This is a genomic window from Pseudomonas sp. 2822-17 (assembly GCF_002742485.1).
GTDB lineage: Bacteria > Pseudomonadota > Gammaproteobacteria > Pseudomonadales > Pseudomonadaceae > Aquipseudomonas > Aquipseudomonas cyclaminis.
Genome location: NZ_LJRZ01000812.1, coordinates 55,852 through 104,379 on the forward strand (window position 1 = coordinate 55,852; position 48,528 = coordinate 104,379).

Sequence of the window (48,528 nt, forward strand, 5' to 3'; positions counted from 1 at the left end):
GCCAAACGCCAGCAGCGCTTCCTGGTCACTCAAGCCTTCCAGCACCGCCAGACCCAGCGTCTTGCACGACCCTTCATTCTGCCCGGCCGCGTTTTCCACCGCGCCGTTGGTGAAGGCTTGTGGCTGGTAGTCATACCCTGCGGCAACAAACGCCAGGGTATCGGCAAAAGCATGGTCACCGCTGTTGAGGCTGGCGCGCAGGGTGTTCAGATCAGTCATGGGTTTTTCCTTTGGCGAACGCCGCCTGTTGGTCGGCGTTGGCTTCTTTCTGGTATTGGGCTTTCCAGTCGGCGTACGGCATGCCGTACACCACTTCACGGGCATCATCGAGGCTCAGCTCGATGTGGCGCTCGTCGGCCTCGGCCTTGTACCACTTTGACAGGCAGTTACGGCAGAAACCGGAGAGGTTCATCAGATCGATGTTCTGCACATCCTTGCGGCTGTCCAGATGGGCCACCAGCCGGCGGAAGGCGGCAGCTTCGAGTTCGAGGCGTTGTTGATCGTTCATAGGGTTCACTTGAATGTCAGCGGCTGGCCGCCAGGGTAATCGAAACCGACTCGGCAAAGCGCAGCGCATGGGGCTTGTCCACTTCGACCTCGGCATACAGCACCGATTCATTGCTCATCACCAGGTCCAGCAGTTCCTGGGTCAGACGCTCCAGCAGGGCAAAGCGGTTGCCTTCCACATGAGCGATGATCGCCTTGGTGATGGTGCGGTAGTTCAGCGCGTGGTCGATATCGTTGTCGCGCACCGCCTCCTGGGCGGCGTACAGGATGGTCAGGTTGATCAACACATCCTGCTTGTTGAGGATCTCGTCCTCGTTGATGCCGATGAAGGTGCGCAGGCACAGGTCCTTGACCCGGATGCGCGCCATGCCTGGTTGAAGTTGTGGCATTGCTACTTGCTCCGTCCAATCAGTTGCAGGAACTCCATGCGCGTGGTGTTCGACTCGCGGAAGGCGCCGAGCATCACCGAGGTGTTCATGGTTGAATTCTGTTTCTCCACGCCGCGCATCATCATGCACATGTGCCTGGCCTCGATCACCACGGCCACACCGGCGGCCTGGGTCACGTCCTGGATGGCGTCGGCGATCTGCCGCGTGAGGTTTTCCTGGATCTGCAGGCGCCGGGCGAACATGTCGACGATACGCGCCAGTTTCGACAGGCCCAGCACCTTGCCAGTCGGAATATAGGCCACATGGGCCTTGCCGATAAAGGGCAGCAGGTGGTGTTCGCACAGCGAGTACAACTCGATGTCCTTGAGGATCACCATCTCGTCGTTATCGGAAGAGAACAGCGCCCCGTTGACGATCTCTTCCAGGTTCTGCTCATAGCCATGACACAGGTACTGCATGGCTTTGGCGGCGCGCTTGGGCGTGTCGAGCAAGCCTTCGCGCTCTGGGTCTTCGCCGAGGCCTTTGAGAATCTCGCGGTAGTGTTGGGGCAGGGACAAGGTCATACAACATCCTCACATACGGCTTACTTGATATGCCGCCCGCCGTTGACGGTCAGGGTGGTACCGGTGACATAGGGGTTGTCCAGCAGGTAGCGCACGCTCTGGTAGATCACCTCGGGACCGGGCTCGATGCCCAGGGCAGACTTGGCCAATACCTTGCTGCGATAGGCCGCGTCGTCGTCTTCGTTGAACATCACCATCGCCGGGGCGATGCCGTTGACCTTGATCAGCGGCGCGAACTGCGCGGCAAATGACAGCGTAAGGCTATCGAGCCCGGCCTTGGTGGCGCAGTAGGCAATGTGCTGGCGGCTGCCCTTGCGCACCACGTCATCGCTGATGTGCACGATGTCGGCTGGTGAAGAACGTTGCAGCAGGGGTGAACAATGCAGGTTGATCAGGTACGGCGCAAGCATGTGCACGCTGAACATGTCGCTGAAGGCGCGGCTTTCGTCGCCCGGGGTTTCCACGACCCAGGCCGAGGCGTTGTGGATGATCGCGCGCAGGCTTTGAGTATGGGTCTGCAGGTCAGCGATAAATGTCAGGATTCCAGCTTCGTTGGAGAAGTCGGCAAACACACCGACCGCACCCCGTTCGCGCAGGGCCTGCACGCCGGGGCGTTCGCTGCGATAGCTGAAAATCACCGGTTGGCCTTCGTCCAGCAGGCGCTGGGCGCAATGCAGGCCGACACGTTGGCCGGCGCCGGTGATCAGGATCGGTGCATGGGTTGCAGTCATGGGAGGCTCGCGTCGCTGGCAGGCGCAAATCATACCAGCGACGGGTCGCCCCTGTACTCACGCCGCCGCTTCGGCGGCCTTGCGCGGTGTTGGCGCGGGATGCAGCCAGTTCGCCAGCAGGTGGGTCGACAGCGGAATGAACCAGTAAACCATCAGCGGCGTGAGTGCCATCGTGCTGACCAGCACGCGCGGCACCAGGTCGAGCTGATTGAGCAATGGCCCCAGGACGAAATTGAACAGCAGCGACACCGGGAAAAACGCCAGCCAGATCGCCACCGCCTGTTTCCAGCGCGGCGGACGCGCGCCGGCCGCACCAAACCAGCCGTCGATGCCACGTACGCGGTGCTCGGATGGGTCGGCAAACAACTCGCTGCCACGGCTCAGCCACGCACCACGGGAGGCGGAAAACTCCCAGGCGTGCAGGGTCTTTTCATCGGCGAAACGGAAAATGATCTGGAATTCGTCATCGTTGGGCGGCGGTGCCAGCACGCCGGAACCCAGGTAACCGGGGAAGTCGGTGGCCAATTGCTCGCCTTCGCGCAGCCAGGCCATCAGTTCTTCGTAGCGCCCTTTGGCGACGCGGCGCGCAACCATCAAGGTGACGGGAGAGGTAGACATTGTGTATCTCCAAATATACGGGTGCGCTGAACCGGGTAGGCGGCGCACAGACGAAGCTGCGGGGTGTTGCAGCGACGTGTAAAAAGCAGGCAAGGATTATTCCTGTTTTGCCGAAATACACCAGCGACATTGGTCCGAAAAGCCCAGACCTTGAAAAAGACAGGTCTAAAGGCGTTAAATGAGCACCCGACTACAAACGGTTTTTTGGTCTCAAATGCCCGTGATTACTGCTCCCACTGATAGCACTTCGCATCTGGATTCAACTGACGTCTCTGAGCTGTTTCCAATCCGTGAAGTCTCAAGATTGACAGGCATCAACCCGGTCACCCTGCGTGCCTGGGAGCGCCGTTACGGTCTGATCCAGCCCATGCGCACCGAAAGTGGGCATCGCCTCTACTCCAAGTCCGACATCGAGACCGTCAATCGCATTCTTGATTGGATCGAGCGGGGAGTGGCCGTGAGCAAGGTCGGCAAGATTCTCGCCCGCGACGATCAGCAGGCCGAAATGATTCGTGCTGAGCGTGACACCCGTGAAGACGCCGAATTGCCGCAGTGGCGGGCGCGCCTGATGACCGCGATCAGTGCCTTTGATGACCGCCAGCTTGAGAGCGTGTACGGCCAGATTTTTACCACTTATCCCCTCAGTGTGGCGTTCCAGGACATCCTGATGCCCCTCTGGAACGAGCTGTTGCGCCACCAGGGAGGTTTCGGCCAGGCCAGCGAATGGCTGTTTTTCGACGCCTTCCTGCGTGTACAAACCTTCCTGCGGCTGCACGTCGCGAGTGGGTCGCTGGCGCCCAGGGTACTGCTGACCGCCATGCCCGGCGAATGCCGCAAACTGGAGTTGCTGGTGGCGGCGCTGTTGATGAGTCGTGATGACTTGACCGTGAAGGTGCTGGGCATGGGCCAGCCGTTTGATGAGCTGACCCTGGTGTGTGAAAAGATGCAGCCCCAGGCGCTGGTCATCCTCTCCAATCACGCCCATAACCTTGAGTTGGCCGGGCGCCTCAATCGCTTGGCGTTGACCCTCGATTGCCCATTGTTTCTGGCGGGGGCCGCGTCGGACTTGGCGCAGAGCGCACTGGCAGGCTCCTCCATCGGTTGCCTGGGCAGCGAAGGGCGCGAGATGCAACGCCGCTTGCAGCAGTTCCTCAGCGGTAACCTGGATACCTGACTCAGGCGTGCATCTGCGGGTGCACCAGGCGGTGCTGATGCAGGATGAACTGGCGCAGGCGCTCGATTTCATCCGTATCGCTTTGGCTGAGGCGATAGGCAAACAACCCCCGCGCCGTTTCCCGTTCGAACGCGCCGCGCAGGCTGATGCGCTCATAGCCGGAAGGGCTGAACCACAGGGAAAAGGTTTTTGGCGGCTTGATCCTGCCCCGAATCTCCACCAGCACGCCCTTGAATGACACTTCATGCACCCACAGCGCGCTCGCCGTGCCCTTGATGTTTTCCAGGGCCACCGGTGCTTCGAGCGCCAGCCGCCAGGCGCGGATCACTGGGCCGTCTTCGAAAATGCTCGGCACCCCCAGACGCAAATGCACGGCATTGAACTCATCCTCCACCAAGTGCAGGGGAAAGGTCAGTTGCTGGTTGTCGAACTGTGCCTGGATGGTGACATGGTCGTGGGCGGCCAGGCGGGTGAGCAAGTCGCGAATCTGCGCACCGCCGTTGACGGTCAGGCTCGACGACGCATCCCGCAAGTTGAGTTGCGGGTTGTGTTGCATGTTCTGAATGAAATCCAGCTCATCCTGGGTCAGAAGCGCATCGCGTTGCATCGTACGGGCTCAGTAGGGAGGGCATTAAAGTGCCATTATCTGCTCATATGGCCGCATTTTCTAAGTTTTGTTTAATCCGCTGGTCGCCCTGAGCGCCGCTAGCTCGGCCTTGACCTGGGCCAATTCGCCTTCCAATTGCGCGACACGCTGCTGGGCCTTGACCTGGAGCGTGACGTCTTTTTGTACGCCGACAAAATACGTCTGTTTATCGGCCGCGTTATACACCGTCGAAAGTGACAGTTCGTTCCAGAAATGGCTGCCGTCCTTGCGGTAATTACGCAGGATTTCCCGGCACGTCCCACCATTCTCCAGCGCGTCCCGGATAGCCATCAGCGCTGGCTGGTCACGGTCACCCGACTGCAGGAAGCGGCAGTCCTGATAGAGGATTTCATCCAGGGTGTAGCCGGTCAGCCGTTCGAATGCAGGGTTTACGTAAATCAGCGGCTTGTCTTTGCCTTCCCGTTCGGCGACCACGATGCCGTCGTTGGAAGCGGCGATCACCATTTGCATCAGCTTGGCGTTAATCATTGAGCGATCCATGGCTGGTTGTTGAAATGGGCAGTTTATGGCAAGTCCTGAATCTTGCACGGTGTGCCCCGAAATATTTGCGTCGCTGTTAATATCCCAGGCTTTCGCTCAACTACAGGATCAGATTGATGAAAGTCGCCATCCTTTCCGGCTCGGTCTACGGCACGGCTGAAGAAGTCGCCCGCCACGCCGTCGGCATCCTCAAAAAAGCCGGTTTTGAAGCCTGGCACAACCCCCGTGCAACCCTGGCGGAGGTGCAGGCGTTTGCCCCCGAGGCGTTTCTGGCGGTGACCTCGACCACCGGCATGGGTGAACTGCCCGACAACCTGCAACCGTTGTATTCGACGATTCGCGACCAGTTGCCTTCGGCCTGGCGCGGTCTGCCCGGTGCGGTGATCGGCCTGGGCGACGCCAGCTACGGCGACACCTTCTGTGGCGGCGGCGAGCAGATGCGTGAACTGTTCGACGAGTTGGGCGTGCGCGAAGTCCTGCCGATGCTGCGCCTGGACGCCAGCGAAAGCGTTACTCCGGAAACCGACGCCGAGCCGTGGCTGGCTGAGTTGGTCACCGCACTGGGCGCTGACTGAGCGGTTCGCAGTGGCTTTATTGACGGCGTCTCTTTGACGCCGTTTACACAGATTTAAACTATTCTCCTAGCTGACTCGTACGGTCATCAAGCTGGCTGCGAAGGCAACTCCGTCTGCCAGGGCGTCTGACTAGACTGGCCCATCACTCAAAAAATAATAAGAAGTGCGCCAAGGAGGTCGTTGCCGTGAGCCTAGCCCCTGTTGTATCGCCACAGACTGTCAAAGATCAGGTCAGTGCTGCCGAGTGGCAAGCCCGTGTCGACCTGGCGGCCTGCTATCGCCTGGTGGCGCTGCATGGCTGGGACGACCTGATCTTCACCCACATCTCGGCCAAGGTGCCGGGCACCGATGATTTCCTGATCAACCCTTACGGGCTGATGTTTCACGAGATTACCGCGTCGAGCCTGGTCAAGGTTGACCAGGCCGGCAACAAGCTGATGGACAGCTCCTACGAGATCAACCCCGCGGGCTACACCATCCACAGCGCCATCCATGAAGTGCGCCACGATGTCACCTGCGTGCTGCATACCCACACGGCCGCCGGCGTGGCGGTGGCGGCGCAGAAACAAGGCGTGCTGCCGATCAGCCAGCAATCGATCTTCGTGCTGTCGAGCCTGGCCTATCATGCCTACGAAGGTGTGGCGCTGAACCACGAAGAGAAGGCGCGCCTGCAGGCCGACCTGGGCGACAACAATTTCCTGATGCTGCACAACCATGGTCTGCTCACCTGTGGCAGTACCATCGCCGACACCTTCCTGATGATGTTCACCTTTCAGCGCGCCTGCGATATCCAGGTGCTGGCGCAAAACGGCGGCGCTGAATTGATCGCCATTGGCCCGCAGATTCTGGCGGGCGCCAAGGCCATGGTCGCGGCTGTCACAAAGAGCGCCCAGGGTATGGGGGGCGCGCTGGCCTGGCCGGCGTTGCTACGCAAATTGGATGCTCAAGATCCTGGGTATAACAGCTGATGCCACTCGCCGAGATCCCGCTCAGAGCCTGGCGCAAACGCAGCCAGAGTTTCGACTTTCGCGGTCGCACCATCCGTTATTGGACAGCGGGGCAGGGCGAACCGTTACTGCTGATCCATGGCTTTCCCACCGCCAGTTGGGACTGGCATTACGTGTGGCAACCCCTGGCCCAGCACAACCTGGTCATCGCCTGCGACATGCTCGGCTTTGGCGATTCGGACAAGCCGCTGGACCATGGCTACTGCTTGCTCGAACAGGCCGACTTGCAACAGGCGCTGCTTGAGCATCTGCGCCTGGATCAGCCTGTGCACGTGTTGGCCCATGACTACGGCGACAGCGTCGCCCAGGAACTGTTGGCCCGACACTATGAAGGCCGCTTCCAGATGGCCAGTTGTGTGTTTCTCAACGGCGGGCTGTTCCCGGAAACCCATCGCCCGGCGCTGGTGCAAAAGCTCTTGCTCAGCCCGCTGGGCTGGATGATCGGCCGCGCGTTCGGGCGCAATGCCCTGGCCGACAGCTTCAACCAGATATTCGGCCCCAACACCCGCCCCAGCGAAAGCGCCCTTGACGATTTCTGGAGCCTGATCGACTGCAACGATGGCACGCGCATCCTGCACAAACTCATTGCCTACATTCCCCAGCGTCGGCGCCTGCGTGATCGCTGGGTGGCGGCGATGCAGCACGCTGACGTGCCGTTGCGGGTGATCGACGGCGAGATCGACCCGATCTCGGGTATCCATATGGTGGAGCGCTACCGCCAGTTGGTGCCCAACGCCGACACGGTGTTGCTGGCCAATATCGGCCACTACCCGCAGATCGAGGCGCCGGTGCTGGTGCTCAAGCACTACCAGGCGTTTCGTGATCGAATTGGGCTGGCCGCGCCGCGCCTGGCTTATTCCTAGACCCTAGGATCATCCCTCTGCCTTATCGAGCACCATTCAGCCCTGGCCGTCTTTATTGTGACCAGAGGCTGGGTGCCCGACACTCGACCCATTCCCATTGTCGCCATTGGAGTTCGGTATGAGTGAGTCAGTGCAGTTCCAGGATAAGGTCGTGATCGTCACCGGTGCCGGCGGCGGATTGGGCCGGGCCCATGCGCTGTTGTTCGCCAGACACGGGGCCAAGGTGCTGGTCAACGATCTGGGCGGTTCCACCCAGGGCGAAGGCGCCAATGCCTCGGCGGCCGACCGGGTGGTGGCCGAGATTCGCGAAGCGGGCGGGATCGCCGAAGCCAACCACGACTCTGTCACCGACGGTGACAAGATTGTGCAGAACGCCCTCGACGCCTTTGGCCGCATCGACGTGGTGGTCAACAATGCCGGCATCCTGCGCGACAAAACCTTCCACAAAATGGAAGACGCCGACTGGGACCTGGTGTACCGCGTGCATGTCGAAGGCGCCTACAAAGTCACCCGCGCCGCCTGGCCCCATCTGCGTGAGCAAGGTTACGGCCGGGTGATCTTCACCGCGTCCACCTCGGGTATCTACGGCAACTTCGGTCAGTCCAACTACGGCATGGCCAAGCTCGGCCTGTATGGCTTGACCCGCACCCTGGCGCTGGAAGGGCGCAAGAACAACATCCTGGTCAACGCCATCGCCCCCACGGGCGCCACGCGCATGACCGAAGGCCTGATCCCGCCGCAAGTGTTCGAGCGTCTCAAGCCGGAACTGGTCAGCCCGCTGGTGGTGTACCTGGGCAGCGAGGCCTGCCAGGAAACCTCGGGGTTGTTTGAAGTGGGCGGTGGCTGGATCGGCAAGACCCGCTGGGAGCGCAGCCTGGGCGTGGGCTTTGATCCCGAAGCCGGCTTTTCGCCGGATGATGTGGCCGCGCACTGGCAGCAGATCTGCGACTTCGAAGGGGCGGCTCATCCCAAGGACAACATCGAGGCCTTGAAGGAGATGATGGCCAACTTGCAGAAATACAGCCTCTGATCGTTGCTTGAAAAAGATTGAATCCTACGGGGCGCTGATGGCGCCTCGTTTTATTTCAGGCAAAAAAAAGCCACTGCAAACGCAGCGGCTGAAGTAAGACGTTGGATCAAGGAGCGACAAATCAACGTCAGTGAACACCGGTAACAGATTGAAAAAAGACATCAATCCATTTGAATCTGGCTTTTCTTCCGTTGGCAGGAAGCGGACTGTTTGCCCTGAAAGCCCGGCAAGAATAGTCGTTTGTAACAGCATGAGTAATAGCGATTCACGACATGCACTGTTGTCAAAATTGCAACAGTTACGGCGCTCGCCATCCACGCCCCTGATAACCCGCCATCCACCCGGTCGATGCCCCCGCCCAGACCCAGGCCAGAGCGCCCGGTAATCCTTTCGAGCGACAACACGAATCCCTCCTTGGTGCGCTTATCGCTCCTGATGCGCGGCAGTAGGGTGGGGCCTTCTGTCACTCACCGGGGAAGACGCATGACAAAAACAACAATGCGCGCCATCTTCACGCCACAGGCGCTGGCCGCTGCGGTTGCCTTGGGTTGCTGCGCCCAGGCTCAGGCTGTTTCGTTCAATATTGGCGAGATCGAAGGGCAATTCGATTCGTCGTTGTCGGTGGGGTCGAGTTGGGGCATGCGCGATGCCGACAAGAGCCTGGTTGGTACCGTCAATGGCGGCACAGGCCAGGCTTCCACGGGGGATGACGGGCGGCTCAATTTCAAGAAGGGCGAGACCTTCTCGAAAATCTTCAAGGGCCTGCACGACCTGGAACTCAAGTACGGCGATACCGGTGTGTTCGTGCGTGGCAAGTACTGGTATGACTTTGAACTCAAGGACGAAGACCGCGAGTTCAAGCAGATCAGCGACCACAACCGCAAGGAAGGCGCCAAGTCCAGCGGTGCGCAGATCCTCGATGCCTTCGTCTACCACAACTACTCCCTGGGCGACCTGCCGGGCACCGTGCGCGCCGGTAAGCAGGTGGTCAGTTGGGGCGAAAGTACCTTCATCGGCAACTCCATCAACAGCATCAACCCGATTGACGTGTCGGCGTTCCGCCGGCCCGGTGCCGAGATCAAGGAAGGCTTGATCCCGGTGAACATGCTGTTTGCGTCCCAGAGCCTGACCAACCAACTGACTGTGGAAGGGTTCTATCAGTTGGAGTGGGACCAGACCGTACTGGACAACTGCGGCACCTTCTTTGGCGGTGACGTAGCGGCGGATGGTTGCACGGGTAATTACACCGTAGGCAGTCCGGGGATCGCCGCGTTGCAACCCATCGCCGCATCACGCGGCCAAGGCTTTGTGGTGACCCGCGAGGGTGTGGTGGTGCAGCGTGCCGGCGACCGTGATGCGCGGGACTCCGGCCAATTCGGTGCAGCCCTGCGCTGGTTGGGTGATGACACCGAGTACGGCCTCTACTTCATGAACTATCACAGCCGTACGCCCACTGTCGGCACGATTACCGCCAATACGAACCTGGCGACCATTGGTGGCATCGCCGCCGCCGCTCCTGCAGGTTTCGGTTCAGCCCTGGCCCAGAGCACCATGCTCGGCCGTGGCCAGTACTATCTCGACTACCCGGAAGACATCCGCCTGTTCGGCGCGAGTTTCTCCACGACCTTGCCCACCGGCACCGCGTGGACCGGGGAAATCAGCTACCGGCCCAATGCCCCGGTGCAGTTGAACACCACTGACCTGACACTGGCGCTGGTCAACCCTATCGCCGGCCAACTGGCCTCACCCATCCGCAGCAATTTCGGCAGCGACAACAAAGGCTACCGCCGCAAGGAAATCACCCAGATCCAAAGCACCATGACCCAGTTCTTCGACCAAGTCCTCGGCGCCGAACGCCTGACCCTGGTCGGCGAGGCGGCCGTCGTGCACGTGGCGGGCCTGGAGGACAAATCCAAACTGCGTTATGGCCGTGATTCGGTCTACGGCGCCTACGGTTTCCAGGGCGACACCGACGGTTTTGTCACCTCCACCTCCTGGGGCTACCGCGCGCGGGCGATCCTCGACTACAACAACGCGATTTTCGGGGTGAACCTCAAGCCCAACCTGTCCTGGTCCCATGACGTCGCCGGCTACGGCCCCAACGGGATCTTCAACAAAGGCGCCAAGGCCATCAGCGTCGGCGTGGATGCGGACTACCGCAGCACCTACACCGCCAGCCTCAGCTACACCGACTTTTTCGGCGGCGACTACAACACCCTGACCGACCGCGACTTCCTCGCCCTCAGCTTCGGCGTGAACTTCTGATTTGGCTTAAAGAAGGACAAGAACCTATGCGTAAGACAATTGCAGTGTTGGCCCTGAGTTTGTTGGCCGCCCACGTGATGGCAGCCGTGTCGCCGGAAGAAGCGGCCAAGCTGGGCACCACCCTCACGCCAGTCGGCGCCGAAAAAGCCGGCAATGCCGACGGCTCGATTCCGGCCTGGACCGGCGGCATCCCGAAAAACGCCGGCGCGGTGGACAGCAAAGGCTTCCTGGCCGACCCGTTTGCCAGTGAAAAACCGCTGTTCGTGATCACCGCCGCCACCGTCGACAAGTACAAAGACAAACTCTCCGACGGCCAGGTGGCGATGTTCAAGCGCTACCCCGAGACCTACAAGATCCCGGTGTACCCGAGCCATCGTACGGTCAACCTGCCGGCGGACATCTACGAATCGATCAAGCGCAGCGCGCTCAACGTCAAGGCGATCAACGACGGCAACGGCCTGGAGAACTTCACCGGCAACCGTTACTACGCGTTCCCGATTCCGAAGAATGGCGTGGAAGTGCTGTGGAACCACATCACCCGTTATCACGGCGGCAACCTGCGCCGCATCATCACTCAGGCCACCCCGCAGACCAACGGCAGCTACACGCCGATCCGCTTCGAAGAAGAAGTGGCGGTGCCCCAGGCGATCCCAGATATCGACGCGGCCAAGGCGGCCAACGTGCTGAGCTATTTCAAGCAGTCGGTCACCGCCCCGGCGCGCCTGGCGGGCAACGTGTTGCTGGTGCACGAAACCCTCGACCAGGTGAAAGAACCGCGCCTGGCCTGGATCTACAATGCTGGCCAACGCCGCGTGCGCCGTGCGCCGCAAGTGTCCTATGACGGGCCGGGTACCGCGTCCGATGGCCTGCGCACCACCGACAACTTCGACATGTTCTCCGGCGCCCCCGACCGCTACGACTGGAAGCTGGTGGGCAAGAAGGAGATGTACATCCCCTACAACAGCTACAAACTCGATTCGCCGAGCCTCAAGTACGACGACATCATCAAGGCCGGCCACATCAACCAGGACCTGACCCGCTACGAACTGCACCGCGTGTGGGAAGTGGTCGGCACGGTCAAACCGAGCGAGCGGCACATCTACGCCAAGCGCCACATGTACATCGACGAAGACAGCTGGCAAGTCGCGCTGGTGGATCACTACGACGGTCGCGGCCAACTGTGGCGCGTTGCCGAAGGCCATGCGCAGTTCTACTACGACCACCAGGTGCCGGCCTACACCGTCGAAACCCTGTACGACATCATTGCCGGTCGCTACATCGCACTGGGCATGAAAAACGAGGAGAAAAGCAGCTTCGTGTTCGGCTTCGCCGCCAAGGCAGCGGACTACACCCCGGCCGCGTTGAGGGCTGAAGGCGTACGCTGATCCCGGATCGAAGCGCAGTCAACATGTGAGAGGGGGCTTGCCCCCGATGAGGGAGTATCAGTCACTGGATTGGTTGACTGATACACCGCCATCGGGGGCAAGCCCCCTCCCACTTCTGTGCATGGCCTTCAATCACCCTGCTGAATACTTCTTCAACAACCCCCCGCCACAGGACTAGGGTACGCAACACGTTGCATAACAATAAGAACGCAGGATGCAGCAATGACTGCCATGACACGCTGCCTGGACCGTCCTGGATTCATGCCCCGGCTGTCCGCCCATCATCTGCTGCGCCCCCGCCTGGCCGAGCCTTTGCTGGTGGCGCAGGCGCGCGTCAAGTTGTTGTGCGCCGCTGGCGGCAGTGGCAAGAGCGCGTTGCTCGCCGAGTGCGCGTTGCAGGCGCCTGCGGGTTGCCAAGTCTATTGGTTGCCGCTCAATGGCGCGTCCCTCAGCCCTCTCGACCTGTGCCAGCGACTGGCGCAAAACCTGGGCCTGACGTTTACCGACGAAACTACCTTGCTGCTGGACCTCAGTCGTTGGCAGGCGCCGGCGTGGTTGTTCCTCGATGATTTCTGCCGCTTGCCCGCTCCCGACACCGACGCCTTGCTCGACCGCCTGCTCACCGCCAGCAGCCCGGCGCTGACCTGGTGGCTGGGCGCTCGACGGCGTCCGGCCTGTAACTGGCCGCGACTGTTGCTTGATGATGAGCTGCTTGAGTGCGGCGCTGAACTGGCCTTTACCCCTTCGGAAATTCAGGCTCTGCTCGGCCATGCGCCGGCTCAGTCCGTCGACAGCGTGTTGCAGTTCAGCGCCGGTTGGTGCGCGGGTGTACGCATCGCGTTGCTGGGCGACGGTCATCCCGACAAGACCCTGCTCGACTACCTGCAACATGAACTCTTCAGCACGCTGCCGCCGGAGCTGGCCGAGGCCTGGCGCGTGCTGGCCCATCTGCCGCGCTTCAATGCGGGCCTGTGCGAGCATTTGTTCGGCGCGGGCGACGGTGGCCAGTACCTGCGGGATTTGCAGGCGCTCGGCGCATTTATCGAGCCGTGGGAAGCCACTGACTGGCTGCAGGTTTTCCCGCCGCTGGCGCAACTGATGCACGACGAACCCTGGCCGGCCAAACGCTCCTGGCATCGTCGCGCTTGCCAATGGTTTTGTACCGAACAGGACTGGCAGGCGGCTTTCGAACAAGCGCTGCTGGCCGAAGAATATGAAATGGCCGTGAGCTTGTTGCAGCACTTCAGCTTCGAGGATCTGTTCCGCCAGCAGAACGCCGTGTTGCTGTTGCGCCTGCATGAGCAGCATGGCGATGAATTGATGCTTGGCTCGGCGCAGTTGGTGGGGTTGGTGACCGCCGCATTGCTGTTTGCCGGGCGCTTCGAACAGGCGGCTGCGTGCATCGATCAGTTGGCCCGATTTGCCCCGCAACCCTCGGCGGCGCAACAGCGTTATCTACTGGCGCGCTGGCAGGCGCAGTGGGGCTGGCTACTGCACCTGGGCGGCGATGCCGAGGGCTCTCGTCTGCATTTTCTAGAGGCCCTGCAAGCGTTGCCCGACAGCGCCTGGACGTCCCGCTTGATGTGCCTGTCGGGCCTGACTCAGCAAGCCTTGCTACGCGGCGAGCTGGACGTCGCCCAAGGCCTGAACCGTGAAGCGCTGTGCCTGGCGCGCGCCCATGGTTCGTTGCTACTGGAGGCCTTGCTGGAACTGGATCACGCGCAATTGCTGGAACAGCGCGGCGCGCCGTATCGGGCGCAGAGCCTGCTGGAAACGGTGCAGGCGATGTTGCTCAAGCAGCGACTCAAGGCCGGGCCTTTGGTGGGGCGCATTGCGTTGCGGCGCGGGCATTTGGCGCTGCGCCAGGGCCAGGACAGCCTGGCCGCCGAGTGTTTCGAGACTGGCTTGAAGATGTGCCTGCACAGCCAGGACAAGCGCGTGCTCTACGGATATCTCGGCCTGGCGCTGCTGGCTGCCAACCGGGGTGATTACGCCCAGGCGTTTATCCAACTGCGCGAAGCCGAACGGCTGATGCAGCAACGCCAGGTGCCGGACACTGTGTACCGTGCGGTGCTGTTGTTGGTCAGCGGGCATTTCTGGTTGCAGCAAGGCCGCGCCGAATTGACCGTGGAAGCAGTGCGCCGTGTGCTGCGCCACTTTCGTGGGCCCCAGGGCAAACAAGCGCCGCCGGCCACCCTGGAACTGATCCCGCGCCTGGAATACCTGCTGGTGCTGGCGGAGGTAAAACTGGGCTGCGCCGAGCAACCCATAGAACGGCTCAACGTGTTGCTGGCAACCACCCACCAGCGCGGCATGCTCTGCCTGGAAACCGAGCTGCACCTGGTCCTGGGTGAGGTGGCGTGGCAACTGGGCGACCCGGCCTTGGCGCGCCGTTCGCTGCAAACCGGCCTGGACCTGGCCGGACGTTGCCAGGTGCAACAAGCGATTCGCGAGCTGCGCTTGCGCTCGCCGGGACTGTTGAGCGAGCTGGGCATGGAGCCTCAGGCATCAACCCCCGGCACGCTGGAAAACCCTTTGAGCCAGCGTGAACTGGAAGTGTTGCAACTGATCGCCCAGGGCAGCTCCAACCTGGAAATCGCCGACCGGCTGTTTATCTCCCTGCACACCGTCAAGACCCACGCGCGGCGCATCCACAGCAAGCTGGGCGTCGAGCGGCGCACCCAGGCGGTGGCCAAGGCCAAGACGTTGGGCTTGATGGTCTAAATGAACGCCAGACGGTAGTCGCCGGGCGTAGCGCCCATGGCCTGGCGGAAGCGATGGGTGAAGTGGCTGGCGCTGGAGAATCCGCACAGCAAGGCTATCTCGCCCAGGGGCAGGGCACCGCCGCGCAGCAGGCTTTGCGCACGACTCAGCCGACGCGCCAATAGATATTGATGGGGCGGCAGGCCGAAGCTTTGGCGGAACATCCGCGCAAAATGGTATTCCGACAGCGCGCACAGGCCAGCTAATTGGCCCAGGCTGATGGGGTCTTCCAGGTGCTGGTCGATGTAGTCCACCAACAACCGTCGCTGGTATGCCGCCAACCCCCCTTTCAAGCGCAGGCCTTCTCGGGCGCCTACCTGGCTGAGCAGGGTATGGCTGAGCATTTCATGGGCCAGGCTGCTGGTCAGCAGGCGTTCGGCGGGCTCCTGCCAATTGAGCGCGATCAACTGGTGGAAGCGTCGGGCCTGGCTGTCGTCTTGCAGAAAGGTGCTTTCGCGCAGCTCCAGTGTGCGCGGCTCGCGGTCGAGCAGGGTGACGCAGCCCAAGGCAAATTGCTCGGGGCTGAAATACACGTGGGCCAGGCGGATTTCACCGTTGATCACCCACGCCGACTGATGCTCGGCGGGCAGGATGCACAGCTTGTCGGGGCCGCCCTTGGTGCCCGGCTGGTCACGCCTAAACGTGCCGGTGCCACCGCCGATGTAGCAGGACAGCGTGTGGTGGCTGGGCGCCTGGTAGTCCTGGGAATCGTGATGATTGCTCCACAAGGCCGCCGACAAGCCGTCACCGAGCTCGGCGCAGGCTTCAAGGCGTGCGTTGGGCGAACGGTTAAGCGCTTGAAAGACTTGCAGGGATTCCAGATCTGACATGGTGTGTGTTCTCCGACGCCTTGCATCCTACTCCGCACGGCTGGCGCTGTGAGCCCAGCGCCCGACAAAAGCGCAAGAATGTGCAAGAACGTTACGAACGTTGAAGGCGACACTGTGGCTCAATCGATGGAGCCCGCTATGAACCTTTCCCTGTATTTACTCACCGTGCTGATCTGGGGCACCACCTGGATCGCTCTCAAATGGCAATTGGGCGTGGTGGCGATTCCTGTGTCCATCGTCTATCGCTTTGGCCTGGCGGCGCTGGTGTTGTTTGCATTGTTGCTGCTCAGCCGCAAGTTGCAGGTGATGAACCGGCGCGGGCACTTGATCTGTCTGGCCCAGGGGCTGTGCCTGTTCTGCGTCAACTTCATGTGCTTCCTCACCGCCAGCCAGTGGATTCCCAGCGGGTTGGTGGCGGTGGTGTTTTCCACCGCCACGTTGTGGAACGCACTCAACGCCCGGGTGTTTTTCGGCCAGCGGGTGGCACGTAACGTGTTGATGGGTGGCGGTCTTGGTCTGGCGGGCTTGGGCTTGTTGTTCTGGCCGGAACTGGCAGGGCACACCGCCAGCCCGCAGACCTTGCTTGGTCTGGGCCTGGCGTTATTGGGGACGATGTGTTTCTCGGCCGGCAATATGCTGTCGAGCCTGCAACAGAAGGCCGGCCTGCGGCCGCTGACCACCAACGCCTGGGGGATGTTGTACGGCGCCTTGATGCTGGCGACCTATTGCCTGGTGCGCGGCATTCCGTTTGAAATGGACTGGAGCTCGCGGTATGTCGGCGCCCTGTGGTACCTGGTGATTCCGGGTTCGGTAATCGGCTTTACGGCCTACTTGACCCTGGTGGGGCGCATGGGGCCGGAGCGGGCGGCGTATTGCACGGTGCTGTTCCCGGTGGTGGCGCTGAATGTGTCGGCGTTTGCCGAGGGCTACCAATGGACCGGGCCGGCGCTGGCGGGGTTGGTGCTGGTGATGCTGGGGAATGTGTTGGTGTTTCGCAAGCCGAAGGCGGTTCAACCGACGACTCCGATCCTTCAGGCAAAGCAGGTTTAGTGTGGGAGGGGGCTTGCCCCCGATGGCAGCGTGTCAGCCAGACCACTATCGGGGGCAAGCCCTCCCACATTTCCTGCATTTCATACATTTGGCCGAGTTGTCCTTGCTATTTGAGGCCAAGGCGCTTGGCCATGCGGCCCAGGTTGGCACGGTCCAGGCCCAGTTCGCGGGCGGCGCTGGCCCAGTTGTGCTGGTGGCGTTCCAGGCAGGCGCTGATCACTTGGCGCTGGTAGGCCTCTGTGGCCTGGCGCAGATCGCCGGTAACGGCCAGGGCTGTTTCTGCCGATGCTTCGATCACCGGTGTGCTGACATCGGGCAAGTCCAGATCCAGGGCACTCAAGCTCAGAATCCTCGGCCGCTCACGACAGCTCCCCAGTGCTTTCAACGCGCTGCGTCCGATCAAGTGCTCCAGCTCGCGCACATTACCCGGCCAGTTATAGGCCAACAGCGCCGCCTGGGCATCGCTGCTCAGGCGCAGACTGCCAAGGCCCATGCGTGAGCGGTTCTGCTCCAGGAAGAAGCCCGCCAGCAACAACACATCGCGCCCGCGCTCGCGCAGTGCCGGCACTTGCAGCGGGTATACGCTCAGGCGGTGATAGAAGTCGGCGCGGTAGCGGCCGTTGCGCACCTCGTCCGCGAGGTCGCGGTTGGTGGCGGCGATCAGGCGTACATCCACCTGGTGCTCCTTGTCCGAGCCCAGGCGCTGCAACTGGCCGCTTTGCAGCACCCGCAGCAGCTTGGCCTGCACGGTCAGCGACAGCTCGCCCACTTCGTCCAGAAACAAGGTGCCGCCATTGGCCAGTTCGAACTTGCCGCGACGCTCGTTCAGCGCGCCGGTAAAGGCGCCGCGTACGTGGCCGAACAACTCGCTTTCCACCAGTGTCTCCGGCAGGGCGGCGCAGTTGAGGCTGATCAGTGGTTTGTCCGCACGATGGGAGGCCGCGTGGATAGCCTGGGCCACCAGCTCTTTGCCCACCCCGGTTTCGCCGGTGATCAGCACGGTAAGGTCGCTGCCGCCCACCAGTTTGATTTCTTCGATCAGGCGCTTGTGGCTTTTGCTCTGGCCGATCATTTCCTTGTGCTGCTGGCCGCTGGCCTGGCGGTAGATCTCGGCGCGCTGGTGCTCGTCTTCGGCGCGCAGGGCCAGGCGTTCGATGCGTTCGGCCACGTTGACGGTGGCAGCGGCGAGGCTGGCGAAGGCTTGCAGGGCGTCCAGTTCAACCCGTTCGAAGCGCTCGGTGTCGAGGGCATCCAGGGTCAGCAGGCCCCACGGCTGGTCGTCGATGAATAGCGGGCAGCCCATGCAGTCGTGCACTTGCAGGTGTCCGTGCAAGCCATCAACCAGGCCGTCGTAGGGGTCGGGCAATTCGCTGTCGCTGTCAAAGCGCGTCGGGCCGGGGCTGCCGAGCAGCACGGCGAAGCGCGGGTGCTCGCTGACCTTGAAGCGCCGGCCCAAGGTGTCGGCGCTCAGGCCATCGACCGCCAGCGGCACCAGCCATTCACCGTCCAGGCGCAGCAACGCGGCGGCGTCGCACGGCAGCAGGGCGCGCATGGCTTGCAGCAGGCGACGGTAACGCTCGCCTTCAGGCAGGTCACGGGACAGGTCGGCGACCAGGGGTAGCAGGGTGGTGAGCAGCGATTGCGCAGTCATAATGACTCCTTGTAGTCCTTATGACTATAAAGTGTAGGAAGTCATATTGACTACGTATTATTTAAATCATTGAAAAATAAAGATTTATAGGTTGGCACGAATACTGAGTAGCTAAGGACAATCAGTAAAGAAGCCCAGGAGGCTCCCATGCTTAGTGCCCAAGACCGTGCCATCGTCAAATCCACCGTGCCCCTGCTGGAAAGCGGCGGTGAAGCGCTGATCACCCACTTCTACCGCATGATGCTTTCGGAGTATCCCGAAGTCCGTCCGCTGTTCAACCAGGCCCACCAGGCCAGCGGCGACCAGCCCCGCGCCCTGGCCAATGGGGTGTTGATGTACGCGCGGCATATCGACCAGCTCGATCAACTGGGCGACCTGGTGGCGAAGATCATCAACAAGCACGTGGCCTTGCAGATTCTGCCGGAGCATTACCCGATCGTTGGCGCCTGCCTGCTGCGGGCGATTTCCGAAGTGCTGGGCAGCGAGATTGCCACGCCTGAAGTGATGACGGCCTGGGGTAACGCCTACGGCCAGTTGGCAGACATCCTGATCGGCGCCGAAGCCGCTATCTACGACGAGAAAGCCCAGGCTCCCGGCGGCTGGCGCGGTGCGCGGCCGTTCCTGCTGGTCAAGCGGGTGGAAGAGAGCGACGAGATCGTTTCGTTCTACTTCGCCCCGGTGGATAACGGAGCGATTCTCGCAGCGGCCCCAGGCCAATACATCGGCATGAAGCTGGTGCTGGATGGCGAAGAAGTGCGCCGCAACTATTCCCTGTCGGCCTTGAGCGATGCGGGCCTGTACCGTATCAGCGTCAAACGCGAGGCCGGTGGGCGGGTGTCCAACTATCTGCATGACCAGTTGCACGTCGGCGCAACCATTGACCTGTTCCCGCCGTCGGGCGAGTTCACCCTGGCGGCCAGCGACAAACCGCTGGTGCTGATCAGCGGCGGCGTGGGCATCACGCCGACCTTGCCGATGCTCGAAGCGGCCTTGGCTACGCAGCGCCCGGTGCACTTTATCCACTGTGCGCGTAACGGCGGGGTGCATGCGTTTCGCGATTGGGTGGATGGCCTGGCGGCGCAGCACCCGCAGCTCAAACGCTTCTACTGCTATGCCGAGGACGACGGCATCAGCCCGGCGGCCGACAAGGTAGGTCTGCTGAATCAGGAACAACTGGCCGCCTGGCTGCCCGAACAGCGCGACCTGGACGCCTACTTCCTCGGCCCCAAAGGCTTCATGGCCGCCATCAAGCGCCACCTGAAAGCCCTGGGCGTACCCGAGCAGCAGGCCCGCTACGAATTCTTCGGCCCCGCAGCCGCCCTGGAATAGCCCTCTCAGAAATACCACTGTTCCAAATGTGGGAGGGGCAAGCCCGCTCCCACATTTTGATCTGTGTCCTGCCCGATTAATCCCCCGTTAACCCCCCTCTGTTTAAACCACTCCCTGTGTGTAAACTTGCGGCCATTGGCACAACCAAACAAAGGGATACGGGGATGAGTGACGAATTGCGTTTAGGCAGGGAGCGGCGCTTTCTGGTGTTGCTGGGCATCATCTGCCTGGCGCTGATCGGCGGGGCCTTGTACATGCAGGTGGTGCTGGGCGAGGCGCCGTGCCCGCTGTGCATCCTGCAACGCTATGCCTTGTTGTTGATTGCGATCTTCGCGTTCATCGGCGCGGCCATGCGCACCAAGGGCGCCCTGACCTTTTTCGAAGGCCTGGTGATCCTCAGCGCCGTCGGCGGGGTGGCCGCGGCGGGACACCACGTGTACACCCAGTTCTTCCCGCAGGTCAGCTGTGGCATCGATGTGCTGCAACCTATCGTCGATGACCTGCCCCTGGCCAAGGTCTTCCCGCTGGGCTTCCAGGTCGACGGCTTCTGCAGCACGCCGTACCCGCCGGTGCTGGGCCTGTCCCTGGCGCAGTGGGCCTTGGTGGCGTTCGTGCTAACGGTGATCCTGGTGCCCCTGGGCATCTATCGCAATCGCCAACGCAAGGCCTGTAGGCTTTTGTGAACAGAGCGTGACGCCGGACAACGGTGGGGTGTGCGCAGCGTGCGACATGTTGTCACACGGAAGCCGCCGCAGGACGTTTCTGACCCGCCAAACCATTGCTTAAATTTGCAAAAAACGCCCAAGATGTGCTGTCAGTTCGTGGTTCGCGAGAGGCCGTGCGCCTCACGCCGTACACGCCTTGGCGTGATGTCCGAATGCCTTGTTTTCTGGGGGGTTGGATAGGTTTTGCATGCCCTTACGCGATGTAAGGGCTGCGGCGGTTGCGCCAATAACACAGCAATTTTTGTGGTTTTTGTTGGGAATCTAACGCGATAAGATCGCGAACCCTTGCAATATGGGTGAAGGATTATTGCTGTAATCGATAAAAATTATTTCTTTATAAGACATGGTTTATACATCGCTAGCTAACTACAATCGCCCGCACTGAATGTCCGGTGCTGTTCAATATTTGAGCACCGGAGCGGTCGAGGGGCAGATGGATGGCTCTGTGCGACCCCAAGGTTCCGGCAGCCTTTCAACTATCCGCACCAAATGGAATTGGTCTGTAACAAGGCCTTTAACCACGAAATCGAATAAGAACTCACCGCAGGTCCGTGAAACGCTCCGTTATGGCGTGCCGGGCAGGCTCTTATTCAATCGAAGAGAAATGCCAACCCTTGGCAGGGTGAAGTGTTGGCGATCAAAACCCAACTGCATTGCGCAAGCTGCTTTAGAGGTCGTGAGATGAGTAAAAACAGGTACCCCCGATTACTAGGCTTTTTGCCGCTGCTTGGCATGATGTTAATGCTGGGAGGCTGCAAGTGGACCTTGATGGACCCGAAAGGACAGATCGGTCTGGATCAACGAAACCTGATCATCACCGCCACGCTGCTGATGCTGTTGGTCGTGGTGCCTGTGATCATCATGACCTTCGCCTTCGCCTGGAAATACCGCGCGTCGAACACCAACGCGACCTACGCGCCCAAGTGGTCGCACTCCACCAAGATCGAAATCGCGGTGTGGCTGGTCCCGATCCTCATCATCATCGCCTTGGGTTACATCACCTATAAGTCGACCCACGAGCTGGACCCGTACCGTCCGCTGGAGTCCGACGTCAAGCCGATCAACATCGAAGTGGTCGCGCTGGACTGGAAGTGGCTGTTCATCTACCCGGACCTGGGTATCGCCACGGTCAACCAGATCCGCTTCCCGGAGAACACCCCGCTTAACTTCCGGATCACCTCCGACGCCGTGATGAACTCGTTCTTCATCCCAGCCCTGGGTGGCCAGATCTACGCGATGGCAGGCATGCAGACCCGCCTGCACCTGATCGCCAACGAAAAAGCTGAAATGGAAGGCATCTCCGCGAACTACAGCGGCGCTGGCTTCACCGGCATGAAATTCAAAGCGATCTCGACGAGCCAGGAAGATTTCAACGCCTGGGTAGCCGAAGTCAAGGCCGCACCTAAACAGCTTGATCAAGCTGAATACGACGCCCTGACCAAACCAAGCCAGAACAACCCAGTCGCCCTGTACTCCACGTATGAGCCGAACCTGTTTCAGAAAATCGTCGACAAGTACGAAGGTATGAAGCCAGGCAAGCCGGTCAAGCACGAGAAGAAAGAAGTGGCCGCGGTTGAAGGTTCTGACACGGGCTCGCATTCAACTGCTGGGGCAGAGGAGTAAACGATGTTTGGTAAATTAAGTTGGGATGCGGTCCCGTTCCACGAGCCGATCGTGATGGTGACCATCGCCATGATCGCGCTGGGTGGTCTGGCACTGTTTGCAGCAATTACGTATTACAAGAAATGGACCTACCTGTGGACCGAGTGGCTGACGTCTGTCGACCACAAGAAAATCGGTGTCATGTACGTCATCGTTGCCATGGTCATGCTGCTGCGTGGTTTTGCCGACGCCATCATGATGCGTACCCAGTTGGCCATGGCCACCGAGGGTTCGCCTGGCTATCTGCCGCCTGAACACTATGACCAGATCTTCACCGCTCACGGTGTGATCATGATCATCTTCATGGCGATGCCTTTCTTCACCGGCCTGATGAACCTTGCCTTGCCGCTGCAGATTGGTGCCCGTGACGTTGCCTACCCGTTCCTGAACTCCCTGAGCTTCTGGCTGCTGGTTTCCGGCGTTGTGCTGATCAACCTGTCCCTGGGCGTCGGCGAATTCGCCAAGACCGGCTGGGTCGCGTATCCACCATTGTCGGGCCTGCAGTACAGCCCTGGCGTGGGTGTGGACTACTACATCTGGGCGCTACAGTTATCAGGGCTCGGGACGACATTGACGGGGGTCAACTTCCTGGCCACCGTCCTGAAAATGCGCGCCCCTGGCATGAAACTGATGGACATGCCGATCTTCACCTGGACCTGCACCTGGGCCAACGTCCTGATCGTGGCTTCGTTCCCGATCCTGGCCGCTACCATGGCGCTGCTGTCGCTTGACCGTTACCTGGATTTCCACATTTTCACCAATGAACTTGGTGGCAATCCAATGATGTACGTGAACCTGTTCTGGGCATGGGGTCACCCTGAGGTGTACATCCTGATCCTGCCAGCGTTCGGTATCTTCTCCGAAGTCATCTCGACCTTTACCGGCAAGCGCCTGTTCGGTCACCACTCGATGGTCTACGCATCGGGTGCGATCTCGGTACTGGGCTTCATGGTGTGGCTGCACCACTTCTTCACCATGGGTTCGGGGGCCAGCGTCAACGCCTTCTTCGGCCTGGCGACGATGCTGATTTCCATCCCGACGGGGGTGAAGCTATTCAACTGGCTGTTCACCATCTACCACGGTCGTCTGCGCATGACCAGCCAGGTCCTGTGGACCCTGGGCTTCATGGTGACCTTCGCCATCGGCGGCATGACCGGCGTACTGCTGGCCATTCCGGGTGCTGACTTCGTCCTGCACAACAGCCTGTTTGTGATCGCTCACTTCCACAACGTGATCATCGGCGGTGCGGTATTCGGTTACATCGCTGGTTTCAGCTTCTACTTCCCGAAAGCGTTCGGCTTCAAGCTGCACGAAGGCTGGGGCAAGGCTGCGTTCTGGTTCTGGATCTCGGGCTTCTTCGTCGCGTTCATGCCGCTCTATGCACTGGGCTTCATGGGCATGACCCGTCGTCTGAACGCTACTACCAACCCTGAGTGGGTGCCGTACCTGTACGTCGCCATGTTCGGTGCGATCATGATCGCCGTGGGTATCGCCTGCCAGCTGATCCAGCTGTACGTGAGTATCCGTGACCGTAAGCAGAACGCTTGCGACTCCGGCGACCCATGGAATGGCCACACCCTGGAATGGTCGACTTCGTCGCCACCTCCGTTCTACAACTTCGCCGTGATCCCTACTGCGAACACCATTGATGCGTTCACCGAAGCCAAGGAAGACGGTACTGCGTACCAGCGTCCTAAGCACTACGAGCCGATCCACATGCCAAACAACACCGCCACTGGCGTGGTGATGGGTGCGCTGTTGACCGTGTTCGGTTTCGCGATGATCTGGCACATCTGGTGGCTGGCAATAGTGGGCCTGGTTGGCACTATCGGTTACTTCATCGTTCACGCCGCGCGTGACGATCAAGGCTACATGGTGCCGGTCGAGACGATCGAACGCATCGAAGCCGAGCAACACGCTCGCCTGGTAGCCGAGAAGAAGATCCCGGCCAACCGTGTAGAAACCTCGTTGGAACAGGCTTAAACCATGTCGAACTTAGTGACCAATGCTGGACACGCCCATGTCGATGACCATGGGCACGATGACCATCACCACGACTCGGGGCCGATGACCGTTTTCGGTTTCTGGCTCTACCTGATGACCGACTGCATCTTGTTTGCGTCGATCTTCGCGGTGTACGCGGTACTGGTAAACAACGTAGCGGGTGGCCCGTCGGGCCACGACATCTTCGAACTGCCTTACGTGCTCGGCGAAACCGCCTTGCTGTTGTTCAGTTCGATCACCTACGGCTTCGCCATGTTGGCCTTCTACAAGGGCAACAAGAAAGGCGTACTGAGCTGGCTGGGCCTGACCTTCCTGTTCGGCCTGGGCTTCATCGGCATGGAGATCAACGAGTTCCACCTGCTGATCTCCGAAGGCTACGGCCCGCACCGCAGCGGCTTCCTGTCGGCGTTCTTCACGCTGGTCGGCACCCACGGTCTGCACGTAACTGCCGGCCTGCTGTGGATGGCGGTGATGATGTATCAGGTCAATAAGCACGGCCTGACCAACACCAACAAGACCCGCCTGAGCTGCCTGAGCCTGTTCTGGCACTTCCTGGACGTGGTCTGGATCTGCGTCTTCACCGTTGTTTACCTGATGGGGACTCTGTAATGGCTAATGCACACTCCCATGACCATGACAGCCATGATGCGAGCCACGGCAGCGTTAAGTCGTACGCCATCGGCTTCATCCTGTCGGTAATCCTGACGCTCATCCCGTTCGGTCTGGTGATGTACCCGACCCTGCCAAAGTCGATCACCTTGATGATCGTGCTGGCATTCGCGGTGATTCAGGTTCTGGTTCACCTGGTGTACTTCCTGCACCTGGATCGTTCCAAGGAACAGCGCGATAACGTGATTGCGTTCGTGTTCGCAGGTCTTGTGATCCTGCTGCTGGTTGGCCTGTCGATATGGATCATGTTCAGCATCCATACGTTCATGATGGCGAAGTGAGGTAAGACCCGATGTCGCTTAAGCACTTTATCCAAATCACCAAACCGGGGATCATTTTCGGTAACGTGCTTTCTGTGGCGGGCGGTTTCTTCCTGGCCTCCAAGGGACATGTCGATCTGGCCATCTTCCTGGCTGCGATGATCGGCACGTCCCTGGTGGTTGCTTCCGGTTGTGTCTTCAACAACTGCATCGACCGTGACATCGATATCAAGATGGAGCGCACCAAGAATCGCGTGCTGGTCCAGGGCCTTATCTCCCTGAAGCTGGCACTGATCTTCGCGACCGTCCTGGGTGTTGCCGGTGTGGCCCTGTTGTACAAGGTGGCCAACCCGTTGGCGGCGCTGTTTGCCGTGATCGGCTTTGTCATCTACGTCGGCCTCTACAGCCTGTACCTCAAGCGCAAGTCGGTTCACGGCACGCTGGTGGGCAGTCTGTCGGGGGCGATGCCGCCGGTGATTGGTTATGTGGCTGTGACCAATAGCTTCGACATGGCTGCGCTGGTGCTGCTGGTGATGTTCAGCCTGTGGCAGATGCCGCACTCCTACGCCATCGCGATCTTCCGTTTCAACGACTACCTGGCTGCTTCGATTCCGGTCCTGCCGGTCAAGCGTGGCATCCAGGTCGCCAAGAAACACATCCTGCTCTACATCCTGGCCTTCCTCGTGGCGACCTTGATGTTGACCTTCAGTGGCTACGCCGGCATGAGCTACCTTGCCGTCGCCGCCGCCATGGGCATGTACTGGTTGTACATGGCCTGGACCGGCTACAAGGCGGTGGACGACACCGTCTGGGCGCGCAAGCTGTTCGTGTTCTCGATCTTCACCATCACCGCGCTCAGCGTGATGATGTCCCTGGATTTCCAAGTGCCGAAAGAGCTGTTGCTGACCTACGCGCACTGAGTGCCTGAGCAGTAAAAAGGCCCCGCCTTCGAAAGAAGCGCGGGGTTTTTTATTGAGTGAGCTTTAAACTATGCCCAAATCCTACCTATGCAGGACGCAGAACGATGACTAAAAAAGCTGTAATCGTATTCAGTGGCGGACAAGACTCCACCACCTGTTTGATCCACGCGCTGCCGCACTACGATGAGGTGCACTGCATTACCTTCGATTATGGCCAGCGCCATGTGGCAGAAGTCGAAGTCGCCCAGCAGCTCGCCAGTCAGTTGGGGGCCACCGTTCACAAAGTGATGGACGTGTCGTTGCTCAATGAGCTGGCCATCAGCAGCCTGACCCGCGACAACATTCCTGTGCCGACGGTGAACAGCTCAGGTGAAAGCCTGCCCAGCACCTTTGTGCCGGGGCGCAATATTCTGTTCCTGACCCTGGCGGCGATCTACGCCTACCAGGTGAAGGCCGAGACCGTCATCACCGGCGTGTGCGAAACCGACTTCTCCGGTTACCCGGACTGCCGCGATGAGTTCGTCAAGGCGCTGAACCAGGCACTCAAGCTGGGCATGGAATACGACGTGCGCCTGGAAACCCCACTGATGTGGCTGAACAAGGCCGAGACCTGGGCCTTGGCCGACTACCACCAGCAACTGGACCTGGTTCGCGAGCAGACACTGACCTGCTACAACGGCGTCCTTGGCACTGGCTGCGGCGAGTGTGATGCGTGCAACCTGCGCGCACGGGGCTTGAATGATTACCTGCAGAACAAGACGGCTGTCATGCAGAACCTCAAGCAAAAACTGCAGCTCGACATGATCCCCATGTAGATCCCGTCTTGCCGGGCCGGCCTCGGCAGAGCTCGTCCCCAAGTTTTGGGTCGTAGCAGCTGTCGAGCGCAAGCGAGGCTGCGTTGGGGGCCCCGCATATCGTGGGGTGTCAATGCGTCCGCTACGCAGCCTCGCCAAGGCTCGGCAGCTGCTACGACCCAAAACGTGCAGTTGCCCGGTGAGGGATTTGCCTGGATCAGGCCTTGGCGTTGGTCAGGTAGCGCTTGAACAGCGAACGCGCGCCATAAGCCGGCAGGATATTGAAGAACGCAAAGCCCACCTTAATTGCGATCTGCACATAGATCATGCTCAGGATATCGCTGGTCTGCATGGCGCCGTAGAACGCGATAAAGCAGAACAGGAAACTGTCGATAATCACCGCGAAGAACGTACTGAGGAAGATGCGCAGGTACAGGTACTTGGAGTTGGTCAGCTCTTTGATCTTGCACAGCAAATACGAGTTGATGTTTTCCGACACCAGGAACGATATCGAAGAGGCGATCAACACCGACGACACCTGCACAATCACATCGTTGTAGGGGCCGTCGAGCTTCCATCCAGGTAAGCCGGGCAGGAAGGTCGAGCCGTAGAGCAAAACGATGATCATCGCGTTGCTGGCAAAGGCAAACAGGATGGCCTTTCTGGCGAGCCTGAGGCCGAAGTTTTCGTTGAGCAGGTCCACGATCAGGAAGGTCAGCGGATACAGGAAAGTGCCCGGCGTCACGATGATGTCGAGGGACTCGATGTAGATCGGTTTAGTCGCGGCAATGCTGGTGAAGATATAAAAGGTGAAGAGCAGCAGGTTGAGGACGATGTAGACCATCCACGAACTTTCATTGCGGTCGTTGAGGTCGTACGCCGTCACCGTACCGGCCTGGGAGTAGTACTTCTTGTACAGGTTTTTAACTTCCATTTTGTTCAGGTTATCCATGATTTCGCTGTTTAAGACTTCGCTCAACTTGACCCTAATGATCTTGCCCGTGGCGATGATCATGATCACCGCCAGGCGCTTGTCATTTTCGAAGCCAAGCAGTTTGTATTTACTGTTTTCGATCTCGCTTTCATACGTGGTCATTGAAGCGCTCCTCAATGATATCCCCCAGGACACACAGTTGTTCTGAGCTGGCGCAGGCTTCACGGCTGATGAACAGCGTTTGGGTGGCCCGGTCGAACACCAGTTTTTCCTTATCGTCGCTGGACGAACCCTTCTGGATGATCAACAGGTCGCCTGGCTCATTCACGCCCGGTATGGCGCGCTCCAGTTGCACGCCGATCAGGTTATGGGAGGTGCCGAAGTAGTACGTGAGCGGGTAGAGGATCGCCAGTTCGCCAATACGTTTATCCAGGTGCTGCATGACCTGGCTTTCCTTGAGCACCGGCACGGCTGCGGGGTTCATGTTGCCTTGGGGCGAGGCACTGCTCTCGATGATTTCCTTGGCTTCAAAATCGATGGTCTCGATTTCTTCGTAGGACACACCGAAAAAGTCGGAAATCTTGCGCAGGGTCGACTGCTGAACGTTGACGACCTTGCCTTCGAGGATGTTGTAGATCGTGGTGCGGGTCAGGCCGGCGGCGTTGCATAGCGACAGCTGGGTCTCACCACGGCTCTTGATCAAGTACTTGATGTTGCTCTTCAAGTGCTCGGTTTTTTCTCGTCTGTGCATCACGCGCTCACCACTTCCCTTTAGTAAAAACCGTTGCGTTGAAGATGCCGTACAGATTGTTCAGCAAAAAAAGCCCATCCAGGGCGTTCCAGGCATCGCGGCGGGCGCAAGTGTTGCACGCGTGCGGCCTAACAATAAAGTCCCGGATGCGCGTCAGCGCCTGCGCGCAGGGCAAATGGCCATCCGCTCGGTAAAGGGGGACAAAAGCGAACATTTAATTTGGAAAATGTTTAATTTCCTGTTTAATTGAACGCCACGGTTCAGGACGAACTGACACGCAGCGACCAAGGAAAGGACACCCCCCCGATGCCCGTCAATACCGTACACCTGCAGGATCAGGCCGATCTGTTGCGCCGAGGCATGGCGGACCTGCGCGCCGAGGACCTGGAGTTGGCGATGCTGCTGGACGCCGAAGTGGCGCGCCAGCACCGCACACTCTCATTGGTCGCGTCCTCCTGCGCGGTCAAGGCCCGTACTTTGGTGGCCTCCGCGTCTGCACTGGTCAACGTCACCGCTGAGGGCGCGCCCGGCAAGCGTCAACGCGCCGGCTGTGAAAACGTCGATCTGGTCGAGTCACTGGCGATCCGCAGGGCGCGTGAACTGTTCGACGCCCACTACGCCGGCGTGCAGTCGCACTCGGGCTCCAATGCCAATGCCCAAGTGCTGTCCGCCCTGCTGGAACCAGGGGATACCTTGCTGGGCATGGCCCACGATCACGGTGGCCACCTGACCCACGGCAGCCCTGCGGTGTTTACCGGCGCCTACTACAAGGCAATTCGTTACGGCACCACTGCCGAAGGCCTGATCGATTACGAGCAGGTGCGCACCCTGGCGCTGGCCCATCGTCCACGCATCATCATTTGCGGTGCATCGGCGTATTCACGTGTGCTGGATTTCGAGCGGTTTCGCGCCATTGCCGACGAGGCGGGCGCGATCCTGCTGGCCGATATTTCCCATATTGCCGGGCTGGTCGTGACCGGTCGGCACCCCAGCCCGATCAACGCGGCGCATGTCACCACCACCTGCACCCACAAGCAGCTGGGTGGCCCGCGTGGTGGCCTGATCCTGTCCGGCCGCGACGCCCATACCAAGGTGCCGGGCTTGCGGGCGACCTTCAGCCGTGTGCTGGATCAAGCCGTATTTCCGCGGATGCAGGGCGCGCCGGCGGTCAATATGATCGCCGCCAAAGCCGCCGCGCTGGGCTACGCGATGACAGCGGAATTCGACGTCTGCATGGGGCGTGTTCGCGCCCTGGCCGATGAAACGGCCTACGCCTTCCAGGCCCATGACTATGAAGTGGTCGGCGGGCGCAGTGAAAACCATACCGTGCTGATCCGCCTGCGCGGGGATATGACCGGTGCCATCGCCGAGTCGGCGCTGGAAGGCTGCGGAATCGTGGTCAGTAAAAGTCGGGTACCTGGCGAGACCCGTTCGTCTGCCGTTACCAGTGGCCTGTGTATCGGCACCGGCTCCATGGCGCAACGCAATGTCGATGCGCAGGGCTGCCGGCAGGTCGTCGATCTGGTGTGCCAGGTACTTAGCCAGGTCACGCCGCTTGGCGAACACGAATACCATGTCGAGCCTGCTGTGCAGTTGCAATTTCGCGCTGAACTTGAGCGTTTGTGCGCCCAATACCCCATCGCAGACTACTGGGAGCACTGAAACCCGCCCATGAAAAAGCCCCGTCGTCGAAAGCCGTACGGGGCTTTTTCATGGGCGCTCGGTTAAATCAGCCGACCCTTGTCTCGTCATATTCATCTATACGAGCAGTGCGAATCCATCATCCGCCTACAAGGAGTAGTCACCATGGTCAGCGTCAGTCGTCGATCCCTTCTCGCCCTCGGCGCCGCCCTGCCTTTGCTCGGACGCCTGGATTGGGCGGTTGCCGCGTCGCCGTCGGCCAAGACTGACAAGGTGTTGCTCAACTACAACGAAAGCCCCTACGGGCCTTCGTCGGCTGCCCGCGAAGCGATGCAGCGCGGCATCGCCACCGCGGGGCGTTATCCCTATAAACACATGTACGCCTTGGCTGAGTTGTTTGCCCAGCAACAAGGGATTGCCGAAGAAAAGGTGGCGGTGTTTTCCGGCTCCATGGCCGCACTGCGCTACGCGGTGCTGGCATTTACCAGCGAAACCCGCGGCCTGGTGATGGCTACGCCGTCCTACGAAGTGCCGCGCCAGTCCGCCGAATCAAACAAGGCGCCGGTCAAAGAAGTCGCCCTCGACGGCGAGCATGCCCACGACATCCCGGCCATGCTGGCGGCTGACCCCCAGGCCGGCATGCTCTACCTGTGCAACCCCAACAACCCGACGGGCACCGTGACGTCGACCGACGCCATCCGCCAGGCCCTGGCGAACAAACCCAAAGGCTGTGTGCTGGTGGTGGACGAGGCCTACATCGACTTCGCCGAGGCCCCGAGCGTGGTGAGTTGGGTCAAGGACCACGACGACCTGCTGGTGCTGCGCACCTTCTCGAAAATCTACGGCATGGCCGGCGCCCGCCTGGGCCTGGCAATCGGCCATCCAGCATTGCTGGAACGCCTGGCGGTGTTTGGCGGCGACAACGTCCCGGCCGGCTCGTCCTTGCTCGGCGGCCTCGCCAGCCTGGAAGATGTGAAGCTGCTGCCACAACGCAAGGCGCTCAATGCCCAACTGCGCGAAGACACCATTACCTGGCTCAAAGGCCGTGGTTTTACCTGCACGGCATCCCAGGCCAACTGCTTCATGATCGACGTGAAGCGCCCGGCAGAGCAGGTCATCGACGCACTTGCCGGCCATGGCGTACTGATCGGGCGCGTGTGGCAAAACTGGCCGCAGTGGGTGCGAGTGACGGTGGGGAACAAGCGGGAAATGGCGCGGTTTCGCGAGGTATTTGCGGCAACGGTCTAACGCAGTATTGAATTCATGTGGGAGGGAGCAGCTCCTCCCACATTCAGTTCAGTGGTGTCACTGTTGCGCGATGCTGTATCCATCAAACGCGCTCTGCTGCTGCAGTGCGCTGATCACGCTCTTGCGGGTCAGCGGCTGTTCAGCCCCCGAGTTATCCACAAAGCTCTCGACTTCCAGCTCGGCTTCATCGCCTTCACCCACAAAGCTGAAGCCCAGGAACTCAAACGCCTCGCGGTCGATGTTCAGCTTGGAGCGTGGCGTGCGCAGTGGCAGGGTGACGCTGATGCCGTCCTTGCTGATCACAAACACCTCGGCTTCTTTCTTGGGACGGGAAGCCTTGCTCTTGCCGGCGCTGGGGTTGCTGATGGCCTGGTGAGACTGGTTCAGCACCTTGAGGGCCAGGCCGTAGACCAGCTCCTGGAACTCGGGGTCGTCCTTGAAGCTGGACAGGATGCGGCTGATGGAGAATTTGCTGCTCAGGTCTTCCAGCGCGATGTTGTCGGCGGCTTCGGCGTCCTTGAGCTGCTTGAGCTGGCCCATCAGGTCGTAGGCCTTATCGTCATCGAACGCGTCGTGGGCCTGGCGGATAGCAAGGCGCAACTCGCGGATCTGGTCGCTTTCCTTGGAGGTGTGAAACGCGTCCAGCACCATCTCGCTGATGATCTTGGCGGCTGGCACATGCTGTGAAAGATTGATGGCGTTTTCGTATTCAGCTTTGGCGTGCAGGGCGACTACGGATTCTTCGGTGGAGTGTTCGGTGTAAGAATCGGACATTGAAATTTCACTACTTCAGTAAACGGGGAAGACAAAAAAGCGTCGCGCATTTTCAGGGGGGAGGGGGATCAGGTCAAGGCAGCACAATGCCCTTATCGCGGTGCAAGGCAGTAAGCGCCCGCTGCAAGCGCACCGCTCGTCCACAAAACAAACCTACGGTATAGAGGTGTCGTGGATAATCGGCGAGCCTGCACGCATTGGTCCAGCGTAATGGCGCTGACGCGATTACTCCAACTGCTTGAGGCACCGTTCAAGAATAACCAGCCCTTCCTCCAGCACCTCGGGCTCAATCGTCAACGGTGCCAGCAGCCGAATGATATGCCGCGACTTGCCACTGGGCATCAGCAGCAACCCGGCATCCCGCGCCAGGCCCAGCAGTCGGGTCAGTTGCTGGGGCGCAGGTGTGCCGTCGGCATTCACCAGTTCGATGCCGCGCATGGCGCCGACGCCGGTCAGGCGGCCCAAAAAGGGCGTCAGGTGCTGCGCACGCCAGGTTTCATAGCGGCTCACAATAGCGGCCTCCTGCCGGGCTCCCCAGGCGTGTAACGCCTCATCCGTCATAGCGTCCAGCGTGGCCAGTGCCGCCGCGCAGGCGATGGGGTTACCGGAGTAAGTGCCGCCCAGCCCGCCTTTGGGCAGGTTGTCCATCAACGGCTTGCGCCCGACCACCGCCCCCAATGGCACGCCGCCGGCGATGCTTTTGCCGAGCAGGATCAGGTCCGGTTCGATGCCCAGGCGCGAGAAGGCAAAACGCTGGCCGGTGCGGCCAAAACCGGATTGGATTTCGTCGGCAATCAGCAGGATCGCGTGTTCATCGCAGAAGCGCCGCAGGGCCTGGGCGAACTCGATATCCAGGGCGAGGAATCCGGCCTCGCCTTGCACCGGTTCAAGGATGAAACAGGCTACGTCGCTGACGTCGATTTCCACACTGAACAGGCGGTCCATGGCCTTCAGCGCCTCAGCGCAGCTCACGCCATTGTCGGCGCTGGGGTAGGGCAGGTGATACACCGCGCCGGGCAGGACGCCGACCTTTTGCTTGTAGGGCGCCACTTTGCCGTTGAGATTGAGGGTGGCCAGCGTACGGCCGTGGAAAGCCCCGTCAAAGGCAATCACCGCCGTACGGCCGGTGGCGCCGCGTACGATTTTCAAGGCATTTTCTGCGGCCTCGGCGCCGCTGTTGGTGAGCATGCCGCTGATGGGGTAGTCCACCGGGATAAACGCGGTCAGGCGGTCCATCAGTTCGATGTAGGGCATGTGCGGCGCGGCGTTGAACGCATAGTGGGTCAACTTCGTTGCTTGTTCACGAATGGCCTGCACCACGCCGGGGTGACAATGGCCGAGGTTGAGCACACCGATGCCGCCGACAAAATCGATATAGCGCTTGCCCGTGGTGTCCCAGACCTCGGTATTCCTGCCGTGGCTGAGGCTGATGGGATGAACGATGGAAATCGACTGGCTGATGGTTTCGCGGCTCATGAATCCTGGACTCGGCAGTGGCGGGCGTCTTTTTATCTAAGCCGTGGGCCTGGCCTTGTCGCAAACGAAATAAAGTCGCCGGGTCATTCCAAATCGGAAGGAGCTGTTGCCAAAAGGTCGTTTGTGGCAGCGCACCAAACCCGTCAATACTGCCCCGGCAACATCAGAAACCGGCGCAGGCTGTGCGGTGCCGAATAATAAGGAACGACAGGGAGAGCCTCGCATGAACCCATTTAAAACCACCTTGGCCATGATCAGTGCCGCCGCCGTCTTTGGGCTGGCCAGCACCGCGCATGCCGGTTCGACCCTGGACGCGATCCAGAAAAAAGGCTTTATCCAGTGTGGTGTCAGCGACGGGTTGCCCGGTTTTGGCGTGCCCGACAGCCACGGCAAGATGACCGGCATTGACGTGGATGTGTGTCACGCCGTAGCGGCGGCCGTGTTTGGTGATGCGTCCAAAGTGAAGTTCACCCAGTTGACCGCCAAGGAGCGTTTCACCGCGCTGCAGTCCGGCGAAATCGACCTGATCTCACGCAACACCACTTGGACCAGCTCCCGCGATTCGGGCATGGGCCTGGTGTTCACCGGCGTCACCTACTACGACGGCATCGGCTTTTTGGTGAACAACAAACTGGGTGTCACGGCCGCCAAGCAACTGGGCGGCGCAACCGTGTGCATCCAGGCCGGCACCACCACCGAGCTCAACGTTGCCGATTACTTTCGCACCCACGGCCTGAAGTTCACGCCGATCACCTTCGACACCGCCGACGAAAGCGCCAAGGGCCTGGAAGCCGGGCGTTGCGATGTGCTGACCACCGATCAGTCCGGGCTGTACGCACAGCGCATCAAGATGGCCCATCCGGATGAATTCGTCGTGTTGCCGGAAGTGATCTCCAAGGAGCCGCTGGGCCCGCTGGTGCGCAAGGGCGATGACGAGTGGTTCAGCATCGTCAAGTGGACCCTGTTCGCGATGATCAACGCCGAGGAAATGGGCATCACCTCGCAGAATGTCGAAGAGCAGGCCAAGACCACCAGGAACCCGGACGTTGCGCGGCTGCTCGGCGCCGATGGCGAGTACGGTCAGGACCTGAAACTGCGCAAGGATTGGGTGGTGCAGATCGTCAAGCAGGTGGGCAACTACGGTGAAGTGTTCGAGCGCAATATTGGTCAGGGCAGCGTGTTGAAGATCAAGCGCGGCCTCAATGCCCTGTGGAACAACGGCGGCATCCAGTACGCGCCGCCGGTGCGCTGACAGGGCTACGCCGACACGCCATCTTTCCCCGCCGCCTTGGCGCGATACAGGGCCTGATCGGCACGTGCCATCAGGGCGGCGGGGGATTCATCCATGCGCCGCTCGGCCACGCCGAGGCTCAGGGTGACGATGAGGTCATCGCGTATCGGCATGTTGCGTATCGTTCGGCAGATGTTCTCGGCCAGGGTCCTGGCGTTTTCCAGCGAGCTTTTTGGCAGCACCACCATGAATTCATCGCCACCCCAGCGCGCCAGCAGGTCGCCTGGGCGGATGCAGCTCTCCAGGCATTCCACGACCTGCACCAGGGTTTGGTCGCCTACGCCGTGACCGTGTCGGTCATTGATCGGCTTGAAATCATCGATATCCATCGCGATCAGTGCCAATGGCAGGCGAAAACGCTGGGCGCGGTCGCAGGCTTCCAGCAGCACTTTTTCCAGGCGGTAACGGTTGGCGACGAGGGTCAAGGCATCCCGTTCGGCCAGTGAGCGGTTTTCGTCCAGTTGTAATTGCAACTGCTGATTGACCCGCGACAGCTCGCGCGTACGCTCGGCCACCAGTGCCTCAAGGGATTGATTGCGTCGCTCCAACTGCTCGACCGAGGACTTGCGCAGATGGATATCGCGATGGGCACCCACCATGCGTGCAACCGAACCGTCTTCATTGCGTGCAATCACGTAACCACGGTCTTCAATCCACAGGTAGCCGCCATCTTTTTTGCGGCAACGGTATTCGGTCTGGTAATGGGGCGTGCGCCGGTGGATGTAATCATCGAACACCGTCATCACGTGGGGGTAATCCTCCGGGTGGATGACGCTCTCCCAGGTGAACACACTGTTTTCCAGGGAGTGGCTAGGGTAGCCCAGCATTTCGTACCAGCCTGGGCTGCGGTAGACGAACCCGGTATTGGCGTTCCAGTCCCAAATGCCGTCGCTGACCAGCTCCAGCACGGTGTGCAACATGTCGGCGTTAAAGTGAGAAAAAGCATGATTGAGCGGGTTGTTGCCGGAAGTATCGTTCATCTGCGCATTCCTTGCGGCGGCAGGCAACCAAGGCCTACCAATATTGACGCCGATACTCCGTGGCTGGGGCTACTGTACAACGGGGATTGAACGCTTTGAATAGGGGGGTGTGATGCTGTTGGATGGTGGCAGTAGGCTACTGCTTTGGCGCCGCCATTCTTGTCCGAGGTTTCCCATCGGCGTTGTGCTGGTAAATCGCCTCAGGCTGCCCCCGCTCGTTGAAAAACACCTGGCCGATCCCTGCTGAATTCCACAACCGTTCACCGGCTTCGGCATGTTCCGGAATATGTGGCACCACCTGCATGGTGCGCCGGCGAGTGAACCAGTTCAGAGGCGAGCGCGGCGAGTACAGCCAGCGGTTGAGACGGTCGAACCATTCCAGCAGTCGCGGTGGGAATTCGTTCTTGATGCCGCTGCTGGTGATCTGCCAGATCCTGGGGCCAGCGTCGCGGTGGCGGATCAGTACTTCATAGACGAACGAGTAGTGCACGTCGCCCGAGAGGATCACGTAGTTACCCGGCGTGCGCGAGTGACGGAAGATGTTGAGGATCACCTGGGCCGCGCCGCGATGGGCCATCCAGTTTTCGGCGTCCACCAGTAATGGATGGCCGCACCAACTGAAGATTTTCTGCACGGTCTCGATCAGCTTGACGCCAAAAATCGGCGCGGGCGAGACGATGATGGCCGAGGGGTGATCGAGCAGTTCCTGCTGCAGTTCGCTCAAGGCTTCCCAGTCCAGCAGGCCGGACGGTTGCTTGAGGGTGAATTCGCTGCGCCAGCGCCGTGTGCGGGTATCGAGCACCACCAGGGCCGGCGTGGTGGGCAGGACGTAATGCCACTGCTGGAATTTCAGCAGGGTTGCCAGCAAATTGTCCTGCGCGAGGGCATCCAGATGATTGTTCTGCGTCTGGGTTGCCAGTGCCTGGGTTTGGCCCACCAGCTCATCAAAGGCATCCGGGTTATTCCCCCAGCCTTGGCACAGCAGGTAAGCGAGCAGGGCGTTACCGATGATGCGCTTGGAAAATGGATGGCCGTAGGCGGTTTCTTCCCATTGCGCGCTGAGGTTCCAGTCGTCGGTGATGTCGTGGTCGTCAAAGATCATCAGTGTGGGCAGATGGGCGAAAACCCTCGCAGCACCCGGCAAGCCCTCTCGAAATTTATCCACCGTCACCTGCTCGCGACCGTAGCGCGAGGATTCATCGGCGCTCAGTTGGGGTGGCTGCGGGTTGATCAGGCGCCAGGGCGTGGGCGACCACACCAGCAGGTACATCGCCATGACCTCGGCAAAGGTCACCAGGTGATTGTCGGCGGTGCTGCTGGTGAAAATCGGCTTTTTCACGCCGCCGAAAAACCGCTCGCGCAGGGTCTCGTTGCTGTCCAGCGCCGGGAGCAGATCGGCGCGGTTGTAGTAGCTGGCGCTATGTGCGTAGAGGCTGGCGCTGTTGTCGACCACGGCGCCTTCCAGAGATTCGTCAAACAGGCCCAGGCGCGCAATCAGCCCGTGGATCGCCCGCAGCATCGGCCCTGCTACATCATCGGCATACACCTGGTCGCCGCTCATCATCAACAAGGCCGGACGGTCGGCGGGTGTTTGTGCATCGGCCAGTAGGCGGTCGACGCAGAGCAAGCCTTCGTCGGCGCTGTGGTGAGGTTTGCGGCACGAACCGTGTACCAGTTGATGGATGCGGCTGTGCAGCACGAAATTCGGATATTGGGCGTTGGCGTACAGCAAGTGGGGTGCCCATTGGGCAATGCCAATGCCGTCGACGAGCAGGTCATAGTCGATCACTACATCCTGCGGCAGCGCTTCCTCCAGTCGTACATCAATCAGGTGGACAAACGCCTCGCGTCCCACCGGCACGACTTGGCACTGGTCCTGGCCTAGCGGGATATCCAGGCGTTGCTCGGCACATTGCAGCCTCAGCATCAGTGGCAATGCTCGGCTTCCCACCAGCCACAGCACCAGCCGCTGGGGTTCGAGGCGTCGCAGCAGAGGGCCGGCGAGCACGGCGGGCAAGGTGTCGGGATGTGGCATGCAGTAAAAGGCTCCGGCCAGGGTTGAACCGGCAAGGTTAGCGCAATGGATGTCAGTGTTTTGTTAAGGCGTGGCGGCTTGTGGAGACGAAGGGCTGTGCACAGCCCTTCGTGCGACGATTTAGAGCAGGTTACCCTTGCCCAGGCTGTCCAGGCCACCGCTGCCCGTGCGTCGGCTGTTGCGCGCTGAACCGTCGGACTCCTGAGGCTCCAGTTGCGATCGAGGTTCATCGATGCTGCGCTTCTTGCGTTGAAGGGCGGCGTCATCCTGCGGCGCTGCGGGGTATTGAAGGGGGGGCACTGCGCAGTTGATAGGGCTGAGCATGGAAGTATCCTTCTATCAGTCTAGGGGGACTTCGCCCTTTAGAGCGAAGTGGCGCCAAACTTACAGAGGGCGAGGAAGGGCGAGCTATAAACGCCTTACTGCAAGATATGACGGCCGTGACGAGCGTAGTCAAAAGTCATCAGCGGCGCCCTTTGCGCAGCCTTCGCTGGCAGGGGATGTCGCGCCTTCCTTGCCTTCCAGCACGAAGGCTGCGCGGTTTTGTGCCACCACATTACGTAACGCGCTGTAGTAATCCGGCAGTTTTTGCAGGCTATCGGTGAGCGGCAACAATGACGCCCGGGTGTCGACCGTTCCGCCCACCAGGCTGATGGTGCCCAATGTCTGCACGGTATCGCTGTCTCCCAGCGGCGAAACCAGGAAGCTCAACACCTTGCCTGTCGCATCGCGGCTGTTGCTGGTGCCGAGCAATGGCAATTCGACAATCGGCCCGGCACCCACGCCCCATACGCCGAACGTTTGGCCAAAGTCGGCGGAGTGGCGCGGGATGCCCAGGCGGTCCGACACATCAATCAGCCCCACCACACCTACCGTGGTATTCACTGCAAAACGGCCAAGGGTGTTGACCGAACGGCGTGGGTTGCCTTGCAGTAGATCGTTGATAAATACCTTCGGCTCGCTGAAGTTGCTCGCGAAGTTATGCACACCCTGCTGGAAAAATTCCGGGAGGTAGCGGTAACCGCGAGCAACAGGCGCCAGCGCGTAGTTGTCCACCGCTCGGTTGAATGCAAACACACTACGGTTGACCCGTTCGGCCGGGTCATGCACTGGGTAGTTCACCTGCGCGCAGCGGGTGGACGGCGCTTTCGTCGGGTTCGCACAGCCCGCCAGGTAGGACACAGTCAGCAACAGTACCGCCTGGCGAGCCAGGTGGTGGGGGTAGGTCAGCGCACGCATGGGCACAGTCTCCGCAAAAGGGACGCCGATTCTGGCGCTGCGGCCCGCCACGCCTGGTGTACTTCGGCCGGCCCCTGGGCCTCAAGCGCGTGATGACCAACCTGATGGACAACGCCATTCACTATGGGCACGCGCCGGAAATCGAACTTCGACAAGGGGCGCATCAAGTGGTGATCCGCGTGCGGGATCGCGGGCCGGGGATTGCCGCCGAGCACCGCGAACAGGTGTTCATGCCGTTTTATCGCCTGGAAAATTCACGCAATAAAAGCACCGGCGGTGTTGGGCTTGGCCTGTCTACTGCCCGCGCTATTGTGCTGGAGCACGGCGGCACTCTCACCCTGGCAGAACGCCCGGGCGGTGGGTTGGAGGTGGTGGTGTTGCCGGTGTGATGACAACACCAGATCACGGTGGGAGTGTCAGGTGTGTGAGTCTCCAGTCACCTTCGGCACGGTAAACCGGAACTCACTGCCACGGCCCACCTCACTCTCCGCCACGATCTTGCCGCCATGGGCCTGGACGATGCCTTGGGTGATATACAGCCCCAAGCCACTGCCGGTGGGGTTGTTTTCGGTCTGGGTCCAGTAGCGGTCGAACACATGGGGCAACTGATCTGGCGCAATGCCTTCGCCGGAGTCGCGCACCGAGAACACGATTTCTTCGCCGTTGCTCATGGCGCTGATGCCGATATTGCCTTGGCGTGGGGTGAACTTGATGGCGTTGCCGATCAGGTTCGACAGCACCTGGAACAGCCGCTCCGGGTCACCGTTGATCAACAGACCAGGCTCGGCGTTGAACGACAGGTCGATGCCTTTTTCCATCGCCAGCGGTGCGAGCAACGAGTAGGCCTCTTCGAACATCTGGCTCACATCCAGCGCCACCGGCTTGACCACATAGCGCCCGGCCTCGATTTTCGAGGTGTCGAGCAAGTCTTCCAGCAGCACATTCATGCGCCCGGCGGCTTGCTGCATGGTGTCGATGGCCGAGGAAATCCGCCGCGAAGTGTGTGGGCCGTCGGAGCTGAAGGCCTTTTGCATCATGCCGCACAGCATCGAGATGACCGTCATCGGGTTGCGCAAATCGTGGGACACCACCGCCACCAGTTCATCGCGGGCACGCACGGCTTGCTGCTCGCGCAGCACCTGGCGGGCCAGGTCGTTTTCCAGGGCGGAGCGACGCAAATCGTTGGCGGCGAACAGGTCGCCATGGCTCCACTTGGTGGAGATGCCGGCCATTTCGACTTTCCAGATTTCAAACGAGGTGCGTGGGCGAAGGCGTAGGCCAGCGTTGGAGTTTTCCAGGTCCAGCGGCTTGTTCGGGTCGCCGCTCCAGTTGATGTTCTCTTTCACTTCCGGGCGGAACCACAGCACGCCGTTGTCCACCGGTTTAGGCAGGCTCATGGCCAGGACACCGCTGGCCATTTGCTGGAACTCAGCGGCTGGCGGGTAGACCGAGGCCAGGTTATGGCTGGAAAACACCGGCTCGCCGCTCTCTTGCAGCCACTTGTGCAACGCGCGGATCTGCGCCGGTTCCGGGCAGTTGCCGTAGCGGTGCAGTTGTTTGTCTTCGATGATCGCGATGCCGCCGGACAGGGTCAGGTCCATCAGCACTTGGCCTTGCTGGGCGAGGCCATCGAACACGTTGTCCGCTGAGGCTTTCATCGCCTGATCCAGCAGCGCCAGGGCCTCGACTTTTTCCTCGCGCTGGCGGCTCAGGTCCAGAGCTTCCATGGCGCTGATTTGCAATGACAATACCTGGCCGATGGTCTGGCAGGCGGTGCGCAACTCGTTGGGTACCAGCAGTGGTTCACGGTTGCCGCAACTGATCAGGCCCCAGAGTTTGTCGCCCTTCATCAACGAGATGCTCATGGACGACAGCACGCCCATGTTCTGCATGTACTGGCAATGAATCGGCGACACACTGCGCAGGGTGGCGAAGCTCAGGTCCAACGGCTCGCCGCTGTCCGGGCGCAGCTTGGGCAGCAGTGGCACCGGCTCATAGGCCGCGTTGGGAATAATGCGCAGCCAGTTGGTGCGATACAGCTCGCGGGCCTGCTCGGGGATGTCGGACGCGGGGAAGAACAGCCCGTTGAACAGTTCCATGGACGGCGCCGACGCTTCGGCAATCACCTGGCCATGGCCTTCCTCTTCGAAGCGGTAAATCAGCACACGGTCGTAGCCGGTCATGGCCTGGATTTCATTCACGCTGATTTCGTACAGCGCTTGCAGGGTTTTCGCCGCCTGCAAACGTTGCAGCATCTTGCCCAGATCACTGGTGCGACCCTTCACTGCCCGTGGCCGGAAGTTTTCCAGCAAGGGTTCGAACTCCAGCACCAGCACGCCCTGATGGCGATGCAGCAGGCCGTCGAACTTGGCACCGTTGAAGGTCACGTGCAGCGGCGGCGCGTCGATAAAGTTGTTGTGCTCAACCATGTGTTGCACGGCGGCAGCAGGCTCGGCGCCCAGTAGCGTATGCAGTGGTTGGCCCAACAGGGCTTCGGGCGCATGGTTGAACAGGCTGGCGACGTTGGTACTGACCTGAATGATCTTCAGGTCGGGGTCGGACAGCGTCAGCAACACACCATGGGGCTGGATCGCCCCGGGAAAGCGGATCGGCTCGTCGGCACAGTTGGCAAGCAGTTCCTCAAAATCATCGGGTTTCATAGCAGTACCTCCTGGCTGTCGAGCCATTGCTCAAAGCAGCTGAATGTCGAACGGGCCGCGTCCACTGCACGCTGTCTGGCTGACGCGTCCTGCGGCTGGCGGCCCAGATAGTCGAGAAAGTCTTTCCAGCGCCGACCGGTCTCGGCGCCATACACATTGAGAAATGCACCGCCGTTGTCGGCATCCAGGTCCAGGCGCTTGGCCATTTCCCGGCGCAACACCTGGCCGCCCAAGGTGGCGCCTTCCAGCACATACAAGGCACCGACGCAGGCGGCGGGGGTGTCGAGTGGCGGGAGGTGAGGGCGGCAGGGCAGCGCGTTGATGGCGTCGTCATTCAGGCCAAGGGCATGAAGATCGTTCAACAGCGTCGGGGTTTTCACACGCAGTACAGGGTCGAATCCTTCGGGGATCAACTCACAGTCATACAGCGCTGCTTCCATTGGTCCATAAAAACCGTAATACGCTTGGAGCAAGCGTCGATACCAGTCGGCATCCAGTTGTTCGCTGAAAAACGGCAGGCGCTTTTCCAGCGCGACATGCAGTAGGGCCGTGCCTGTGCGCAACGCTTCCAGCAATGAGGGCGCAGCAACGTCAGGGACCTGTGAATGCATTCAGTAAGCTCGAACTGTGGGCCTGCCGGCCGTAAATGACGCATAGAAGTGGGCGACGATTCTACACATCTCATGGCCATTGGCTGTATGCACAAGGCGAAGAGCCTGACCAGCGGATCAGAAAAATCGCTCCTTGCTCATTAATGACAGCAGCGCGTGTCCCAAAGTTCGGTTTAAGTGATGTCGCGACGCCATCAATGCAGGCGCGAGCCTTGTTGCGTCAGCGCCGTTTGCACACACTCAAGCAGGTGTTCGGCGCTCCACGGTTTTGGCAGGAACCGCACCGACCCCCCCAGTTGCGCCGCGATCTTGGTGTTGCCGGATGTCAGCACCACCTGCACTTCCGGCCATCTATGAGCCACCACCCGACTCAAGTCGTAGCCGTTGAGCAAACCAGGCATCTGAACATCACTGACAATCAGGTCGACCTGTTCATCATCACGCTCCAGAAAAATCATCCCTTCATCCGCCGAAGGAAACGAGGTGACATGCGCCCCGAATTCCTCCAGTACATCCACCATTAACGAGCGAATGATCTCGTCGTCTTCCAGCACTAAAATCGATGGCTGAGCCATGATCCTTACTCCACCATCAGGGGTTAGTAAGGTGGAGTCGAACGCGGCGGGATAGGTTCGATTGGATATGTCCTAAACGATGGGTGGTAATTCAGAGTGTCTAGTTTGCGTATTTGGCGGGAGGTGCGGCACGATGGCTGTGCTTTGTAACCCACGCAAAAGGCTATCAACCGTGAACGCTCACTTGATCGACCATGACCTCGGCAATCGCATGCTTAAAGTCGACCACGCCGGTGAGCATGGCGCGATTTGCATCTACAGCGGCCAACTGTTTATAGCCCGGCTGTTCAACCCGAGCCTGGTCGCGGAACTCACCGAGTTCCTCGGCGACGAGCGCCGCCACCGTGCCGTGTTCAACGCCGAGTTGCAGCGCCGAGGATATCCGCGTTGCCGCAGCTACTGGCTGTGCGGGCTCGGTGGGCTGGCGTTGGGTTTGCTCACAGGTCTCTGTGGTCGCAAAGCCATCATGACCACCACCGTGGCGGTCGAAAGCGTGGTGCTTAGACATCTGGCCCATCAGCTGCACGCCCTGCGCAACATCGACCCGCTGGCGGTGGCGGCCATTGCTTCGATTGTGGATGAGGAACAGCACCATCACGACCAGTCGGCGGCGCAGATCGATGTGAATGATCCCTGGTTCAAGATGCTGACGCCCGTGGTCACTGCATGGACCGAAGCGGTGATCTGGATGGGCATGCGTTCCTGACAAACAGGCATAATCGTCGCACCAGCCGATGTGGAGTCCCTATGAAGTACCGTGCCGTGATGACCCTCGCCCTGATCTTCAACACCCATGCAGCCCTGGCGGCCGGCGATGCCGAGGCGGGCGGCAAGCTGTTCACCAAGACCTGCGGCGGTTGCCACAGCGTCGGCGAAGGCGCGCGCGGCGGGTTTGGGCCGGAACTCAATGGCATCATCGGCAGGCCTGCCGGCACCACCACCGACTATCAGTATTCCGATGCGATGAAAAATTCCGGCGTGGTCTGGACGCGGGACAAACTCGCCGCCTACATCGAGGCGCCGAAGAAGGTGGTGAGTGGTACGCGGATGATCTTCTGGGGGATCAGTGATCAGGAGAAGATTGAAAATATCCTGGCGTACCTTGAGACCTTCCAGCCCAAATAATCACTTGCGCACATTGTTGCGCCGTAGTCAGGAGCGCGCGCAACCGATGCTCGATCACGTCGGCATCGGCAAGCCTGCTCTCCACAAAAAAACGCTCACTAGAGAGATCGTGGCCAGCCTTCAAGGTTTGGAGAGTGCGGAACATTCCGTTCAATTCCGAGTCCAGTCATCACACCCCCCCTCACACCGATAAGGACATCCCGTGAAGCGAATCGCATTGCTCTCCCTCGCCCTTGCCCTGTGCGCCTGCCAATCCAACCAACGCGACTCCTCGCCGACCCTGCTTAAAGACGGCATCCAGTTTCGCCAGAAAACCGTGACCGTCGACGCCGAACACGCCAAAGTCATCATGAAAGCCGTGGGCGGCAACAACCCCGTCAAATTCGCCATCAGCCGCGAAGGCGACCCCGACCAACGCCCGGAAATCCTCGGCACCGTGGTGTACAACGGCGAAGGCCAAGTCTTCAACTGGATCGCCAAAACTGTCCAAACAGTAACCAGCGCCGGGTTCCGGCGTTTTCCACAGCTGGAAACCCAGGCCGATCCGGGTAAGAAACTCACCGTATTCGGCAGCGCTGGCAGCATCGGCAATGGGGATTTTTACAGCTGCGTGCCGCCGGTGAGCACGTTCGTTCCGGAGAAGGCCAAGGTGTATCTGGTGGAGTTCCAGTTCTCGCCGAGTCGTTCGGCGTGTATGCAGCAGGTGTTTGATATTACGGACCCAGCGAATCGGGTGTTGATTGGTGGGGCGGGGGGTGAGACGAAGGCGGGTTAAACGGTTATTCAGCGGTGGGCATAGCCCACCGCTTGCGTGACGACCACCCCGTTGAAGGTGTGGGTGCAGCAGTCGCAATAAGGTTTCATGTTTTCGGGTGTCAGTTGTGGTTCTACCTTTTGCAGCAGACCTGCGTCGTCGACGTATAGGCCGCTGTAGTAGCTGTTTTCATCCGTTCTCACGTAATCCTGTTTCTCGCTTTCATGTAGCGCAACCACCCAGAACACCGGATTCGGCCGATCCAGGCGTGCGTTGGCTTCGCTGAAAACCGCGTCCCATGGCTGACCGACCTTGGACAACAGGAAGCGGAACAGCGGCGTGTAATCAAAACCGTGGCGTTGATGGTTGTGCATTGAACCTCGGGTGGCGAGCGTGTCTTTTTCGGTCTTGGTATTCCGTTCGTACCGGTAAGCGCCACAACTGCCGTGGCGCACGCCATGGGTTCGGGTGTTGACGGAGCGGTAGAGGAGGGGCTTTTTCGCTGTGGCTCTCATGACGCTTCCTTGGGTTGTTTTGGAGGTGGTGGCCAGGCGCCTTGGTAGTGGAAGGAGATTTGGTAGTCGAAAAGGTCCGGCTCTATCACCTGCCGGAAATGAGGTTGGAGAATTGCGATCCAGTTTGGCTGAACGTCAAAACCCCCTGCGTAGATTTGTGGTTCCTCCTGTAGACCAAGTGCGTTAAGAATACTGTCGTCCTCCTCAAAGTTTGCTGAGTATTCGTCTGCCTCCAAGTGTTCATTTATTTTGTTGAACCATTGCAGTCGTATTTTCATCGTCATAACGAATCCGCCACTCACTTTTGTATACGTCGTTCTTTTTTTGCCGGGCCGCGTTGCTCAGCGGTATAGGGGTCAAAGGAGCCTAGGTGTTTCACATCGCTGTACCTATAGACTTCAAGTTCGCCTTTTTCTGAATCCCATTCAAAAAGCCTCTTTCCTTTGGCGTCTTTCCATCGCTCACGAAGGCCGCCACCACTACGTTTACTATTTTTCTTCTTGAGTTCAATCAAACCTGGAAAACCAGTGATGTCCTCTGTTCTGGGGGCAGGAAAGTAATCGTAATCTGAGTTTCTCAGCCCCTTCCGCGGCTCACTCACCACCACATACAGCGGCCGAACCCCGGACCCCACGGGGAACACCAGAATAAAATCCCGATACTGCGGCGGGTAAATCGGGTTCACCAGAATCTGCGCCGCCTTCTCCGTAGGCGGGTAAATCCAGATCACCGGCGCCTGCGGCGCAGCCTGCAACGCCGGAATCCCCAGCGTGTCACTTGGGTCAACGGCGGGCGTCCAGATCAGCTCAACACCCTCACCCAAATCTGCTACCAACTGATCGCTGCGTGTTTGGAGCTGCACCACTTCAATCATCTGCCAGGCGGGGTTGTCGCCGGTGTAAAAACCATAGCCCTTGAGCGTACCTTCTTCCCGCTGCTCGATATGTAAACGCATCTGCGAACGCGCCTGCTGCATCGAGCGTAATTGCTCCTCGCTATACAGCGCGCTATCGCCCAGCTCCCCGGGCCACACCAGCGCTACCAACCCGCCTAACAGAGGCGCGGCCACAGAACCGATTGCGGCAGCGGCCGACTCCACCACCGCCGTACGCAACGCCAGCTGCCCCAAGCCAACGGGCAAGGCGCTGCCGCTGATCTTGCGCAGGGCAACAGCGCCCCGGCTGTCAACTTCACGGCCGCCCAACAGGCTGAAATGGCCGTACTCCGTGATCAGCTCAAGTGGTACGTAGGCAGTGGGATCTGAGTAGTGGGTGTGGCCGTCGGGCAGTTGGCAAGGCTTCACGAAAACACAGCCAGGCGCTTTTGCGGGTGCAGATTTTGCGGCAGGGAATGGTTCGAATAAATCAATCAACGGTGAATAGGCCGCACGCTTTGGCTGTGGCGTCAGGATGCGCTGCTTGCGTAGTTGTTCCTCGGTGGGAGGGTAAAAGCGTTCTGACATGAGGGGCTCACTTCCTTGTGCGAGGGAGTGAGGCTACGGGGAGGGATCAGGGGGATGGAATTGGCATTTTTCGATGGAGGTTGTGGGAAAAGTAAGCGTGCTCTCTATAGCAGCGGGACGTTTACTACGTTCCAGGTCCTGGAGAAACCGCTGTGGTTTTATGGTGTGGGGGAGGGCGCTATCGGGGGCAAGTCGAATCGTCGCACCGCCCGTCCCACATTGTGATCGGTGTATATCCGCTGATCAGCTCAGCAGATGCTTGGAGATGATCCGCGAAATCTCAACGATCGACGTCTTCCCCGTAAATTCAAACTTCACTTTTCCCAGCGACGAAAAGTAAATCTCCAGCTCCGAATCCAGGTCAAACGTGCCGGATGTTTCCACCGAGTACGCGACGATGTTTTTGTACGGCAGTGAGGTGAAGTCTTTCTTGCTGCCGGTAATGCCCTGCACGTTTACGGCGATGATACGTTTGGTGGTGAAGACCACGCCGTCGCGCATGGCTTTGTAGGCGTCGATGACTTCTTCGCCGTCCAGCAGCAGGGCCGAGACGCGTTCGGCGTATTCGTTGTTTTGCTTGAGCTTGAAGAAGCCTTTGTTGTTGAAGTCGATCATTTTGACGGTCCTTGTGGTGAGTCAATTAGAGCGCGTTATCGTTGGCGTCCATCGGGGCAAGCCCTCCACATGGCATCATTGGATGGCTTTTAGGTAGTCCTTGAGTGCGTCAAGCGGTGAGTTCAGTTCCTCCAGCGTGCTGGCTTGCCGCACCTCACCCGCCAATCGCTGCAACTCCCGCCCCAACACCGTATCCGCGCCGCCCAGTGCGGCCAGTGCCTGGTCAACACACGCACGCAACTTGAGCTGGATCGTCGGCAAATCCACCTGCCGCACAAGCAACCCAAACACCTCCCGCTCATACCCATCCATCACCAGGTCGTCCCTCAATACCGGACTGCCGCCGTCCTCCTCGTGCACGAGTTTGAGTGCAAAAAGCGCAACAGCTTCCAGCGTCAATTCCATGGTGTCGGTTCCTCTGGGGCGGGGAGGGCGATGATCACCGTTATCGGCGTGAAAAAAAAGACCTGCCGGGTTGGATGCAGGGGGAACAATATTTATTGGCCAGGTTCCAACCCGCCTTGGCGAGCGTATCCAGTCACCACATGGATCGGGTGCAAGGCAAACGCCCTCAAAGACGAGGACGCAACCCATGCAGTCATCCCATGCCCAAGCACCTTTCAGCACTGGCGAGTCGACGCCGCGCGTAGCTTGAGGACGAACTTCAAATACACCTTCTTACGTGGGGGGCGTTCTATATATAGAAGGATTTGCAGGTCTACGTGCCATTTGATAGAAAAACCAAATTAACGCTTGACCGCAGATTCTGGAAGCCTATAATTCGCCCCACTTCCGGCGCAGTCGAAACGGAAAACTCCTTGGTAAACAATGAGTTACGCAGTTTTCGGCAGCAAGTTGCTTCAGTTCATCGAAGCCAAAAGGAAGTTGAAAAAGAGGTGTTGACAGCAGCGTGTAACGCTGTAGAATTCGC

The 48,528-nt window shown here is 60.0% G+C and carries 50 protein-coding genes and 2 pseudogenes (1 of these 52 only partly in view); 24 read left to right on the forward strand and 28 right to left on the reverse strand.

The window, feature by feature from the left end:
• The 6 genes in view from AOA60_RS29125 to AOA60_RS29150 are tightly spaced (at most 57 nt apart) and all read right to left on the reverse strand, a layout consistent with a single transcriptional unit that may run on beyond the window.
• Window positions 1-219, reverse strand: partial view of a HopJ type III effector protein gene (locus AOA60_RS29125; RefSeq protein ID WP_178075430.1) — the 5' portion only. It extends 123 nt beyond the left edge of the window; only the first 219 of its 342 coding nucleotides appear in the window; its start codon is at window positions 217-219; its stop codon lies beyond the left edge, outside the window.
• A complete protein-coding gene (locus AOA60_RS29130) occupies window positions 212-508 on the reverse strand; it encodes a DUF1244 domain-containing protein (RefSeq protein ID WP_143522584.1) in 297 nt (98 codons plus the stop codon). The genes AOA60_RS29125 and AOA60_RS29130 overlap by 8 nt, the downstream gene beginning before the upstream one ends.
• Before the next feature lie 16 nt (window positions 509-524).
• Entirely contained in the window at window positions 525-896 is a 372-nt protein-coding gene (gene folX, locus AOA60_RS29135; protein WP_003194073.1) for a dihydroneopterin triphosphate 2'-epimerase, read from the reverse strand.
• Window positions 897-898: 2 nt separating this feature from the next.
• Window positions 899-1,459 carry a GTP cyclohydrolase I FolE gene (gene folE / locus AOA60_RS29140; RefSeq protein ID WP_099587260.1) on the reverse strand — a complete coding sequence of 187 codons (561 nt, stop codon included), beginning with the start codon at window positions 1,457-1,459 and terminating at the stop codon, window positions 899-901.
• A gap of 20 nt (window positions 1,460-1,479) precedes the next feature.
• A complete protein-coding gene (gene folM / locus AOA60_RS29145) occupies window positions 1,480-2,190 on the reverse strand; it encodes a dihydromonapterin reductase (RefSeq protein ID WP_099587261.1) in 711 nt (236 codons plus the stop codon).
• 57 nt (window positions 2,191-2,247) lie between these two features.
• A complete protein-coding gene (locus AOA60_RS29150; protein WP_099587262.1) occupies window positions 2,248-2,808 on the reverse strand; it encodes an antibiotic biosynthesis monooxygenase in 561 nt (186 codons plus the stop codon).
• Window positions 2,809-3,022: 214 nt separating this feature from the next.
• Here AOA60_RS29150 and AOA60_RS29155 point away from each other — a divergent pair, with 214 nt between their 5' ends.
• Window positions 3,023-3,982 (forward strand): MerR family transcriptional regulator, encoded by a 960-nt coding sequence (locus AOA60_RS29155; protein WP_099587263.1) that lies wholly within the window; start codon window positions 3,023-3,025, stop codon window positions 3,980-3,982.
• 1 nt (window position 3,983) lies between these two features.
• Here AOA60_RS29155 and AOA60_RS29160 read toward each other — a convergent pair whose 3' ends face one another.
• Window positions 3,984-4,589: a hypothetical protein gene (locus AOA60_RS29160; protein ID WP_099587264.1), complete on the reverse strand. Its 606-nt coding sequence runs from the start codon at window positions 4,587-4,589 to the stop codon at window positions 3,984-3,986.
• Between the two features lie 60 nt (window positions 4,590-4,649).
• Window positions 4,650-5,117, reverse strand: coding sequence for a PAS domain-containing protein (locus AOA60_RS29165; protein WP_099587265.1), 468 nt, complete (start codon window positions 5,115-5,117; stop codon window positions 4,650-4,652).
• Window positions 5,118-5,245: 128 nt separating this feature from the next.
• Here AOA60_RS29165 and AOA60_RS29170 point away from each other — a divergent pair, with 128 nt between their 5' ends.
• From AOA60_RS29170 to AOA60_RS29185, 4 genes are all read left to right on the forward strand, one after another.
• The gene (locus AOA60_RS29170) at window positions 5,246-5,704 is read left to right on the forward strand and encodes a flavodoxin (RefSeq protein ID WP_099587266.1); all 459 of its coding nucleotides are present in this window, start codon (window positions 5,246-5,248) and stop codon (window positions 5,702-5,704) included.
• 185 nt (window positions 5,705-5,889) lie between these two features.
• The gene (locus AOA60_RS29175; protein ID WP_099587267.1) at window positions 5,890-6,672 is read left to right on the forward strand and encodes a class II aldolase/adducin family protein; all 783 of its coding nucleotides are present in this window, start codon (window positions 5,890-5,892) and stop codon (window positions 6,670-6,672) included.
• Entirely contained in the window at window positions 6,672-7,574 is a 903-nt protein-coding gene (locus tag AOA60_RS29180) for an alpha/beta fold hydrolase (protein ID WP_099587268.1), read from the forward strand. Before AOA60_RS29175 ends, AOA60_RS29180 begins: the two co-directional genes overlap by 1 nt.
• Window positions 7,575-7,692: 118 nt before the next feature.
• Window positions 7,693-8,604, forward strand: a complete 912-nt coding sequence (locus tag AOA60_RS29185; RefSeq protein WP_099587269.1) for an SDR family oxidoreductase — start codon at window positions 7,693-7,695, stop codon at window positions 8,602-8,604.
• A 161-nt stretch (window positions 8,605-8,765) separates the two neighbouring features.
• Here the strand turns inward: AOA60_RS29185 and AOA60_RS32445 are convergent, their stop codons facing one another.
• Window positions 8,766-9,008, reverse strand: coding sequence for a hypothetical protein (locus AOA60_RS32445; RefSeq protein WP_143522585.1), 243 nt, complete (start codon window positions 9,006-9,008; stop codon window positions 8,766-8,768).
• A 79-nt stretch (window positions 9,009-9,087) separates the two neighbouring features.
• Between AOA60_RS32445 and AOA60_RS29190 the strand changes: the two genes are divergently transcribed.
• From AOA60_RS29190 to AOA60_RS29200, 3 genes are all read left to right on the forward strand, one after another.
• Window positions 9,088-10,869, forward strand: a complete 1,782-nt coding sequence (locus AOA60_RS29190) for a DUF1302 domain-containing protein (protein WP_099587270.1) — start codon at window positions 9,088-9,090, stop codon at window positions 10,867-10,869.
• A gap of 26 nt (window positions 10,870-10,895) precedes the next feature.
• Entirely contained in the window at window positions 10,896-12,254 is a 1,359-nt protein-coding gene (locus AOA60_RS29195; protein WP_099587271.1) for a DUF1329 domain-containing protein, read from the forward strand.
• Between the two features lie 222 nt (window positions 12,255-12,476).
• Window positions 12,477-14,978, forward strand: a complete 2,502-nt coding sequence (locus tag AOA60_RS29200) for a LuxR C-terminal-related transcriptional regulator (protein ID WP_099587272.1) — start codon at window positions 12,477-12,479, stop codon at window positions 14,976-14,978.
• Here AOA60_RS29200 and AOA60_RS29205 read toward each other — a convergent pair.
• On the reverse strand, window positions 14,975-15,847 hold the full coding sequence (locus tag AOA60_RS29205) for an AraC family transcriptional regulator (protein ID WP_099587273.1): 873 nt from the start codon (window positions 15,845-15,847) through the stop codon (window positions 14,975-14,977). The two genes, AOA60_RS29200 and AOA60_RS29205, sit on opposite strands and share 4 nt — an antisense overlap.
• A gap of 138 nt (window positions 15,848-15,985) precedes the next feature.
• Between AOA60_RS29205 and AOA60_RS29210 the strand changes: the two genes are divergently transcribed.
• The gene (locus AOA60_RS29210) at window positions 15,986-16,897 is read left to right on the forward strand and encodes a DMT family transporter (RefSeq protein ID WP_099587274.1); all 912 of its coding nucleotides are present in this window, start codon (window positions 15,986-15,988) and stop codon (window positions 16,895-16,897) included.
• Between the two features lie 106 nt (window positions 16,898-17,003).
• Here AOA60_RS29210 and norR read toward each other — a convergent pair whose 3' ends face one another.
• Complete coding sequence (gene norR, locus AOA60_RS29215; RefSeq protein WP_099587275.1) at window positions 17,004-18,548, reverse strand: nitric oxide reductase transcriptional regulator NorR; 1,545 nt, start codon at window positions 18,546-18,548, stop codon at window positions 17,004-17,006.
• A 147-nt stretch (window positions 18,549-18,695) separates the two neighbouring features.
• On the opposite strand from norR, the gene hmpA reads away from it, so the two are divergent.
• On the forward strand, window positions 18,696-19,877 hold the full coding sequence (gene hmpA, locus AOA60_RS29220) for an NO-inducible flavohemoprotein (RefSeq protein WP_099587276.1): 1,182 nt from the start codon (window positions 18,696-18,698) through the stop codon (window positions 19,875-19,877).
• Window positions 19,878-20,041: 164 nt separating this feature from the next.
• A complete protein-coding gene (locus tag AOA60_RS29225; protein ID WP_099587277.1) occupies window positions 20,042-20,560 on the forward strand; it encodes a disulfide bond formation protein B in 519 nt (172 codons plus the stop codon).
• A gap of 404 nt (window positions 20,561-20,964) precedes the next feature.
• Here AOA60_RS29225 and AOA60_RS34215 read toward each other — a convergent pair.
• Window positions 20,965-21,256: pseudogene (locus AOA60_RS34215) on the reverse strand (hypothetical protein).
• Window positions 21,257-21,283: 27 nt separating this feature from the next.
• Between AOA60_RS34215 and cyoA the strand changes: the two are divergent.
• The 6 genes from cyoA (at window position 21,284) to queC (ending at window position 26,932) form a co-directional block, all read left to right on the forward strand.
• Window positions 21,284-22,225 carry a ubiquinol oxidase subunit II gene (gene cyoA / locus AOA60_RS29235; protein ID WP_043205874.1) on the forward strand — a complete coding sequence of 314 codons (942 nt, stop codon included), beginning with the start codon at window positions 21,284-21,286 and terminating at the stop codon, window positions 22,223-22,225.
• A 3-nt stretch (window positions 22,226-22,228) separates the two neighbouring features.
• The gene (gene cyoB, locus AOA60_RS29240; RefSeq protein ID WP_033896216.1) at window positions 22,229-24,247 is read left to right on the forward strand and encodes a cytochrome o ubiquinol oxidase subunit I; all 2,019 of its coding nucleotides are present in this window, start codon (window positions 22,229-22,231) and stop codon (window positions 24,245-24,247) included.
• Between the two features lie 3 nt (window positions 24,248-24,250).
• Complete coding sequence (locus tag AOA60_RS29245) at window positions 24,251-24,877, forward strand: cytochrome o ubiquinol oxidase subunit III (RefSeq protein WP_017734786.1); 627 nt, start codon at window positions 24,251-24,253, stop codon at window positions 24,875-24,877.
• Window positions 24,877-25,218, forward strand: a complete 342-nt coding sequence (gene cyoD, locus AOA60_RS29250) for a cytochrome o ubiquinol oxidase subunit IV (protein ID WP_010206434.1) — start codon at window positions 24,877-24,879, stop codon at window positions 25,216-25,218. Before AOA60_RS29245 ends, cyoD begins: the two co-directional genes overlap by 1 nt.
• Before the next feature lie 11 nt (window positions 25,219-25,229).
• Window positions 25,230-26,117, forward strand: a complete 888-nt coding sequence (cyoE, locus tag AOA60_RS29255) for a heme o synthase (RefSeq protein WP_019817484.1) — start codon at window positions 25,230-25,232, stop codon at window positions 26,115-26,117.
• 104 nt (window positions 26,118-26,221) lie between these two features.
• Window positions 26,222-26,932 carry a 7-cyano-7-deazaguanine synthase QueC gene (queC, locus tag AOA60_RS29260; RefSeq protein ID WP_099587278.1) on the forward strand — a complete coding sequence of 237 codons (711 nt, stop codon included), beginning with the start codon at window positions 26,222-26,224 and terminating at the stop codon, window positions 26,930-26,932.
• A 196-nt stretch (window positions 26,933-27,128) separates the two neighbouring features.
• Here queC and AOA60_RS29265 read toward each other — a convergent pair whose 3' ends face one another.
• On the reverse strand, window positions 27,129-28,007 hold the full coding sequence (locus AOA60_RS29265; protein ID WP_099587279.1) for a queuosine precursor transporter: 879 nt from the start codon (window positions 28,005-28,007) through the stop codon (window positions 27,129-27,131).
• The gene (locus tag AOA60_RS29270) at window positions 27,994-28,596 is read right to left on the reverse strand and encodes a helix-turn-helix transcriptional regulator (RefSeq protein ID WP_099587280.1); all 603 of its coding nucleotides are present in this window, start codon (window positions 28,594-28,596) and stop codon (window positions 27,994-27,996) included. Before AOA60_RS29270 ends, AOA60_RS29265 begins: the two co-directional genes overlap by 14 nt.
• 306 nt (window positions 28,597-28,902) lie before the next feature.
• Here AOA60_RS29270 and glyA point away from each other — a divergent pair, with 306 nt between their 5' ends.
• Both glyA and AOA60_RS29285 read left to right on the forward strand, forming a co-directional pair.
• The gene (gene glyA, locus AOA60_RS29280) at window positions 28,903-30,258 is read left to right on the forward strand and encodes a serine hydroxymethyltransferase (protein ID WP_099587282.1); all 1,356 of its coding nucleotides are present in this window, start codon (window positions 28,903-28,905) and stop codon (window positions 30,256-30,258) included.
• Window positions 30,259-30,402: 144 nt separating this feature from the next.
• On the forward strand, window positions 30,403-31,485 hold the full coding sequence (locus tag AOA60_RS29285) for a pyridoxal phosphate-dependent aminotransferase (protein WP_099587283.1): 1,083 nt from the start codon (window positions 30,403-30,405) through the stop codon (window positions 31,483-31,485).
• Window positions 31,486-31,542: 57 nt separating this feature from the next.
• Here the strand turns inward: AOA60_RS29285 and AOA60_RS29290 are convergent, their stop codons facing one another.
• Together AOA60_RS29290 and AOA60_RS29295 are read right to left on the reverse strand one after the other, a co-directional pair.
• Window positions 31,543-32,259, reverse strand: a complete 717-nt coding sequence (locus AOA60_RS29290) for a hypothetical protein (protein WP_099587284.1) — start codon at window positions 32,257-32,259, stop codon at window positions 31,543-31,545.
• A gap of 225 nt (window positions 32,260-32,484) precedes the next feature.
• The gene (locus AOA60_RS29295; protein WP_099587285.1) at window positions 32,485-33,735 is read right to left on the reverse strand and encodes an aspartate aminotransferase family protein; all 1,251 of its coding nucleotides are present in this window, start codon (window positions 33,733-33,735) and stop codon (window positions 32,485-32,487) included.
• 223 nt (window positions 33,736-33,958) lie between these two features.
• Between AOA60_RS29295 and AOA60_RS29300 the strand changes: the two genes are divergently transcribed.
• Window positions 33,959-34,987, forward strand: a complete 1,029-nt coding sequence (locus AOA60_RS29300; RefSeq protein WP_099587286.1) for an amino acid ABC transporter substrate-binding protein — start codon at window positions 33,959-33,961, stop codon at window positions 34,985-34,987.
• A gap of 5 nt (window positions 34,988-34,992) precedes the next feature.
• Here the strand turns inward: AOA60_RS29300 and AOA60_RS29305 are convergent, their stop codons facing one another.
• The 4 genes from AOA60_RS29305 to AOA60_RS29320 form a co-directional block, all read right to left on the reverse strand.
• Complete coding sequence (locus AOA60_RS29305) at window positions 34,993-36,006, reverse strand: sensor domain-containing diguanylate cyclase (protein ID WP_099587287.1); 1,014 nt, start codon at window positions 36,004-36,006, stop codon at window positions 34,993-34,995.
• Window positions 36,007-36,142: 136 nt separating this feature from the next.
• Complete coding sequence (locus AOA60_RS29310) at window positions 36,143-38,041, reverse strand: alkaline phosphatase D family protein (RefSeq protein ID WP_099587288.1); 1,899 nt, start codon at window positions 38,039-38,041, stop codon at window positions 36,143-36,145.
• A 120-nt stretch (window positions 38,042-38,161) separates the two neighbouring features.
• Window positions 38,162-38,365, reverse strand: a complete 204-nt coding sequence (locus tag AOA60_RS29315) for a hypothetical protein (RefSeq protein ID WP_099587289.1) — start codon at window positions 38,363-38,365, stop codon at window positions 38,162-38,164.
• Window positions 38,366-38,494: 129 nt separating this feature from the next.
• On the reverse strand, window positions 38,495-39,280 hold the full coding sequence (locus AOA60_RS29320; protein ID WP_099587290.1) for a VacJ family lipoprotein: 786 nt from the start codon (window positions 39,278-39,280) through the stop codon (window positions 38,495-38,497).
• A gap of 41 nt (window positions 39,281-39,321) precedes the next feature.
• Here AOA60_RS29320 and AOA60_RS29325 point away from each other — a divergent pair.
• Window positions 39,322-39,669, forward strand: a pseudogene (locus AOA60_RS29325) (sensor histidine kinase); the annotation flags it as partial.
• Window positions 39,670-39,696: 27 nt separating this feature from the next.
• Here the strand turns inward: AOA60_RS29325 and AOA60_RS29330 are convergent.
• The 3 genes from AOA60_RS29330 to AOA60_RS29340 form a co-directional block, all read right to left on the reverse strand.
• Window positions 39,697-41,940: an ATP-binding protein gene (locus AOA60_RS29330; protein WP_099587291.1), complete on the reverse strand. Its 2,244-nt coding sequence runs from the start codon at window positions 41,938-41,940 to the stop codon at window positions 39,697-39,699.
• The gene (locus AOA60_RS29335) at window positions 41,937-42,551 is read right to left on the reverse strand and encodes a biliverdin-producing heme oxygenase (protein WP_099587292.1); all 615 of its coding nucleotides are present in this window, start codon (window positions 42,549-42,551) and stop codon (window positions 41,937-41,939) included. Before AOA60_RS29335 ends, AOA60_RS29330 begins: the two co-directional genes overlap by 4 nt.
• A gap of 194 nt (window positions 42,552-42,745) precedes the next feature.
• Window positions 42,746-43,126 carry a response regulator gene (locus tag AOA60_RS29340; RefSeq protein ID WP_099587293.1) on the reverse strand — a complete coding sequence of 127 codons (381 nt, stop codon included), beginning with the start codon at window positions 43,124-43,126 and terminating at the stop codon, window positions 42,746-42,748.
• Between the two features lie 172 nt (window positions 43,127-43,298).
• Here AOA60_RS29340 and AOA60_RS29345 point away from each other — a divergent pair, with 172 nt between their 5' ends.
• The 3 genes from AOA60_RS29345 (at window position 43,299) to AOA60_RS29355 (ending at window position 45,026) form a co-directional block, all read left to right on the forward strand.
• Window positions 43,299-43,832 carry a demethoxyubiquinone hydroxylase family protein gene (locus AOA60_RS29345; RefSeq protein WP_256592901.1) on the forward strand — a complete coding sequence of 178 codons (534 nt, stop codon included), beginning with the start codon at window positions 43,299-43,301 and terminating at the stop codon, window positions 43,830-43,832.
• A 41-nt stretch (window positions 43,833-43,873) separates the two neighbouring features.
• Window positions 43,874-44,251, forward strand: a complete 378-nt coding sequence (locus AOA60_RS29350; RefSeq protein ID WP_099587294.1) for a cytochrome c family protein — start codon at window positions 43,874-43,876, stop codon at window positions 44,249-44,251.
• 202 nt (window positions 44,252-44,453) lie between these two features.
• Window positions 44,454-45,026 (forward strand): hypothetical protein, encoded by a 573-nt coding sequence (locus AOA60_RS29355; RefSeq protein WP_099587295.1) that lies wholly within the window; start codon window positions 44,454-44,456, stop codon window positions 45,024-45,026.
• A gap of 8 nt (window positions 45,027-45,034) precedes the next feature.
• Here AOA60_RS29355 and AOA60_RS29360 read toward each other — a convergent pair whose 3' ends face one another.
• The 5 genes from AOA60_RS29360 to AOA60_RS29380 form a co-directional block, all read right to left on the reverse strand.
• Window positions 45,035-45,520: a hypothetical protein gene (locus AOA60_RS29360; RefSeq protein WP_099587296.1), complete on the reverse strand. Its 486-nt coding sequence runs from the start codon at window positions 45,518-45,520 to the stop codon at window positions 45,035-45,037.
• On the reverse strand, window positions 45,517-45,804 hold the full coding sequence (locus AOA60_RS29365) for a colicin E3-like toxin immunity protein (protein WP_099587297.1): 288 nt from the start codon (window positions 45,802-45,804) through the stop codon (window positions 45,517-45,519). The genes AOA60_RS29360 and AOA60_RS29365 overlap by 4 nt, the downstream gene beginning before the upstream one ends.
• A 14-nt stretch (window positions 45,805-45,818) precedes the next feature.
• A complete protein-coding gene (locus tag AOA60_RS29370; RefSeq protein WP_099587298.1) occupies window positions 45,819-46,982 on the reverse strand; it encodes an S-type pyocin domain-containing protein in 1,164 nt (387 codons plus the stop codon).
• A 243-nt stretch (window positions 46,983-47,225) separates the two neighbouring features.
• Window positions 47,226-47,597 carry a PH domain-containing protein gene (locus AOA60_RS29375; RefSeq protein ID WP_053257892.1) on the reverse strand — a complete coding sequence of 124 codons (372 nt, stop codon included), beginning with the start codon at window positions 47,595-47,597 and terminating at the stop codon, window positions 47,226-47,228.
• Between the two features lie 75 nt (window positions 47,598-47,672).
• Window positions 47,673-48,002, reverse strand: coding sequence for a hypothetical protein (locus AOA60_RS29380; RefSeq protein WP_099587299.1), 330 nt, complete (start codon window positions 48,000-48,002; stop codon window positions 47,673-47,675).
• Window positions 48,003-48,528 lie beyond the last annotated feature (526 nt).

Coding starts and splice junctions, on each gene's coding strand:
- AOA60_RS29130 (WP_143522584.1), bottom strand. CDS start 508: ATGAACGATCAACAACGCCTCGAACTCGAAGCTGCCGCCTTCCGCCGG.
- folX (WP_003194073.1), bottom strand. CDS start 896: ATGCCACAACTTCAACCAGGCATGGCGCGCATCCGGGTCAAGGACCTG.
- folE (WP_099587260.1), bottom strand. CDS start 1,459: ATGACCTTGTCCCTGCCCCAACACTACCGCGAGATTCTCAAAGGCCTC.
- folM (WP_099587261.1), bottom strand. CDS start 2,190: ATGACTGCAACCCATGCACCGATCCTGATCACCGGCGCCGGCCAACGT.
- AOA60_RS29150 (WP_099587262.1), bottom strand. CDS start 2,808: ATGTCTACCTCTCCCGTCACCTTGATGGTTGCGCGCCGCGTCGCCAAA.
- AOA60_RS29155 (WP_099587263.1), top strand. CDS start 3,023: ATGCCCGTGATTACTGCTCCCACTGATAGCACTTCGCATCTGGATTCA.
- AOA60_RS29160 (WP_099587264.1), bottom strand. CDS start 4,589: ATGCAACGCGATGCGCTTCTGACCCAGGATGAGCTGGATTTCATTCAG.
- AOA60_RS29165 (WP_099587265.1), bottom strand. CDS start 5,117: ATGATTAACGCCAAGCTGATGCAAATGGTGATCGCCGCTTCCAACGAC.
- AOA60_RS29170 (WP_099587266.1), top strand. CDS start 5,246: ATGAAAGTCGCCATCCTTTCCGGCTCGGTCTACGGCACGGCTGAAGAA.
- AOA60_RS29180 (WP_099587268.1), top strand. CDS start 6,672: ATGCCACTCGCCGAGATCCCGCTCAGAGCCTGGCGCAAACGCAGCCAG.
- AOA60_RS29185 (WP_099587269.1), top strand. CDS start 7,693: ATGAGTGAGTCAGTGCAGTTCCAGGATAAGGTCGTGATCGTCACCGGT.
- AOA60_RS29190 (WP_099587270.1), top strand. CDS start 9,088: ATGACAAAAACAACAATGCGCGCCATCTTCACGCCACAGGCGCTGGCC.
- AOA60_RS29195 (WP_099587271.1), top strand. CDS start 10,896: ATGCGTAAGACAATTGCAGTGTTGGCCCTGAGTTTGTTGGCCGCCCAC.
- AOA60_RS29200 (WP_099587272.1), top strand. CDS start 12,477: ATGACTGCCATGACACGCTGCCTGGACCGTCCTGGATTCATGCCCCGG.
- AOA60_RS29205 (WP_099587273.1), bottom strand. CDS start 15,847: ATGTCAGATCTGGAATCCCTGCAAGTCTTTCAAGCGCTTAACCGTTCG.
- AOA60_RS29210 (WP_099587274.1), top strand. CDS start 15,986: ATGAACCTTTCCCTGTATTTACTCACCGTGCTGATCTGGGGCACCACC.
- norR (WP_099587275.1), bottom strand. CDS start 18,548: ATGACTGCGCAATCGCTGCTCACCACCCTGCTACCCCTGGTCGCCGAC.
- hmpA (WP_099587276.1), top strand. CDS start 18,696: ATGCTTAGTGCCCAAGACCGTGCCATCGTCAAATCCACCGTGCCCCTG.
- AOA60_RS29225 (WP_099587277.1), top strand. CDS start 20,042: ATGAGTGACGAATTGCGTTTAGGCAGGGAGCGGCGCTTTCTGGTGTTG.
- cyoA (WP_043205874.1), top strand. CDS start 21,284: ATGAGTAAAAACAGGTACCCCCGATTACTAGGCTTTTTGCCGCTGCTT.
- cyoB (WP_033896216.1), top strand. CDS start 22,229: ATGTTTGGTAAATTAAGTTGGGATGCGGTCCCGTTCCACGAGCCGATC.
- AOA60_RS29245 (WP_017734786.1), top strand. CDS start 24,251: ATGTCGAACTTAGTGACCAATGCTGGACACGCCCATGTCGATGACCAT.
- cyoD (WP_010206434.1), top strand. CDS start 24,877: ATGGCTAATGCACACTCCCATGACCATGACAGCCATGATGCGAGCCAC.
- cyoE (WP_019817484.1), top strand. CDS start 25,230: ATGTCGCTTAAGCACTTTATCCAAATCACCAAACCGGGGATCATTTTC.
- queC (WP_099587278.1), top strand. CDS start 26,222: ATGACTAAAAAAGCTGTAATCGTATTCAGTGGCGGACAAGACTCCACC.
- AOA60_RS29265 (WP_099587279.1), bottom strand. CDS start 28,007: ATGACCACGTATGAAAGCGAGATCGAAAACAGTAAATACAAACTGCTT.
- AOA60_RS29270 (WP_099587280.1), bottom strand. CDS start 28,596: ATGCACAGACGAGAAAAAACCGAGCACTTGAAGAGCAACATCAAGTAC.
- glyA (WP_099587282.1), top strand. CDS start 28,903: ATGCCCGTCAATACCGTACACCTGCAGGATCAGGCCGATCTGTTGCGC.
- AOA60_RS29285 (WP_099587283.1), top strand. CDS start 30,403: ATGGTCAGCGTCAGTCGTCGATCCCTTCTCGCCCTCGGCGCCGCCCTG.
- AOA60_RS29290 (WP_099587284.1), bottom strand. CDS start 32,259: ATGTCCGATTCTTACACCGAACACTCCACCGAAGAATCCGTAGTCGCC.
- AOA60_RS29295 (WP_099587285.1), bottom strand. CDS start 33,735: ATGAGCCGCGAAACCATCAGCCAGTCGATTTCCATCGTTCATCCCATC.
- AOA60_RS29300 (WP_099587286.1), top strand. CDS start 33,959: ATGAACCCATTTAAAACCACCTTGGCCATGATCAGTGCCGCCGCCGTC.
- AOA60_RS29305 (WP_099587287.1), bottom strand. CDS start 36,006: ATGAACGATACTTCCGGCAACAACCCGCTCAATCATGCTTTTTCTCAC.
- AOA60_RS29310 (WP_099587288.1), bottom strand. CDS start 38,041: ATGCCACATCCCGACACCTTGCCCGCCGTGCTCGCCGGCCCTCTGCTG.
- AOA60_RS29315 (WP_099587289.1), bottom strand. CDS start 38,365: ATGCTCAGCCCTATCAACTGCGCAGTGCCCCCCCTTCAATACCCCGCA.
- AOA60_RS29320 (WP_099587290.1), bottom strand. CDS start 39,280: ATGCGTGCGCTGACCTACCCCCACCACCTGGCTCGCCAGGCGGTACTG.
- AOA60_RS29330 (WP_099587291.1), bottom strand. CDS start 41,940: ATGAAACCCGATGATTTTGAGGAACTGCTTGCCAACTGTGCCGACGAG.
- AOA60_RS29335 (WP_099587292.1), bottom strand. CDS start 42,551: ATGCATTCACAGGTCCCTGACGTTGCTGCGCCCTCATTGCTGGAAGCG.
- AOA60_RS29340 (WP_099587293.1), bottom strand. CDS start 43,126: ATGGCTCAGCCATCGATTTTAGTGCTGGAAGACGACGAGATCATTCGC.
- AOA60_RS29350 (WP_099587294.1), top strand. CDS start 43,874: ATGAAGTACCGTGCCGTGATGACCCTCGCCCTGATCTTCAACACCCAT.
- AOA60_RS29360 (WP_099587296.1), bottom strand. CDS start 45,520: ATGAGAGCCACAGCGAAAAAGCCCCTCCTCTACCGCTCCGTCAACACC.
- AOA60_RS29365 (WP_099587297.1), bottom strand. CDS start 45,804: ATGACGATGAAAATACGACTGCAATGGTTCAACAAAATAAATGAACAC.
- AOA60_RS29370 (WP_099587298.1), bottom strand. CDS start 46,982: ATGTCAGAACGCTTTTACCCTCCCACCGAGGAACAACTACGCAAGCAG.
- AOA60_RS29375 (WP_053257892.1), bottom strand. CDS start 47,597: ATGATCGACTTCAACAACAAAGGCTTCTTCAAGCTCAAGCAAAACAAC.
- AOA60_RS29380 (WP_099587299.1), bottom strand. CDS start 48,002: ATGGAATTGACGCTGGAAGCTGTTGCGCTTTTTGCACTCAAACTCGTG.